General features: G+C 71.8%; 34 protein-coding genes and 1 pseudogene. 16 read left to right on the top strand and 19 right to left on the bottom strand.

The window, feature by feature from the left end; genetic code table 11:
• Window positions 1–160 precede the first annotated feature (160 nt).
• The 11 genes from ACFVYK_RS22890 to ACFVYK_RS22840 form a co-directional block, all read right to left on the bottom strand.
• On the bottom strand, window positions 161–1,177 hold the full coding sequence (locus ACFVYK_RS22890; RefSeq protein WP_389776933.1) for an asparaginase: 1,017 nt from the start codon (window positions 1,175–1,177) through the stop codon (window positions 161–163).
• Window positions 1,178–1,220: 43 nt separating this feature from the next.
• Window positions 1,221–2,660 (bottom strand): amino acid permease, encoded by a 1,440-nt coding sequence (locus ACFVYK_RS22885; protein WP_389776930.1) that lies wholly within the window; start codon window positions 2,658–2,660, stop codon window positions 1,221–1,223.
• Window positions 2,657–3,334, bottom strand: coding sequence for a FadR/GntR family transcriptional regulator (locus ACFVYK_RS22880; RefSeq protein WP_389776928.1), 678 nt, complete (start codon window positions 3,332–3,334; stop codon window positions 2,657–2,659). Before ACFVYK_RS22880 ends, ACFVYK_RS22885 begins: the two co-directional genes overlap by 4 nt.
• Before the next feature lie 163 nt (window positions 3,335–3,497).
• Window positions 3,498–4,334 (bottom strand): undecaprenyl-diphosphate phosphatase, encoded by an 837-nt coding sequence (locus ACFVYK_RS22875; RefSeq protein ID WP_389776925.1) that lies wholly within the window; start codon window positions 4,332–4,334, stop codon window positions 3,498–3,500.
• A 106-nt stretch (window positions 4,335–4,440) separates the two neighbouring features.
• Window positions 4,441–4,806 (bottom strand): fluoride efflux transporter CrcB, encoded by a 366-nt coding sequence (gene crcB, locus ACFVYK_RS22870; protein ID WP_389776922.1) that lies wholly within the window; start codon window positions 4,804–4,806, stop codon window positions 4,441–4,443.
• Window positions 4,803–5,183 carry a DUF190 domain-containing protein gene (locus tag ACFVYK_RS22865; protein ID WP_389776919.1) on the bottom strand — a complete coding sequence of 127 codons (381 nt, stop codon included), beginning with the start codon at window positions 5,181–5,183 and terminating at the stop codon, window positions 4,803–4,805. Before ACFVYK_RS22865 ends, crcB (ACFVYK_RS22870) begins: the two co-directional genes overlap by 4 nt.
• The gene (gene crcB / locus ACFVYK_RS22860) at window positions 5,180–5,635 is read right to left on the bottom strand and encodes a fluoride efflux transporter CrcB (RefSeq protein WP_389776916.1); all 456 of its coding nucleotides are present in this window, start codon (window positions 5,633–5,635) and stop codon (window positions 5,180–5,182) included. Before crcB (ACFVYK_RS22860) ends, ACFVYK_RS22865 begins: the two co-directional genes overlap by 4 nt.
• Window positions 5,636–5,713: 78 nt before the next feature.
• Window positions 5,714–6,718, bottom strand: a complete 1,005-nt coding sequence (locus ACFVYK_RS22855; RefSeq protein WP_389776913.1) for an SMP-30/gluconolactonase/LRE family protein — start codon at window positions 6,716–6,718, stop codon at window positions 5,714–5,716.
• A 126-nt stretch (window positions 6,719–6,844) separates the two neighbouring features.
• On the bottom strand, window positions 6,845–7,132 hold the full coding sequence (locus ACFVYK_RS22850; RefSeq protein WP_389776910.1) for an ArsR family transcriptional regulator: 288 nt from the start codon (window positions 7,130–7,132) through the stop codon (window positions 6,845–6,847).
• A 211-nt stretch (window positions 7,133–7,343) separates the two neighbouring features.
• Entirely contained in the window at window positions 7,344–8,912 is a 1,569-nt protein-coding gene (locus ACFVYK_RS22845; protein ID WP_389776907.1) for an arabinogalactan endo-beta-1,4-galactanase, read from the bottom strand.
• A 104-nt stretch (window positions 8,913–9,016) separates the two neighbouring features.
• The gene (locus ACFVYK_RS22840) at window positions 9,017–11,038 is read right to left on the bottom strand and encodes a beta-galactosidase (protein WP_389776905.1); all 2,022 of its coding nucleotides are present in this window, start codon (window positions 11,036–11,038) and stop codon (window positions 9,017–9,019) included.
• 229 nt (window positions 11,039–11,267) lie between these two features.
• On the opposite strand from ACFVYK_RS22840, the gene ACFVYK_RS22835 reads away from it, so the two are divergent.
• The 6 genes from ACFVYK_RS22835 (at window position 11,268) to ACFVYK_RS22810 (ending at window position 16,459) form a co-directional block, all read left to right on the top strand.
• Window positions 11,268–12,599, top strand: a complete 1,332-nt coding sequence (locus tag ACFVYK_RS22835) for an ABC transporter substrate-binding protein (RefSeq protein WP_389776903.1) — start codon at window positions 11,268–11,270, stop codon at window positions 12,597–12,599.
• Window positions 12,596–13,573 carry a carbohydrate ABC transporter permease gene (locus tag ACFVYK_RS22830; RefSeq protein ID WP_389776900.1) on the top strand — a complete coding sequence of 326 codons (978 nt, stop codon included), beginning with the start codon at window positions 12,596–12,598 and terminating at the stop codon, window positions 13,571–13,573. The genes ACFVYK_RS22835 and ACFVYK_RS22830 overlap by 4 nt, the downstream gene beginning before the upstream one ends.
• The gene (locus tag ACFVYK_RS22825; protein WP_389776897.1) at window positions 13,570–14,475 is read left to right on the top strand and encodes a carbohydrate ABC transporter permease; all 906 of its coding nucleotides are present in this window, start codon (window positions 13,570–13,572) and stop codon (window positions 14,473–14,475) included. Before ACFVYK_RS22830 ends, ACFVYK_RS22825 begins: the two co-directional genes overlap by 4 nt.
• A gap of 2 nt (window positions 14,476–14,477) precedes the next feature.
• Window positions 14,478–15,509, top strand: coding sequence for a LacI family DNA-binding transcriptional regulator (locus ACFVYK_RS22820; RefSeq protein ID WP_389776895.1), 1,032 nt, complete (start codon window positions 14,478–14,480; stop codon window positions 15,507–15,509).
• Window positions 15,510–15,640: 131 nt separating this feature from the next.
• Window positions 15,641–15,991 (top strand): VOC family protein, encoded by a 351-nt coding sequence (locus ACFVYK_RS22815; protein ID WP_389776893.1) that lies wholly within the window; start codon window positions 15,641–15,643, stop codon window positions 15,989–15,991.
• A 75-nt stretch (window positions 15,992–16,066) separates the two neighbouring features.
• On the top strand, window positions 16,067–16,459 hold the full coding sequence (locus tag ACFVYK_RS22810) for a MarR family winged helix-turn-helix transcriptional regulator (RefSeq protein ID WP_389776890.1): 393 nt from the start codon (window positions 16,067–16,069) through the stop codon (window positions 16,457–16,459).
• 158 nt (window positions 16,460–16,617) lie between these two features.
• Here ACFVYK_RS22810 and ACFVYK_RS22805 read toward each other — a convergent pair whose 3' ends face one another.
• A complete protein-coding gene (locus tag ACFVYK_RS22805) occupies window positions 16,618–17,016 on the bottom strand; it encodes an SseB family protein (RefSeq protein WP_389776888.1) in 399 nt (132 codons plus the stop codon).
• 351 nt (window positions 17,017–17,367) lie between these two features.
• On the bottom strand, window positions 17,368–17,985 hold the full coding sequence (locus ACFVYK_RS22800) for a MerR family transcriptional regulator (protein ID WP_389776885.1): 618 nt from the start codon (window positions 17,983–17,985) through the stop codon (window positions 17,368–17,370).
• 321 nt (window positions 17,986–18,306) lie between these two features.
• Here ACFVYK_RS22800 and ACFVYK_RS22795 point away from each other — a divergent pair, with 321 nt between their 5' ends.
• Window positions 18,307–19,743 carry an MFS transporter gene (locus ACFVYK_RS22795; RefSeq protein ID WP_389776882.1) on the top strand — a complete coding sequence of 479 codons (1,437 nt, stop codon included), beginning with the start codon at window positions 18,307–18,309 and terminating at the stop codon, window positions 19,741–19,743.
• A gap of 186 nt (window positions 19,744–19,929) precedes the next feature.
• Window positions 19,930–21,384: a glyceraldehyde-3-phosphate dehydrogenase gene (locus ACFVYK_RS22790; RefSeq protein ID WP_389776880.1), complete on the top strand. Its 1,455-nt coding sequence runs from the start codon at window positions 19,930–19,932 to the stop codon at window positions 21,382–21,384.
• A gap of 97 nt (window positions 21,385–21,481) precedes the next feature.
• On the opposite strand, the gene gndA is transcribed toward ACFVYK_RS22790, so the two are convergent.
• From gndA to ACFVYK_RS22770, 4 genes are all read right to left on the bottom strand, one after another.
• Window positions 21,482–22,921, bottom strand: a complete 1,440-nt coding sequence (gene gndA, locus ACFVYK_RS22785) for an NADP-dependent phosphogluconate dehydrogenase (RefSeq protein ID WP_389776878.1) — start codon at window positions 22,919–22,921, stop codon at window positions 21,482–21,484.
• Window positions 22,922–23,085: 164 nt separating this feature from the next.
• On the bottom strand, window positions 23,086–23,589 hold the full coding sequence (locus ACFVYK_RS22780) for a MarR family winged helix-turn-helix transcriptional regulator (RefSeq protein ID WP_389776876.1): 504 nt from the start codon (window positions 23,587–23,589) through the stop codon (window positions 23,086–23,088).
• 223 nt (window positions 23,590–23,812) lie between these two features.
• Window positions 23,813–25,480 (bottom strand): cellulase family glycosylhydrolase, encoded by a 1,668-nt coding sequence (locus ACFVYK_RS22775; protein ID WP_389776936.1) that lies wholly within the window; start codon window positions 25,478–25,480, stop codon window positions 23,813–23,815.
• Window positions 25,481–25,722: 242 nt separating this feature from the next.
• Complete coding sequence (locus ACFVYK_RS22770; protein ID WP_389776874.1) at window positions 25,723–27,066, bottom strand: L-fuconate dehydratase; 1,344 nt, start codon at window positions 27,064–27,066, stop codon at window positions 25,723–25,725.
• Window positions 27,067–27,357: 291 nt separating this feature from the next.
• Between ACFVYK_RS22770 and ACFVYK_RS22765 the strand changes: the two genes are divergently transcribed.
• From ACFVYK_RS22765 to ACFVYK_RS22740, 6 genes and pseudogenes are all read left to right on the top strand, one after another.
• Complete coding sequence (locus tag ACFVYK_RS22765) at window positions 27,358–28,410, top strand: sugar ABC transporter substrate-binding protein (RefSeq protein ID WP_389776871.1); 1,053 nt, start codon at window positions 27,358–27,360, stop codon at window positions 28,408–28,410.
• Between the two features lie 49 nt (window positions 28,411–28,459).
• A complete protein-coding gene (locus ACFVYK_RS22760) occupies window positions 28,460–30,061 on the top strand; it encodes a sugar ABC transporter ATP-binding protein (protein WP_389776868.1) in 1,602 nt (533 codons plus the stop codon).
• Between the two features lie 2 nt (window positions 30,062–30,063).
• Entirely contained in the window at window positions 30,064–31,104 is a 1,041-nt protein-coding gene (locus tag ACFVYK_RS22755) for an ABC transporter permease (RefSeq protein WP_389776866.1), read from the top strand.
• Window positions 31,105–31,177: 73 nt separating this feature from the next.
• A pseudogene (locus ACFVYK_RS22750) lies at window positions 31,178–31,366 on the top strand (FadR/GntR family transcriptional regulator); the annotation flags it as partial.
• A 222-nt stretch (window positions 31,367–31,588) separates the two neighbouring features.
• On the top strand, window positions 31,589–32,236 hold the full coding sequence (locus tag ACFVYK_RS22745; RefSeq protein WP_389776864.1) for a YceI family protein: 648 nt from the start codon (window positions 31,589–31,591) through the stop codon (window positions 32,234–32,236).
• A 232-nt stretch (window positions 32,237–32,468) separates the two neighbouring features.
• Complete coding sequence (locus ACFVYK_RS22740; RefSeq protein WP_389776862.1) at window positions 32,469–34,916, top strand: Orn/Lys/Arg decarboxylase N-terminal domain-containing protein; 2,448 nt, start codon at window positions 32,469–32,471, stop codon at window positions 34,914–34,916.
• Window positions 34,917–35,207: 291 nt separating this feature from the next.
• On the opposite strand, the gene ACFVYK_RS22735 is transcribed toward ACFVYK_RS22740, so the two are convergent.
• Window positions 35,208–36,548: a glycosyltransferase gene (locus ACFVYK_RS22735; RefSeq protein ID WP_389776860.1), complete on the bottom strand. Its 1,341-nt coding sequence runs from the start codon at window positions 36,546–36,548 to the stop codon at window positions 35,208–35,210.
• Between the two features lie 50 nt (window positions 36,549–36,598).
• Window positions 36,599–36,817: a hypothetical protein gene (locus ACFVYK_RS22730; protein ID WP_389776857.1), complete on the bottom strand. Its 219-nt coding sequence runs from the start codon at window positions 36,815–36,817 to the stop codon at window positions 36,599–36,601.
• A gap of 288 nt (window positions 36,818–37,105) precedes the next feature.
• Between ACFVYK_RS22730 and ACFVYK_RS22725 the strand changes: the two genes are divergently transcribed.
• Together ACFVYK_RS22725 and ACFVYK_RS22720 are read left to right on the top strand one after the other, a co-directional pair.
• The gene (locus ACFVYK_RS22725; protein WP_389776854.1) at window positions 37,106–38,611 is read left to right on the top strand and encodes a UDP-glucose dehydrogenase family protein; all 1,506 of its coding nucleotides are present in this window, start codon (window positions 37,106–37,108) and stop codon (window positions 38,609–38,611) included.
• Window positions 38,612–38,879: 268 nt separating this feature from the next.
• Window positions 38,880–41,039: a SpoIIE family protein phosphatase gene (locus ACFVYK_RS22720; protein WP_389776851.1), complete on the top strand. Its 2,160-nt coding sequence runs from the start codon at window positions 38,880–38,882 to the stop codon at window positions 41,037–41,039.
• Window positions 41,040–41,112: the final 73 nt, after the last annotated feature.

Genomic DNA, 41,112 nt, shown 5'->3' with positions numbered 1-41,112 from the left:
GACTTTGGGGGCGGGCAGCCCGGCCTCGCCCGCGCGGGCGTCGCGTCGCCGCCCCGGCCGAGCGGCGCGAGGACCGCCCGGCCGAGCGGGCGCTCGACGTCCGGACGGCGTCGGCGCGTCCGGAGGGGTCGGGCGCGGCCCGCCTCGTGCCGCGCGGGCGTCAGGCGCAGGCCCGTACGGCGACGGGGTCCAGTGCGCGTACCGGGCGGACGCGGCCGACCGGTACGCCGCCGCCGAGCAGCGGCTCGCCCGCGAACGCGGTGAGCCGGGCGGGGTCGACGCCGGCCCGGGTCAGGGCGGCGGCGGTGACCGGCACGCGGGCCCGGTTCGCGCCGTCGGAGATCTTGACGGCGACGGACCGGCCGTCCGGGAGGGCGGCGACCTGCACGCCCTCGAAGCCGTCCTTGGTGAGCAGGCCCGGCACGGCGCGCATCAGGGCGGCCACGTCCCGGCCGGAGCCGGAGGCCATCTCCGCGTGCTCGCGCATGGCGTCGGCCACCCGTGCCTCCGGGGTGCCGGGCGCCGCCGTGGTGATGCGGGCGGCGGCCCGGGCGAGGCCGTGCAGGGAGACGGAGAACAGCGGGGCGCCGCATCCGTCGACGGTGACCCGGGCGATCCGCTGCCCGGTGAGATCCTCGACGATCTCGGCGATCGCCTGCTGGAGCGGGTGCGCCGGGTCGAGGTAGCCGTCGAGGGACCAGCCGTTGAGCGCGCAGGTGTACAGCATGGCGGCGTGCTTGCCGGAGCAGTTCTGGGCCAGGCGGGAGGGCGCTCGGCCCTCGCGGATCCACGCGTCGCGGACCGCCGGGTCGTAGGGCATGTCCTCGACGTTGCGCAGGGCGTCCTCGCCGACGCCGGCCAGCTCCAGGATGCGCCGGGTCCCGGCGAGGTGGCGTTCCTCACCGGAGTGGCTGGCGGCGGTGAGCGAGAGCAGCTCGCCGTCGAGCGGCAGCCCGGCCCGGACCATGGCGACGGCTTGCACGGGCTTGAGGGCCGAGCGCGGATAGAAGGCGGCCTCGACGTCGCCGAGCTGGAGCTCGATCTCGCCGCCTGCGCCGAGGACGACGACGGAGCCGTAGTGGATGCCCTCCGTCACCCCGTCGCGGACGAGGTGGGCGACGGGTGCGTGGAGGGGTTCGCGGATCGTGGGGGCCTCGGCGAGGGAACTGCTGTACATCACTGCCTGATCGCTTGTGGGTGGGCGTGGGCCGGCGTCGGGGTCACGCGTCGGCCTGGGACGAGGTGCGCGCGTGGTTGCGGCGGACGGCGTACCAGCCCACCACGAGCGCGGCGCCGATGAGCGGCAGACAGAGCACGGTGGTGCGTCCGGCGCCGCCGTCGGCGTACATGAGGACCAGGACGGAGACGAGGAAGACCAGCGTCACGAGTTCGGTCCAGGGGGAGCCCGGGAGACGGTAGCCCGGGCGGGTCAGCTCGCCCTTCTGGGTCTTCTGCCAGAAGAGGAGGTGACAGATCATGATCATGCCCCAGGTGGAGAGGATGCCGAGCGCCGCGAAGTTCAGGACGATCTCGAAGGCGTCCGCCGGGACGACGAAGTTCAGGCCGACGCCCAGGACGCAGATGCCGCTGGTGAGCAGGATGCCGCCGTACGGGACCTGGCTGCGGCTCATCACCGAGGTGAACTTCGGGGCGGCACCGGACATCGCCATGGAGCGCAGGATGCGGCCGGTGGAGTACAGGCCGGAGTTGAGCGAGGACATGGCCGCGGTGAGGACGACGAGGTTCATCACTCCGCCCGCCGCCGGGATGCCGACCTTGGACAGGACCGTCACGAAGGGGCTCTCGTGGGAGGTGTACGCGTTCCACGGCAGCAGCATCGACAGCAGGACCACGGACCCGACGTAGAACAGGCCCACGCGCCACATGATCGAGTTGATCGCCTTCGGCATGATCTTCTCCGGGTTCTCGGTCTCGCCGGCGGCGACGCCGACCAGCTCGACCGAGGCGTAGGCGAAGACGACGCCCTGGATGATCAGCAGCATGGGCAGCAGGCCGTTGGGGAAGACGCCGCCGTTGTCGGTGATCAGGGACGGGCCGGGGGTGGCGCCGTCGACCGGGTGCCGGGTGACCAGCAGGAAGATGCCGATGCACATGAAGATCACCAGCGCGCTGACCTTGACGATGGCGAACCAGAACTCCAGTTCGCCGAAGATCTTCACCGAGATGAGGTTCACGGTGAGGACCACGGCCAGGGCGATCAGGGCGATCACCCCCTGCGGGATGTCGGAGAACATGCCCCAGTAGTGGGTGTAGGTGGCCACCGCCGTGATGTCGGCGACACCGGTGGTGGCCCAGTTCAGGAAGTACATCCAGCCGGCCGTGTACGCGCCCTTCTCGCCCATGAACTCGCGGGCGTAGGACACGAAGGCGCCGGAGGAGGGGCGGTAGAGGACGAGTTCGCCGAGGGCGCGGACGACCAGGAAGGCGAAGACGCCGCAGACCGCGTAGGCGATGAACAGGGAGGGGCCGGCGTCGGCGAGCCGGCCGCCCGCGCCGAGGAACAGGCCGGTGCCGATGGCGCCGCCGATGGCGATCATGTTGACGTGCCGGGACTTCAGCGACTTGCTGTAGCCCGCGTCTCCGGCGTCGACGTGACGGGTCGAGGGGCGCGTCTCGTCTTTGAGGTGCTGTTCGCTCACGCCTCGGGTCCGCCTTCCTGGGGAGAGTCGGCGCGCGGGGCGCGCACGATGTCGGTGAGGGTCGTCTCGACGCGGTCGAGGTGGTGGCTCATGGCCTCCACGGCGTCGGGCTCCGAACCGTCGATCAGGGCCTCGACGATGGCCCGGTGCTCGCGGTTGGACTGCTCGCGCCGGCCGCCCAGCTCGTTGAGGAAGGCCGACTGACGCGCCAGTGCGTCCCGGATCTCCTCGATGACCCGGCGGAAGACCGGGTTCTGGGCGGCCTCGGCGACGGCGAGGTGGAACAGGGTGTCCATCGCGACCCAGGCGGTGGTGTCCGTCTCCCGCTCCATGCGCTCCAGCAGGTGGGCGAGGTGGTCCAGGTTCTCCGGGGTTCGGCGCAGGGCCGCGTACCCGGCGACCGGGATCTCGACGTGGCGGCGCACTTCGAGCAGGTCGCTTGCGGCGTAGTCGCCGAAGGTGGGGTCCTCGACGGTGTTCGCGATCACGAAGGTGCCCTTGCCCGTCTTGGCGACGGTCAGTCCCATCGTCTGCAGCGCCCGCAGGGCCTCCCGCAGGACGGGCCGGGACACCTCGAGGGTGCGGCAGAGCTCCGCCTCGGAGGGGAGCTTGTCGCCGATGGCGTACTCGCCGCGCTCGATGGCGCCGCGTAGGTGGGTGAGGACCGCTTCCATGGCGCTGACGCGTCGCGGAGCCCGACCACCTGTCTGGCTGTCTGACAGGTTCACGGGAGTGATACTCCGGGTGACCCGAGGCCGCTGTCAAGACGCCCGAAAACAAGAATTCAGGGGCGGGAGGCCTGAACGGCTGCTCCACGCCCCTGAGGGGTCCCAACCGTCAGCTGTCGAGGACTCCGGCGGCGAGCAGGCCGAACAGCGCCAGACCGACGACGAGGCGGTAGACGACGAACGCGTTGAACGAGTGCTTGGCGACGTACTTGAGCAGCCAGGCGATCGACGCGTAGGCGACGACGAAGGAGACGAGCGTGCCGACGGCCAGGGGCGCGGCGCCCGCGCCGGTGCCCAGGGCGTCCTTCAGCTCGTAGATTCCCGCACCGGTCAGGGCGGGGATGCCGAGGAAGAACGACAGCCGAGTGGCTGCGACCCGGTCCAGGTCGAGGATGAGCGCGGTGGACATGGTGGCGCCGGAGCGGGAGAAGCCGGGGAAGAGCAGGGCGAGGATCTGCGAGCTGCCGACCAGCATGGCGTCCTTGAACGAGGTGTCGTCCTCGCCCCGCTTGTGCCGGCCCATCTGGTCGGCCGCCCACATCACCCCGCTGCCGACGATCAGCGAGCCCGCGACCACCCACAACGAGGCCAGCGGCCCTTCGATGAGCGGCTTGGCGGCGAGGCCCACGACGACGATCGGGATGGTCGCGTAGATCACCCACCAGGCGAACTTGTAGTCGTGGTGCTCGCGCTCCTCGCGGTTGCGCAGGCCCCGGAACCAGGCCGAGACGATCCGCGCGATGTCCTTGCGGAAGTACACGAGCACGGCGGCGATCGCCCCGACCTGGATGACGGCCGAGAACCCGACGACGGCGTCGTCGTCGACCGGGATGCTCATCAGGCCCTCGGTGATCTTGAGATGGCCCGTGGAGGAGACGGGGAGGAACTCGGTCACTCCCTCGACGGCTCCGAGGACGACGGCTTGGCCGACGGAGATGGCGGTCATGGAATCCAGTTCTGAGGAGACGTGTCGGTCGACAGCGTTGTAGACGGTCCGGTGTCGTACACAGTCCTACCAGGCCCGCAGCGGGCCGCGGACAGGGCCGATTCTCTTACGGCGAGACCCACTGGCCCAACGCCACCCCGGCGGTCGCCGCCGCCAGCCCCGCCACGACGCTCGCGACGGCGTTGGCGGCGGCGTAGAGGCCCGCGCCGGTCTCGGTCAGGCGCAGTGTCTCGTACGAGAACGTGGAGTACGTCGTGAGCGCCCCGCACAGGCCGGTCCCCAGGAACAACCGCAGGTGGGGAGCGACGTCGGCGCACCCGGTCAGGGCGCCGAGGAGCAGGCAGCCGGTGACGTTGACGACGAAGGTGCCCCAGGGGAAGACCGAGTCGTGCCGGGACTGCACCGTGCGGTCGGTCAGGTACCGCAGCGGGGCGCCGATCATCCCGCCGACGACGACCACCAGCCAGTTCACAACCAGTTCTTACCCTTCGTGCCCGAATCGCCCGGGTTCTCGGCGCCGCCCGCGTACCTGATCACCTCGCAGGGATCGAGCGTGACGATCCCCTCCGTGACCAGTTCGTCGAGCTGGGGCAGGAAGGCCCGCACCCGTTCCTCGGTGTCCACGACGACGACCGCCACCGGCAGGTCCTCGCTGAGCGAGAGGAGCCGGGAGGTGTGGATGCGCGAGGACGCGCCGAAGCCCTCGATGCCGCGGAAGACGCTGGCGCCGGCGAGACCGGCGGCGTGGGCGCGGTGCACGATCTCCGTGTACAGGGGCTTGCGGCGCCAGGTGTCGCTCTCGCCGATGAGGACGGTCAGCCGCAGGGCACGGCCGGTCAGCCTGGTCATCGCTGCCTCCACAGGAGAACGCGGCGGGTCGCCGTGGCCGCGACCCACACCGCGAAGAGGGCCGCCGACAGGGTCGCGGCGAGGTAGGCCAGGGCCGTGCCGGGACGGCCCGCGCCGCTGAGCTCGCGGATGTCGACGGCGTACGTCGAGAAGGTCGTGAACCCGCCGAGCACGCCGGTGCCGAAGAAGGGGCGCACCAGGCGGTGGGCGGCCACCGCCTCGGTGATCAGCACCAGGAACACGCCGATCACGGCACAGCCGACGACGTTCACCCAGAACGTGGTCCAGGGGAACCCGCCGGTACTCGTGGGCCACCACAGCGACGCCGCGTAGCGGGCGGCCGCGCCGATGCCGCCGCCGAGCGCCACGACGGCGACCACCGGGAACTGCCCCGTCCCGGTGGTCCTGCGAGGGGCGCCGGTACGGAGTCCCCCGGTCTCCGGAACTGTCATGTCGTCTGTCTCCCGCCCGGTCCGGGACCGCCCCTCCTCTTCGGGGTGATCACGGCCGGGCACCAGCGTAACGCCGTCTCACGTGGTCACGGGCGTCTCGCAGACCGCGATGCCCCGCTCCAGGAGGCTGCCCAGCACCAGTCGGCCGCGGGCCTCGCAGACGCTGGTGACCATGCGGAATGCGGCGCGCCGCCGAGTCGGCACGGGCGTCCCCCCGCTCGAACGCAGCGGGGAGTACGGGACCACGGTCCGGCCGTCGTCGTCGATCGCGAGCACACCGGTGGCGCCGAAGGGCCGGAACGGCGCCTTGACGGCCAGGCGGGCGGCGCGGCGGCGCACGGTGGGGCCGGCGCGGTGCAGGAGGTCGAGCGGGGGCACGCGCGGCCCGGCCAGGGCCACCCAGACGGGGCCGCCGGGCGCGCCGCGCCACAGGTTGTCGGGGAACCCCGGGAGGTGCTCGACGAGGGGCTCGGCCCGGCCTGCCCGTGGGCCGGTGAGCGGGAAGCGGGTGAGGCGGCGGGCGCCGGTCTCGGCGACGATCAGGAAGGAGTCGTCCGCGCCGCGCGCCAGGCCGTTGGCGAACTGCAGTCCCTCCAGGACGACCTCGGCCTCGCGGGCGCCGGGTTCGAGCCGCAGCAGGCGGCCCGTGCCGGTGTGCTCCACGAGGTCGCCCATCCAGTCCCGCAACGGGTGGACCCGGCTGGAGACGGTGAAGTAGACCGTGCCGTCGGGCAGGGCGACGACGTTGCTGCAGAAGCGCAGCCGCTCCCCCGCCGCCGACTCGGCCAGGACCCGGACGCCCGCGGCGCCCCTGTCCGGGTCGAGGCGCAGCAGTGCCCCGTCGGCACTGCACACCAACAGGTCGCCGTCCGGGAGGAGTTCGAGACCGAGGGGGCGGCCGTGGATCTCGCCGACGTGCTCGACCCGGGCCGTCGAGGGGTCGTCCACGCCGTCCACGCGCAGGATCCGTCCGTCCGACACTCCGGTCAGCACGCGGCCGGCGGGGTCGGCGACGACGTCTTCGGGGCCCTGGCCGGGGAGCGAGATGTACCGGAGAGGGACGAGAGCCGCCCGACGCTCCATGGAGTCCGCCTTCCGCGAGGAGGCGGTCATCCTCGCAGGCGGACGGAGCGCCGGCGCGGCGCGGTCGTGGTCCTTTGCCGGGGCTTTCCGCGCGGCGGCGGCCTTCCCCTCCCTTCCCGACGTCGCCTACCACCCCTTGTCGAACATGCGCGCGACCTCGGCGATGCGCATCTCGTCGCGCCGGTAGTAGGTGCGTCGTCCGATCCGCTTGGCGCGCAGCAGGCCGAGGTCCGCGAGCAGCGCGAGGTGGGTGTCGGCCACCTGCCGGCGCACGCCGAGCTTCGTCGCGATGACATCGGCGGGGACGCCGTCCTCGACGGGGTCGGCGTGACGCCGCGACGGGAAGTGCCGGGTCGGCTCCTTCAGCCACTCCAGGATGTCCAGTCGCCGCTCGCCCGCCGGAGTCCTCAGCATCCTCGGCCCCCCTCCGGCCCCTGCCCCGGGGCTCCGTCGTACCGCGCCCTTCCACTCTCGCGCAGCCGGGGCCGCCGTGTCCCGCTCTCCGGGAGCCTTGGCCGGGATCCAACGGGGTGGCGGCGCCGCGCTGTTCGGCGTGCTGCCGCAGGAGACGGACAGGGGCCCGGCCGCGCGGTGCGGACGGGCCCCTGCCGACTCGGGCCGGTGGTCAGCGGTGACGGAACCACGCCATGGAGGACAGGGCCCTGTCGTCGTAGCCGAACAGGGCCTGGTTCTCCCAGCCGTTGCCGGAGGAGGCGTCGGCCGGGTCCCAGCCGTTGCCGGCGACGGCGGTCCAGGTCGCCTCCCAGGAGAAGACGCCGAGGCCGCGGCCGTTCGGGACGGCCTCCACGAGGTTGGCGACGGTGTTCATCCAGGCGAGTTGTCCCGCGGCGGTCGCCGGGTAGCCGGCGACCAGCTCGCCGGTGGTGTCGATCTGGTTGACGAGGGAGTCGTCGCTGTCGAGACGGAAGGGGTAGGCCGTCTCGGCGATGAACACCGGCTTGCCGTACCGGGAGGCCGCGTCGTCCAGGGTGGTCTGGGCGGCGGCCGCCGAGCCGTGCCAGTAGCCGTAGTACGACAGACCGATCAGGTCGTAGTGGACGCCGTACGTCTTGGCGCTGTCGAACCACCAGCGCACGGTCGCGTCGTCGCCGGCGTTCGCCAGATGCAGAGCGACCCGGGTGCCGGAGGAGACGGCCTTCACCGCGCTGTAGCCGGAGTTGAGGAGGCCGGCGAGCTGCGACCAGTTGTCGGTGGAGCCCTCCGACCACAGCATGCCGCCGTTGATCTCGTTGCCGACCTGGACCATGTCCGCCGTGGTGCCCTGGGACTTGAGAGCGTCGAGGACGTCGTAGGTGTGGTGGTACACGTCCGTCTTGAGCTGACTGTACGAGTGACCGGACCAGGCGGCGGGCTTGGTCTGCTTGCCCGGGTCGGCCCAGGTGTCGGAGTAGTGGAAGTCGACCAGCAGCTTCATGCCGGCGGCCTTGATCCGCTTGGCCATGGCCAGCACGTGCGTCTTGTCGTTGTAGCCGTCGGCCGGGTTCACCCACACCTTCAGGCGCGCGTAGTTCATGCCGGCGTTCTTCAGGATGGCGACCGCGTCGCCGGTGGAGCCGGCGGCGGTCCGGTAGACACCGCCCTTGGCCTCGCTCTTGGCGAGGGAGGAGATGTCGGCGCCCTTGACGGACAGCCCGGTCGAGCCCGGGGTGAACGTCAGGTCGTCAACATTGATCCAGTTGCCTGCGTTCGCGTCACTGTTGATGCTGATGGTGCACTGGTTGTCGGTCACGTTGACCGACGTGACGATCCGCACCCAACTGCTGGACGACACCGGCAGGTCGGTGCGCTGCTCCGCGCTGCCGCAGTTCTTCAGGGCCAGGTACGCGGCCTTCTGGCCGCCGCCGGAGCGCACCCAGGCGGTGAGCGTGTAAGCGCCGTCGGCGAGCCCGGACAGGTACTGGTACGTCTCGACCTTGTAGGCGGAGGCCGAGTAGTGCGAGAGGCGGTAGCTCCCGCCGTGGCCGCCGGCCTCGGTGAAGGAGGCGGAGTTCTGACCGGCCGCCGAGTACGTCGACCAGCCGGTCGGCGTCGCGGTGCCGGCCGCGTCGCTCTCGAAGCCGCCGTTGGCGAGGGTGGCCGCCGCCTGTGCGGCCGGCGCGGGCAGCGCGGTGAGGGCGAGCCCGGCGGCCAGCGGCAGCAGGAGGGCCCTGAGAGTGCGTCTGGGATGGAACATCGTCGTCCGTCGTCCCTTCGACGTGATGGGGTGGGGTTCCCTCGTGGGGTGAGGGGCCCCCTCCGCTCGCGGCTCGCGGCTCCACGGGCGAAGGGGGAGTCGGCTCAGCCGTCGAGTCGCACGACCCGTACGGCTCCCGCCGGGACCGCGAGGCGGCCGGCGGCGCGTTCGCCCGTCAGCAGTTCGGCGCCGGCGGACTCCAGCGGCACCTTGGCGTCGGCGGCGGTGTGGTTGATCGCGAAGAGGTAGCTGCCCGACGCGCCGGAGCGGCGCACGACCTCCACGTCGTACGGCAGGTCGGCGCGCGGGGCGATCGCCGCGTCCTCGGCGGCCCGGCCGAGCACCGCGTCGAGGCCTTCCCGGCCGAGCCGGGTGGAGACGTACCAGGCGGTGCCCGCGCCGAGGCGGTGCCGGGTGACGGCGGGGCGGCCGGCGGCGAGGCCGTCGGCGTACGTCCAGACGGTCTCGGCGCCGCGCGGCACCACGAACTCCGTCCACACGTCGCCGCCGAGCTCGCAGCCGTCGGGGCCGGTCAGCCGCACGCTCTCGCCCTGGAGCAGCGGGGAGAACTCCTCGACGGTCAGGCCCAGCACGTCCCGCAGCGCGCCCGGGTAGGCCCCAGCGTGGACGGCGTCGTGCTCGTCGACGATGCCCGAGAAGTAGGACACCACCAGGGTGCCGCCGTTCTCCACGTAGGCCTTGAGGTTGTCGCCGGCCGCCTCGGTCATCAGATAGAGGGCGGGCGCCACGACCAGGGGGTACGTCGACAGGTCGGACTCGGGGCGGGCGAAGTCCACGGTGAGGTGGCGGTCGTAGAGGGCCTCGTAGAAGGCGTCGGCGCGCTCGCGCGGGTCGGCGTCCTCGCTGGGCCGCCAGGCGAGGTTCTGCGCCCACCAGGACTGCCAGTCCCACAGGATCGCCACGTCGGCCTCGGTGCGGGTGCCGCGCAGGGCGGCGAGGGAGTCGAGCGAGGCTCCGAGTTCGACGACCTCGCGCCACACGCGGGTGTCGGAGCCGCCGTGCGGGACCATCGCCGAGTGGAACTTCTCGGCGCCGCGCCGGGACTGCCGCCACTGGAAGAACATGGCGCCCTCGGAGCCGCGGGCCACGTGCGCCAGGGAGTTGCGAGCCATCTGGCCGGGGGCCTTGGCGGGGTTGCGCGGCTGCCAGTTGACGCCCGAGGTGGAGTGCTCCAGCAGGATCCAGGGGGCCCCGCCGGCGACGGAACGGGTGAGGTCGGCGGCCATCGCCAGGTTGACGTGGGTGCGTCGGCCGTCGGTGATCAGGTAGTGGTCGTTGGTGACGATGTCGACCTCGCGGCCCCAGGCCCAGTAGTCGACGGAGTCGCACTGGCTGAGGGCGGTCATGAAGTTGGTCGTCACCGGGACGCCGGGCGTGAGGCGGTGCAGGATGTCCCGCTCCGCGCGGAAGTTCTCGCGCATGGTGGCGTCGGCGAACCGCTTGTAGTCCAGGGCCTGGCCCGGATTGCCGACGGTCGGGGTGGCGCGCGGCGGGTTGACGTCGTCGAGGCTCGCGTAGCGCTGGCCCCAGAAGGCGGTCCCCCAGGCCTCGTTGACCGCGTCGACCGTGCCGTACGTCGTCGCCAGCCAGCGGCGGAAGTGGGCGGCGCAGGAGTCGCAGTAACAGGCGGAGACGGGCACGCCGTACTCGTTGTGCACGTGCCACATCGCGAGCGCCGGGTGGTCGGCGTACCGCTCGGCCAGGCGCGTGGTGATGCCGGACGCGGCCGCCCGGTAGTCCGCGTTGCTGTGGCAGATCGCGCCGCGGGAGCCGAACTCGTAGCGCACGCCCTCGGGGGTGACGGGCAGCGCCTCGGGGTGGTCGCGGTAGAACCAGACGGGCGGGGCGACCGTGGGCGTGCCCAGGTCGACGCGGATGCCGTTCTCGTGCAGCAGGCCGAGGACGCGGTCGAGCCAGCCGAAGTCGTACTCGCCCGGCGCGGGCTCCAGAAGGGCCCAGGAGAAGATCCCGACGCTCACCATGGTGACGCCGGCCTCCCGCATCAGCCGGACGTCGTCCCGCCAGACGGTTTCCGGCCACTGCTCCGGGTTGTAGTCCCCCCCGAAGGCGAGCCTGGTGAGGCCCCTGGGGCTGGTCTCCGGCATGAATGTCTCCCATTTAGTCGATCATTTGGGAACGTGCACACACAGCGGCGGCGTTCAGAGCCCAACATAACCGCACAGCAACAACCATTGACAAGTGTCCGGGATGTTTCTCTACTGTGAACGCTCACAGACGGCAGGACGAGGCTTCGCGACGATCGAGGCCCGCGCTCATGCCGTTCGCACGGCAGGTTTCCGCACCGGGCGGGAACCCAGGTCAGGGGAGAGATCCATGCCCAACACGAAGCGTCGGCGGCTCCTTGTCAGAGGTGCGGCCTCCGCCCTCGCCGTCACCCTCGGCGCCACCGCACTGGCCGCCTGCGGCTCGTCCGACGACGACAGCGGCGCCGAGTCCGGCCCGGTCTCGCTCACGTACTGGACGTGGACGCCCGGCATGGACAAGGTCGTGGACCTGTGGAACAAGGGCCAGGGCAAGAAGGACCGGATCACCGTCACGGTGAAGAAGCAGGCCTCGGGCGACACCCTCGTCACCAAGATCCTCACCGCGCACAAGGCCGGGAAGGCCCCCGACCTGGTCCAGGCCGAGTACCAGGCGCTGCCGACGCTGGTCAGCAACGACGCGCTGGCGGACATAGCGAAGAACGTCGGGGACGCGAAGAGCAAGTTCGCCGAGGGCGTCTGGCAGCAGACGACGCTGGGCACCGACGCCGTCTACGCGGTGCCGCAGGACATCGGCCCGATGATGTTCTACTACCGCGCGGACCTCTTCAAGCAGTACGGCCTGACGGTTCCCTCGACCTGGGAGCAGTTCGCCGAGACCGCGCGCGCCCTGAAGAAGAAGGCCCCCGACAAGGACCTGACCACCTTCTCCGCCAACGACTCGGGGCTGTTCGCGGGCCTCGCCCAGCAGGCCGGCGCCAAGTGGTGGACCACCTCCGGGGACAAGTGGAAGGTCGGCATCGACGACGCGGCCACCAAGAAGGTCGCCGACTTCTGGGGCGGCCTGGTCAAGGAGGGCGCCGTCGACGACCAGCCGATGTACACCCCGGCCTGGAACAAGGCGCTCGACACCGGCAAGCAGATCGCCTGGGTCTCCGCCGTGTGGGCGCCGGGCACCCTGACCACGGCCGCGCCCGACGCCAAGGGCAAGTGGGCCATGGCCCCGCTCCCCCAGTGGTCGAACAGCGGGAACGTCACCGGCAGCTGGGGCGGCTCCTCCACCGCCGTGACGACGGACTCCCGGCACAAGGAGGCCGCCGCCGAGTTCGCCGCCTGGCTGAACACCGACGGCGAAGCCCTCAACGCGCTGGCCAAGGAGGGCGGCATCTACCCGGCCTCCACCTCCGCCCAGCTCAGCGGCGCCTTCACCACGCCGCCGGACTATTTCTCGAACCAGGCGGACTTCTACACCCTGGCCGCCAAGATCGCCAAGACGACCGCGCCCTCGGCCTGGGGCCCGAACGTGAACGTTGCGTACACGACCTTCAAGGACGCCTTCGGCGCCGCCGCCAAGAACAAGTCGGACTTCTCCGCCGCCCTGGAGAAGATGCAGGCGACCACGGTCGCCGACCTCAAGAAGCAGGGCTTCGAGGTCGCCGAGTGACCATCGCACCCCGCCGTGGGCCGTACGGGGTCAAGGGGGCCCCGTACGCCCATCCGTCCCCCGGCGCCGCCCTCAGACGAGCGCGCAGCGCCCCCTACCTCTTCCTCGTCCCCGCCGCGGCCCTCTTCGCCCTGTTCTTCGCACTGCCCATCGGCTACGCGGTGTGGCTCAGCTTCCACAAGGTGCACGTCTCCGGCCTCGGCCTGGGCTCGGGCGCGCGGAAGGAGGTCTGGGCCGGCGTCGAGAACTACACCGACGCCTTCACCGACGACGAGCTGCTCCACGGCGCTCTGCGCGTCCTCGGCTACGGCTGCATCGTGGTCCCGGTGATGCTCGGGCTGGCGCTGCTGTTCGCGCTGATGCTCGACTCCGACAAGGTGCGGCTCGCCCCGTTCGCCCGGCTCGCGATCTTCCTGCCGTACGCCATCCCGGGCGTCGTGGCGGCGCTGCTGTGGGGCTTCCTCTACCTGCCGGACGTCAGCCCCTTCTACTACGTCCTGCAGAAGCTGGGCCTGCCGCAGCCGGACCTGCTCGACGGCGGTCCGCTGTACCTCGCCCTGTCGAACATCGCGGTGTGGGGCGGCACCGGCTTCAACATGATCGTCATCTACACCTCGCTGCAGGCCATCCCGGCCGAGGTGTACGAGGCGGCGAAGCTGGACGGGGCCACCCCGCTGCAGATCGCGCTGCGGGTCAAGATCCCGATGGTGGCGCCCTCGCTGGTGCTGACCTTCTTCTTCTCGATCATCGCCACGCTCCAGGTGTTCAGCGAGCCGACCACCCTCAAGCCCCTCACCAACTCCGTGTCCACGACCTGGAGTCCGCTGATGAAGGTCTACCGGGACGCGTTCGGCACGGGCGACGTCTACCAGGCGGCCGCCGAGGCCGTGATCATCGCGTTCGCCACGCTGGTGCTGTCCTTCGGATTCCTGCGGGGCGCGAACCGTCGCAACAAGCAGGAGGCAGCGCGATGAGTTCTCTCGCCGTCCACAAGGCCCCCGCGGCGGCCGGCGCCACGAGCGCGGCCCGCAGCCGGCCGCCGCTGCGCCGCCGGATCGCGCTGGTCCCCACGCTCACCCTGCTGCTGGGGGCGCTCTACTGCCTGCTGCCGGTGGCGTGGGTGGTGATCGCGTCCACCAAGTCGGGGCGGGAACTGTTCACCACGTTCACGTTCCTGCCGGGTTCGGGCTTCACCGACAACCTCAGGGACCTCAACGCCTACCGCGACGGCGTCTACTGGACGTGGATGGGCAACTCCGCCCTCTACGCCGGTCTGGGCGCGCTGCTGTCGACGTGCGTGTCGGCGTTCAGCGGCTACGCGCTGGCGACGTACCGCTTCCGCGGCCGCGAGACGATGTTCAACGTCCTGCTCGCGGGCGTGCTGATGCCGCCGGTCATTCTCGCCGTCCCGCAGTACCTGCTGCTGGCCCAGGCCGACCTCACGGACTCGTACTGGTCGGTGCTGCTGCCGCAGGTCCTCTCCCCCTACGGCGTCTACCTCGCGCGCATCTACGCGGCCGCGGCCGTGCCCGGCGACGTGGTGGAGGCCGGCCGCATGGACGGGGCGGGCGAGTGGCGGATCTTCACCCGCATCGCTCTGCCGATGATGATCCCGGGGCTGGTCACGGTGTTCCTGTTCCAGTTCGTCGCGGTGTGGAACAACTTCCTGCTCCCGTACATCATGCTGAGCGACGACGAGCGGTTCCCGATCACGCTCGGGCTGTTCACCCTCCTCGAACAGGGCGCCAACACCCCGGCGCTGTACACGCTGGTGATCACCGGTGCGTTCCTCGCGGTGCTTCCGCTCGTGGCGCTGTTCCTGGTCGTTCAGCGGTTCTGGAGCCTGGATCTGCTCTCCGGAGCCGTAAAGTCATGACCATGAACAAGGGTGCGGCCGGGGGCCGGCGCAAACCGCCGACCATCCACGACGTGGCGCGGGAGGCGGGCGTCTCGCGCGGCACCGTCTCGCGCGTGCTCAACGGCGGGCACTACGTCAGCCCGGCCGCGGCGGAGGCGGTCGACGCCGCCATCCGCAGGACGGGTTACGTCGTCAACCGGCACGCCCGCTCCCTGATCACCGGCCGTTCCGACTCCGTCGGCTTCCTGCTGACGGAGCCTCAGGAAAGGTTCTTCGAAGACCCCAACTTCAATGTGCTGCTGCGCGGTTGCACGCAGGCGCTGGCCGCGCACGACGTCCCCCTGCTGCTGATGCTGGCGGGGACCGAGGACGAACGGCGGCGCATCACCCGGTACATCACCGCCGGGCACGTCGACGGGGTGCTGCTGGTCTCCAGTCACTCCGGGGACCCGATCGCGACGGAGCTGCGCGAGGCGGGCGTGCCGCTGGTCGCGTGCGGCAAGCCGATCGGGATCGGCTCCAAGGTGAGCTATGTGGCCGCGGACGACCGTGACGGCGCGCGGGACATGGTGCGCCATCTGCTGGCGCAGGGCCGTCGGCGCGTCGGCGTGGTCACCGGGCCGCTGGACACCCCCGGCGGTGTGGAGCGGCTGGCCGGGTACCGGGAGGTGCTCGCCGAGGCGGGCATCGCGTACGACGAGCGGATCGTCGTCTCCGGCGACTACAGCCGGGCCAGCGGCGAGGCGGGCGCCGAGCGGCTGATGGAGCGGGCGCCGGACCTGGACGCGGTCTTCGTCGCGTCCGACCTGATGGCGCAGGGAGTGCTGACGGCGCTGCACCGCGCGGGCCGGCGGGTGCCCGAGGACGTCGCGGTGGGCGGCTTCGACGACTCCCCCGCGGCGACCGCGGCCAGCCCCGCGCTCACCACCATCCGCCAGCCCTGGGACCGCATCAGCAGCGAGATGGTCCGGGTGCTGCTCGCCCAGATCGGGGGCGAGGATCCGGCGGCGGTGATCCTGCCGACGGAGCTGGTCAAGCGCGAGTCGACCTGACGCCCGGGGTTCCGCGTCCGGTCGGGCCAACCGGTCAGGATCGGAGAAGCGGTCCGGCCCTTCCCCGGCCTAGCGTGAGCAGTGCGGGAACACGGACGTGTTCGCCCGCACCGCACACCGAGGAGGACGCCATGACCGCCGGCCTGCAGACCATCATCTATCCCGTCAAGGACCTCGACCGGGCCAAGGCCCTGTTCAGCGCGCTGCTGGAGGTCGAGCCGTACGCCGACGAGCCCTACTACGTCGGCTTCAAGGCCGCCGGCCAGGACGTCGGCCTGGACCCCAGCGGGCACTCCAAGGGCATGACCGGGCCGGTGCCGTACTGGCACGTCACGGATCTGCGCGAGCGGCTCTCGGCGCTGCTGGCGGCGGGCGCCGAGCTGCTGCAGGACGCCCAGGACGTCGGCGGCGGCAGGCTGATCGCCTTCGTCAAGGACGCGGACGGCAACCTGGTGGGGCTGCTCCAGGACCCGGCCGCCTGAACACCTCCCGGCAACCGCTTGCACCCGCACTAGTTGCAACGTCAATAATTGCTGGTTCGGTGTTACCGTGCGGGTATGGCAGCGAAAACGGCCGGGGCAGGCCTCGAGGAGCGGTGGCGGGACATCCTGTCGGTGCATGCGCGCACCATGTGCGAGATCGATCGCGCGCTCCATCCGCACGGCCTCGGCGCGAGTGACTTCGAGGTCCTCGACATCCTCGCCTCCGAGGCGCCGCGGGACGGCGATCAGTGCCGGGTGCAGAATCTCGCCGGACGGGTGCACCTGAGCCAGAGCGCGCTGTCCCGGCTCATCGGCCGCCTGGAGAAGGAAGGCCTGGTGGAGCGGTCCGTCTGCATGGAGGACCGCCGCGGGGTGTACGTCGCCCTGACCCGCAAGGGCCGCGACCTGCACGCCGAGGTGCTGCCGCTGCAGCGGCAGGTGCTGGAACGGATGCTGGCCGGGTCCTGATCCCGGCGGGCGAACGACCCGCGGGCGCTCGCTCCACCGCCCGCGCCGCCCCGCCGGCGGTGGCCGTCGGGACGTCGTGCGCCCCGAGGCCCGGGCGGTTCCCGCTGCGGGCGGGACGGGCGGCCGGGGCCGGTACGTCCTGCGTCACCGCGGCCCTCTCAGCGGACGAGCAGGGTGCGCACTCCTTCGGAGGTCAGCGTCAGCGGGTGATCGCCGGCTCCGTCGATGGAGAGCGACAGCTCTCCGCTCGGCCACTGCGCGGCGAGCGCGCCGAGCGGCACCAGTCGGTAGCGGTCGATCTCCGGCAGCAGGTCGGCCATCTCCGGCTCGGAGGTGAACACCGGCACCACGGGAGAACCCCCGGGCTGTTCCAGCACGGGCAGGGCGACCGTGGTGGGGTCGGTGACGTCCTCGTCAGTGGCGTCCTCGGGCACCGGGACGAGCACGTCACAGTGCGCGAGCGTGTCCAGTGCGACGGTGTCCCCGGTATCCCGCGCCAGCGCGTCCAGCGCGAGCGCGGCGGGATTGTTCGAGCGGTCGTGCGCGGGCGTCTCCATGGAAGCTCCCTGGTAGCGACGGTCTCGTAGCGGCGGTCCGGCCACGCGTACCCGACCGTGCGGGGATCAATCCCCCGGGCCGCAGGCGGCGCGCCCGGGCCGTCGACGGCACGGCGGGCACCACGGCCGGTCCCGAAAACCGGTGCGGCTGCCGGGCGCTTCTCGCCGGACGCGGTCCGGCCGTCGGCGGCACGGCGGGCACGACGGCCGGTCCCGAAAGCCGGTGCGGCTGCCGGGCGCTTCTCGCCGGACGCGGTCCGGCCGTCGGCGGCGTCGACGATCTCTCGCCTCGCCGAGCCGGGCCGTCGCCCGGCAGCCGGGAGGCCGTCGAGTCGTCCCGAGGTCGGACCCTCAGGGGGTGTGCCGGCGGGCCGACTCGTTCTCCTGGGCCATGCGCCGGAGCGCCATCAGGGCGGGCTCCAGCAGGACGGTCAGCAGCAGGGCGCGCTCGGCGGCTTCCAACGGGTCCGCCAGTCCTTCGAGTTGGTCGAGATCCAGGACGGCTGTCTGCTCGGCGAGCCGCGCGTACGGCAGCAAGGCGCGCCAGTCGAGCGGGACACCGAGGGAGCGCAGGGAGTCCAGGGTCTCGGCGAGAGCGGCGCGGGCGGGCGCCGCCTCGTGCACACTCCAGTCCAACTCCTGGACCAGCTGGTCGACCTCGGCCCCCTGCGGGGCGTCCTCGGCGGGCTTCTCGCCCACCCCCACGGAGCCCAGGGCCACACCCAGCAGGCGGTGGGTGTCGCCCGCGTGCTCGGCCAGGGCGCCGAGCACCTCCCGGGTGGTGCTGACCGACAGACCGCGCACGCCGGTCAGCGCGCGGACCAGGCGGAGCCGGCGCAGGTGCTGGTCGTCGTACTCGGCCTGGGTGGCGGCCGTCTGGCGGCCGGGCGGGAGAAGCCCCTCCCGGAGGTAGTACTTGATCGTCGTCACGGAGACGCCGCTGCGGCGGCTCAGTTCGGAGATGCGCATGCGGTCGGCTCCGCCTCACTCGTCGACTTGCCCCTGAATCTGGATACCTTTACTGTCTAACATAGATAGTGAAGGTATCTAGTATTTCTTCGCAGCACCGGACCGACGGCATGCGCCATGCCCCACCCCGCGTCGGACCATCGTCACCACTCCCGCACCCGTCACGGCCCGGGAAGACGAGGACGCGCCGGGCGGGTACGCGCGGGCCTTCCCACGACGTCCGCCGCCCGGCCTGACCGTCGGCCGGGCGGGCGCCCTCGGCCGCCTCGCCGTACAGCGGCCCACCGATGCCTGACAATCCCCCGACCAGGAGAATCCGCCATGCCGCTGTCCGAGAGCCCGGTTCTCGACGAACCGGCCGCCGCCCCGCCGCCCGAGCGCCGCCGCATCCCCCTGTGGCTCGCGATCGTCGCCGCCAGCGTGCCCATGTTCATGGTCGCGCTCGACAACCTGGTCGTCTCCACGGCCCTGCGCACGCTCGCCGTCGACCTGCGGGCCGACACGCAGGAGTTGCAGTGGTTCGTCAACGCCTATGTGCTGAGCTTCGCCTGTCTGCTCATGACCGGCGCCGCGCTCGGCGACCGGTTCGGACGCCGACGGGTCTTCGTCGCCGGCATCGCCCTGTTCACACTGGCTTCGATGGGCTGCGGCCTCGCCGACACCAGCGCCCAGCTGATCGCCTTCCGCACGGTCCAGGGCTTCGGCGCGGCGGCCGTGATGCCGCTGTCCCTGACCCTCCTCTCGCAGGCCGTGCCGGACCGGCTGCGCGGGATGGCGCTGGGCGTGTGGTCCGGGGTGAGCGGTCTGGCCGTCGCGATGGGCCCGGTGGTGGGCGGCGCGGTGGTGGACGGTCTTGACTGGCGGTGGATCTTCTGGATCAACGTGCCGGTGTGCTTGATCGCGATCCCGCTGGTGCTGTTCGCCCTGCGGGAGAGTTCGCTGCCCGGCGTGCGCCTCGACCTGGCCGGCATGGCGCTGGCGGCGGCCGGCCTGTGCGCGGCGGTCTGGGCCATCGTGCACGGCGAGCCCGACGGCTGGACGTCGGCGAAGGTGCTGGGCGCGTTCACGGCGGGCGCGGTGCTGCTGGCCGCGTTCGTCGCCCGGGAGGCACGCACTCCCGAGCCGATGCTGCCGCTGTCGTTCTACAGGGTGCGGTCCTTCACCCTCACCAACATCGTCTCGGCGACCATGTACTTCGGCGTCTTCGGCTCCCTCTTCCTCTTGGCGCAGTACCTCCAGATCGTGCCCGCACGCACCCCGCTGGAGGCCGGCGTGCGCACCCTGGCCTGGACGCTGATGCCGATGTTCGTCGCCCCGGTGGCCGGACTGCTCACCGACAGGGTGGGCGGCGGGCGGCTGATGGCGCTCGGCCTCTTCCTCCAGGGGGTCGGCCTGGGCTGGATCAACCTCGTCGCGGACGTCGACACCGCCTACACGTCGCTGGTCGGGCCGATGGTCGTCGCCGGCGTCGGCATGGGCTTCGTGTTCGCGCCGACGGCGGCGGTGGTGCTCGCTTCGGTCGCCAAGCAGCACGCGGGCAAGGCGTCCGGGGCCAACGCCACGGTCCGCGAGATCGGTGGGGCCCTCGGGATCGCCGTGCTGAGCACGGTCTTCGTGGCGCACGGGGGCACCCAGGATCCGCGGCGGTTCGTGGCCGGCCTGCACCCCGCGGTGTGGGTCGGCGTCGCGGTGGTGTTCGCGGGCGCTCTGTGCGCCCTGGCCGTCCCGCGCCGGCAGCAGACGCCCGAGGAGGTCTGATCCGCGTGCCGGCGCGGCAGGCGAGTGCGGGCCCGCCCGCACTCACCGCGCTCGCGGCGCTCGCTCGCGAGGAGCCCTCCGCTGCCGTCCTGAGCTCCCCCTGCACACCTGAGCACTGGCCCGCTTGAATGATCGATCGACCAGAGGGTTAGCATATGAGCGCCACCTAGCTCGAAAGATAGGCCCGTGACGCTCAACGACGATTCGTTCACTGACTGGAAGAACCGCGAGGAGATCGCGGAGTCGATGATCCCGATGATCGGGAAGCTGCACCGCGAGCGGGACGTCACCGTCCTGCTGCACAGCCGCTCCCTGGTGAACAAGTCGGTGGTCAGCATCCTCAAGACCCACCGGTTCGCCCGGCAGATCGCGGGCCAGGAGCTCTCGGTCACCGAGACGCTGCCCTACCTGGAGGCCCTCACCGCGCTCGACCTCGGCCCGTCCCAGATCGACCTCGGCATACTCGCCGAGAGCCACCGGGCCGACGACCGCGGCCTGTCCGTGCCGGCCTTCACCGCCGAGGCCGTCGCCGGGGCCACGGGCGCGAACAAGATCGACCGCCGCGAGCCGCGCGACGTCGTCCTGTACGGCTTCGGCCGCATCGGGCGGCTCGTCGCCCGGCTGCTGATCGAGAAGTCCGGCTCCGGCAACGGCCTGCGGCTGCGCGCCATCGTGGTGCGCGGCGGCGGGGGCCGGGCCGCCGACGATCTCGTCAAGCGGGCGTCGCTGCTGCGCCGCGACTCCGTGCACGGCCAGTTCCAGGGCACGATCACGGTCGACGAGGCCGCCAACCGCATCATCGCCAACGGCAACGAGATCACGGTCATCTACGCCGACGACCCGTCCGAGGTCGACTACACGGCGTACGGCATCGACAACGCCATCCTGATCGACAACACCGGCAAGTGGCGTGACCGCGAGGGCCTCTCGCAGCATCTGCGACCCGGCATCGACAAGGTGGTGCTGACCGCGCCGGGCAAGGGCGACGTCCCGAACATCGTGCACGGCGTCAACCACGACACGATCAAGCCGGACGAGCGGATCCTGTCCTGCGCCTCCTGCACCACCAACGCCATCGTCCCGCCGCTGAAGGCGATGAACGACGAGTACGGCGTGCTGCGCGGCCATGTGGAGACCGTCCACTCGTTCACCAACGACCAGAACCTGCTGGACAATTACCACAAGGCCGACCGTCGCGGCCGCTCGGCGCCGCTGAACATGGTCATCACCGAGACCGGCGCCGCCTCCGCGGTCGCCAAGGCGCTGCCGGACCTCAAGGCGCCGATCACCGGCAGCTCGATCCGGGTCCCGGTGCCGGACGTCTCGATCGCGATCCTGAGCCTGCGGCTCGGCCGCGAGACGGACCGCGACGAGGTCCTGGAATACCTGCGCGGTGTCTCGCTGACCTCGCCGCTGCGGCGCCAGATCGACTTCACCACGGCGCCGGACGCGGTCTCGATGGACTTCATCGGCTCGCGCCACGCCTCGATCATCGACGCCGGCGCCACCAAGGTCGACGGCGACAACGCGATCCTCTACCTCTGGTACGACAACGAGTTCGGCTACTCCTGCCAGGTCGTCCGCGTCGTCCAGCACGTCTCGGGCGTGGAGTACCCGACGTACCCGGCGACGAGCGACTGAGGGGCTGCTGACGGGCTGCCGACCGGTGGCCACCCACTCCGGCCGACGGGCGCGGGGAACTCGGCGAGTGCCCCGCGCCCGTCGTCGCGCCGATCCGTCAGGCGGGCGTCTCGGGGCGGCCGGACTCGGCCCAGTGGGTGTGGAAGGCGCCGGGGCGGTCGGTGCGGCCGTAGGTGTGGGCGCCGAAGTAGTCGCGCTGCCCCTGCAGCAGCGCGGCGGGCAGCCGCCCGGCGCGCAGTGTGTCGTAGTGGGCGAGCGCCGCGGAGAAGGCCGGCACCGGGATGCCCCGGCGGGCGGCGGAGGCCACGGTCTCGCGCCAGGGCACCTGCGCGTCGGTGATCTCCATGGCGAACTCCATCTCGCCGAGCAGGCTGACCAGCTCCGGGTCCGCCGCGTACGCGGCGCGGATGCGGTCGAGGAACGAGGCGCGGATGATGCAGCCGCCCCGCCAGATCCGCGCGACCGAGCCGAGGTCGATCTTCCAGCCGAACTCGCCGGCCGCGTCCTGGATCATCTTCCAGCCCTGGTCGTAGGCGATGACCTTCGACGCGTACAGGGCGTGCTCGACCTGCGAGGTGAAGCGCGAGGCCTCGGTGCGGCTGAGCGGGGGCGTGGTGCCGCCGGGGAGTCCGGCGTAGGCGGCGCGCAGTTCGCGCTGGCCCGAGGCGGCCCGGGCGAAGGTGGCCTGGGCGATGGCGGTGACCGGCGAGCCCAGGTCCAGGGCCGTCTGCACGGTCCAGCGGCCGGTGCCCTTCTGGCCGGCGGCGTCGGCCACGACGTCGACGAACGGCCGCCCGGTGACGGCGTCGGTGTGGGCCAGGACCTCGGCGGTGATCTCGATGAGGTACGAGCCGAGCCGGCCCTCGTTCCAGGTGCGGAAGACGTCGGCGATCTCCGCCGGGGTGTAGCCGGCGACCTGGCGCAGCAGGTCGTACGCCTCGGCGATGAGCTGCATGTCGGCGTACTCGATGCCGTTGTGCACCATCTTGACGAAGTGCCCGGCCCCGTCGGTGCCGATGTGGGTGGCACAGGGCTCGCCGTCCACCTTCGCGCTGATGGACTCGAACATCGGGCCGAGGACGTCGTACGACTCCAAGGAGCCGCCGACCATGACGGCGGGCCCGTTCAGCGCGCCCTCCTCACCTCCGGAGACGCCGGCGCCGACGAAGTGCAGCCCGCGCGCACGCAGGGCCTCCTCGCGGCGGCGGGTGTCGGCGTAGTGGGCGTTGCCGCCGTCGATGATCATGTCGCCGGGCTCCAGCAGCGGGGCGAACTCCTCGATGACCGCGTCGGTTACCTCGCCCGCCTGCACCATGATCATCAGTCGTCGGGGACGTACGAGCGCCGCCACGAAGTCGGCGGCCGACTCTGCGGGGACGAAGGCGCCCTCGTGCCCGAACTCCTCGACCAGCGCGCGGGTGCGACCGGCGCTGCGGTTGTGGACGGCGACGGTGTAGCCGTTGCGGGCGAAGTTGCGCGCGAGGTTGCGGCCCATCACGCCGAGGCCGGTGACGCCGATGGCGGCGGTTGCGTTCACGAGGTACGTCCCTTGGATCGGTGTCGCGGTCGGAGGGGCGGGCGGCCCCCGGTACCCCCAGGTACGGACCGCCGGCCGGTTCTTCTCGATTCCCGGCCGATTCCTTGACCGGACCGGCCCCCCACCCCACGACCGCTGCCGGAGCGCCGGCGCCGACCGGAGCCCTAGCGGCGCCGCCAGGGCAGCGCCGCGTCGGCCTGCGTGCTCTCGGCCCGGTGCAGGGCCTGGCTGATCGCCTCGCCGATGTCCGCGAACTGACGCACCTGCTCGGGGGTGAGGACGTCGAAGACCGCGCGGCGCACGGCCTCGACGTGACCGGGGGCCACCTGCTCCAGCAGCGCCCTGCCCTCGTCGGTGAGGAAGGCGAGCTGGCCGCGGCCGTCGGCGGGATCCTCCCGGCGGTCGACGAGACCGACCTCGCGCAGCCGGTTCACGGCATGGGTGAGCCTGCTGCGGGTGATCTTCAGACGCTGGGCCAGGTCCGACATGCCGAGGGCGCCGTCGGTGGCCATGGAGAGATAGGCCAACAGGCTGTAGTCCGCGTGCGTCATCCCCGCGTCGCGGCGCAGCTGGCGGTTGAGATGGTCGGCGAGCAGGGTGGAGAACTCGACGTAGGCCAGCCAGGCCCGTCGTTCGTCGGCGTTGAGCCAGCGGGGCGTCGTGGACATGGCCTCACATTACGGGGTGCCCGAACGGCAGCCGGAGGGTCCGGGCGGCGTCCACCGGCGTCCACCGGCTGCTTCGGCGGCAGGGCGGACGACCGTCGCCCGGCCGTTCGTGGTTTGCCTCCCGGACGTCGGCGTCGACGGGGGCGGGCACACCGGTGACCGACGGAGGCGGGCGGCGCCTCCGCCGGTCGGCGGGCCTACGGCCGCGCGAACAGAGAACCCGTCAGACAGTGGCGCACGCGCCGCCGTTGAGGGTGAAGGCGGCGGGCGCGGCGTTGGTCGCGCCCTTGCTGCCGATGAAGCCGACGGTGACCGAACCGCCGGCGGGGACGGTGGAGGTGTAGGCGGCGGGGGTCACGCTCACCGAGCCGCCGGTCTGGGCCGCGGTTCCGCCCCACATGCTGGCGACGGTCTGGCCGTCCGCGAAGGCGAAGGCGAGCCGCCAGCCGCTGACGGGGGTGGAGCCGGTGTTGCGCAGGGTGATGTCACCCTGGAAGCCGCCCGGCCACTCCCCCACCACGCGATAGCCGACGGAGCAGGCCACGGCGGGTGCGCTCGCGGTGGTGACGTTCACGGCGGCCGAGCGGGCGGAGCGGTTGCCGGCGGCGTCCCGGGCGTAGACGGCGAAGGCGTACGCCGTGTTCGCCGTCAGACCGGTCACGGTGGCGGTGGCCGTGGTCGTCGCGGCGACGCCGGTCTCGGTGGTCCCGCTGATCCGCACCACGTCGTAGCCGGCGACGCCGACGTCGTCGGTGGCGGCGGTCCAGGAGAGGGTGGCCGAGGTCGCCGTCACCGCCGTCGCGATCGGGGCGCCGGGGGTGGTGGGGGCCTGGGTGTCGCCGGGGCTTGCGCCGCCGAAGACCGTGGCCTCCTTGGCGGTCTGGGCGATCCCGTTCACGCCGTTGAAGATGCGCTTGCCCCAGGAGCTGAGCCGGGCGGGGTCGAAGTCGAGCGTCAGGTCGAGGATCGGGTCCGTGTTGCCGCTCCACGACCAGGCCAGGTAGCCGAGCCTGAGCTGCTGGGCGGCGGCCATCATGGTGTCCTCGTCGGGGTCCCCGTACTGGTCGGCGGGACCGCCGAACTCGCCTATCAGAAGGGGCAGTCCGGCGTCGACGAAGGCGTTGAGGTAGTCGGTGACCTCGGCCGCCGTGTCGAAGACGCTGTACATGTGGATGGAGAAGATCAGGTTGCCGGTGGAGTCGGCGTCGTACACGGACCGGGCGTTGGCCTTCATCACGCCCTGCCAGTCCTGGCCCCAGTTGGGTGCGTCCACCATGATCGTGTGCTGGAAGCCGGCGGCGCGCAGTTTCTTGACCGCGGCGATCGTGGGGGCGGTCCAGCCCTGCGGGTCGGTGTTCCCCCAGGGCTCGTTGCCGATGTTGACGATGACGTAGTCCTCCTGGCCGGCCAGGACGTCCTTGAGACCGATCCAGTAGTCGGCCGCCTGGTCGAGGGTGCCGGCCGCGCTGTCCTCGCCGTAGCCGGTGGTGTCGTGCACCTCCAGGACGCAGATGAGCCGGTTGGCCTTGCACTGGGCGATGACGTTCGCGACGTCGGCGGAACTGTTGGCGCTCCAGCGGTGGCCGTCGGCGAGGACGACGCGCACGGCGTTGGCGCCCATCGCCTTGATGTCTGCGAGCGACTGCTGGGTCCGGCCCGGATACCAGGCGTGGGCGTGGTTGACGCCCCGCATGACGAAGTCCTTCCCGTTGCCCTCGACCAGGCGGCCGTCGCTGATGTGGAGACCGGCGGCGCGGGTCCCGGATGATCGGGCCTGGTCCTGTGCGTGGGCGACGGCCGGGCACAGCGCGCCGACGAGGACCAGGCCGAGCAGGGCCGTGAGCCTGGTCAGCAGCGTGCCCAGAGAGCTGCCCGCGGGGTGTCTGTGCAGGGCGCCCGGCGTCGTGCGTCCGGTCGTGCTTCTTGACGTGCTTCTTGTCGTTCTCACTGCGACTCCAGGAGTGAGGCCAAGAAACTCAGGCGGCAGAAAGGGAGGCGATCGCGATGTGGGAGCGCTCCCATGAAGCCACTGCGTCAAGTACACGTCAAGACGTCGCGCACGTCTTCGCGGCCCGCCTGCGAGAGCGCGGGCCGCGCGAGCACCCCAGGCCCGCGACGCACGGCGGCAGGGCGTCAGGCGTCGTCCGGTGCTCCGCCCCGCGCGAGGTCGGCGGCCCAGAACTCGCCGTCGGGATAGCGGTATTCGGCGAGCGAGGCCGGGTGCATGGCCGCGGAGAAGCCCGGGGTGAGCGGGGCCGTGTAGTGGCCGTCGCGGATCACCACCGGGGCGGTGAAGTGCTCGTGGAGGTGGTCGACGTACTCGATGACCCGGTCCTCGGTGGTGCCGGAGACGGCCAGGTAGTCGAACATCGCCAGGTGCTGGACGAGTTCGCACAGCCCCACTCCCCCGGCGTGCGGGCACACCGGCACCCCGAACTTGGCGGCGAGCAGCAGGATCGCCAGGTTCTCGTTGACGCCGCCGACCCGTGCCGCGTCGATCTGCAGCACGTCGAGCGCGCCGGCCTGGAGGAGCTGCTTGAAGACGACGCGGTTCTGCACGTGTTCGCCGGTGGCGACCTTCACCGGCGCCACCGCCTCGCGGATGGCGGCGTGTCCGAGGATGTCGTCGGGACTGGTGGGTTCCTCGATCCAGTACGGGTCCAGCGCGGCCAGGGCGCGGGTCCACTCGATCGCCTCGTCGACGTTCCAGCGTTGGTTGGCGTCGACGGCGATGCGCACGCCGTCGCCGACGGCGGCACGGGCCGTGCGCAGCCGCCGCAGGTCGTCGGCGCGATCGGCGCCCACCTTGAGCTTGATCTGGGTGAAGCCGTCGGAGACGGCCTGCTTGGCCAGGCGGGTGAGCTTCTCGTCGGAGTAGCCGAGCCAGCCCGGCGAGGTGGTGTAGGCGGGGTAGCCACGCTCCAGCAGCAGCCGCTCGCGCTCGGCGAGCCCGGTGCGCGCGTTCCGCAGCAGGGCGAGCGCCTCCTCGGGGGTGAGCACGTCGGCGATGTAGCGGAAGTCGACCTGGGAGACCAGCCATTCGGGGTCGGCGTGGGCCAGCAGGCGCCACAGCGGCTGCCCGGCGCGCTTGGCGGCCAGGTCCCAGACGGCGTTCATGACCGCGCCGATCGCCATGTGCATCACGCCCTTCTCGGGCCCGAGCCAGCGCAGTTGGCTGTCGCCGATCAAGTCGCGGTCGAGGGAGCCCGGGTCGGCGCACAGCTCGTCCACCGACCGCCCCAGCAGGTGCGGGCGCAGGGCCTCGATGGCGGCGACCTGAACGTCGTTGCCGCGTCCGATGGTGAAGGTGAAGCCGTGGCCCTCGAACCCGTCGCCGGAGTCGGTCCGCAGCACCACGTAGGCGGCGGAGTAGTCGGGATCCGGGTTCATCGCGTCGGAGCCGTCCAGCTCCCGCGAGGTCGGGAAGCGGATGTCGCGGGTGTCCACCGCCACGATCCGGGCCGGGGTTGCGGTCAAGGGAGCGCCCTTCATGCTCGATGACACTGATACATCGGAGGAATTCCCGAACCGCGACTTTAGGGGCATCGGGCGGCGCTGACAACACCCCAGCACACCCGTCATTTGCTCGAAGACGACCCCTTGTCAGCACAGGCGACGCCGTCGTAACGTCCTCGGCGTTCGAGATACATCGGAGGAATCCTCGCCTCCCCGACCGCGCTCGCGCTCTCCCCGCGGACCGACGCGCTCCTGCCCCTTTCGTCCCTCACCTCGCGCGACTCCCAGCCCTGGCAAGGAGAGAACCCGGCCATGAATCTCGCCCGCACCCGTTCCACCGCCGCAGCAGCCGGCGCCGTCATCGCGGCCCTCGCTCTTTTGACCGCCTGCAACCGCGGCAGCGCCGGTTCGGACAGCGCGGGCGGCGACAGCCCCGCCGTCGGCATCGACCTGCCGCGGTCCGACTCCGACTTCTGGAACTCCTACGCCCAGTACCTGAAGAAGGACATCAAGTCCGACGGCGTGAACGCCCTGCCGCTGAGCAACTCCCAGAACGACGTCACCAAGCTGGTCGCCAACGTGCAGGTGTTCCAGAACACCGGCGCGAAGGCCGTCGTCATGGCGCCCCAGGACACCGGCGCCGTCGCCTCCACGCTGGACACGCTCGCCGCGAAGAAGATCCCGGTGGTCAGCGTCGACACCCGCCCCGACAAGGGCGACGTCTACATGGTGGTCCGCGCCGACAACCGGGCGTACGGAACCAAGGCCTGCGAGTACCTCGGCAAGCAGCTCGGCGGCAAGGGCAAGGTGGCCGAGCTCCAGGGCGCGCTGGACTCCATCAACGGACGCGACCGGTCCGAGGCCTTCGCCTCGTGCATGCGGCAGAAGTTCCCCGGCGTCACGATCTTCGAGCTGCCCACCGACTGGAAGGGCGACGTGGCCTCCGCCAAGCTGCAGAGCCTGCTCGCCCAGCACCCCGATCTCGGCGGCGTCTACATGCAGGCCGGCGGAGTCTTCCTGCAGCCGACCCTGGCCCTGCTGGAGCAGAAGAAGCTGCTGAAGCCGGCCGGCCAGAAGGGCCACATCTCGATCGTCTCCAACGACGGCATCCCGCAGGAGTTCGACGCCATCCGCAAGGGCCAGATCGACGCGACCGTCTCCCAGCCCGCCGACCTCTACGCCAAGTACGCGCTGTACTACGCCAAGGCCGCGGCCGAGGGCAAGACGTTCCAGGCGGGGCCCACCGACCACCACTCCACGATCATCAAGATCCCCAACGGCCTGGAGGACCAGCTGCCCGCGCCGCTGGTGACCAAGGACAACGTCGAGGACAAGTCCCTGTGGGGCAACAACGTGGGCCGGTGACCCGCCCGACCGCATCAGCGCCCGCACCCCTGGAAGGACGGTACCCGTCATGGCGGACACCCCGACCGCGTCGGCGCACGCCGCCGGTCCGACCCCGGTCGCCGAGGCCGTCGGGGTCGGCAAGCGGTTCGGCGCCACCGTCGCACTGCGCGACGCCCGCATCGCCGTCGCCCCCGGCGAGGCGCACGCCCTGGTGGGCCGCAACGGAGCCGGCAAGTCGACGCTCGTGTCCCTGCTCACCGGACTGCGCCGACCCGACACCGGGACCCTGCGGTTCTCCGGCGAACCCGCGCCGCCCGTGGGGGACATCGACGCCTGGCGGGCCCGGGTGGCGTGCGTCTACCAGCGTTCCACGATCATCCCGGACCTGACCGTCGCGGAGAACCTCTTCCTGAACCGGCAGAGCGCCGGCCCGCTGCAGCCCATCCACTGGCGGCGCTTGCGGCGCCGGGCCGAGGAACTGCTCGGCGAGTACGGGGTGGACGTCGACGCCACCGCGCGGGCCAGGGACCTCACCGTGGAACAGCGGCAGTTCGTGGAGATCGCGCGCGCCCTGTCGTTCGGCGCGCGCTTCATCATCCTCGACGAACCGACGGCGAAGCTCGACGCGCGCGGCATCGGCCGCCTCTTCGACAAGCTGCGCGACCTGCGGCGTCAGGACGTCGCCTTCCTCTACATCTCGCACCATCTGCAGGAGGTGTACGACCTCTGCACCACGGTCACGGTGTACCGGGACGCCACCCACATCCTCACCGCGCCCGTGTCCGAGGTCGGTCACCGGGCCCTGGTGGAGGCCATGACGGGTGAGACGACCGCTGCTGCCGCCGCCGGTCCGTCCGGCGGGCGCCGGGCCGCCGGGCCGGGCGCACCCGACGAACGCCCCGAACTCCTGGCCGTCGAGGGGCTCACGCTCCCCGGCGCCTGCCGAGGGCTGTCCCTGTCCGTGCGTTCGGGCGAGGTCGTCGGACTGGCCGGGGCCGCGGCCAGCGGCAATGTGCGGGTCGGGGAGGCCGTCGCCGGTCTGCACCGCGCCGAGGCGGGCCGCGTCCGCGTCGGCGGCCGGACCGTGCGCACCGGCAGCGTGCCGTCGGCGCTGGCCGCGGGCGTCGGCCTGGTCCCCGAGGACCGCCACCTCCAGGGTCTGGTCGGCAACCGCAGCGTGGCGGAGAACGCGACGCTCACCGTCACCGACCAGCTCGGCCCGTTCGGCACCGTGCTGCCCGCTCGCACCCGGGAGTTCGCCCGGCGCATGATCCGCGACCTCGACATCAAGACCCCGGGGCCGGCCACCCCGGTGTCCGCGCTCTCCGGCGGCAACCAGCAGAAGGTCGTCGTCGCCCGCGCCCTGGCCACCGACCCCCGCGTGCTGGTGGCCGTCCGCCCCACCAACGGGGTCGACGTCAAGTCCAAGGAGTTCCTTCTGCGTCGCGTCCGCGAGGTCGCGGACGGCGGGAAGGCCGCGCTGATCGTCTCCGACGAGCTGGACGACCTCAGGGTGTGCGACCGGGTCGTCGTGATGTTCCACGGCCGCGTGGTCGCCGAGTTCGCCCCCGGCTGGCGGGACGAGCAGGTGGTCGCCGCCATGGAAGGCGTGGCCGACCGGACGGCCCCCGACGCCGACGCGCCCGACACAGACGAGGACGAGAGGTAGTCATGTCCGCCACCACCGATGTCACCGACCCCGCAGCCGGCGTGGCCCGGACGACCGCCGGGAACTCCCGGCGCGGGATCGGTCTGGGACGGTTCCGTGAACTGTCCCTGATCCCGGCCATCCTGGTCCTCGGGCTGATCGGGTTCATCGTCTCGCCTGCCTTCCTGACCTCCGACAACCTCATCGGCGTGGCCCAGCAGTCCACCGAACTGAGCCTGCTGGTGCTCGCCACCGCCCTCATCCTGATCAGCGGACGGATGGACCTGTCCCTGGAGTCCACCATCGGAGTGGCCCCGGTCATCGCCGTCTGGCTCGTGCTGCCCACCAGCGGCGCCCGGTTCACCGGACTGGGGCTGCTGCCCGAGTGGACGGCGATCCCGCTGTGCCTGCTGGTGGGCGCGGTGATCGGCGCCGTCAACGGGTTCCTGATCCTGAAGCTGCGGCTCAACGGCTTCATCGTCACCCTCGGGATGCTCACCATGCTGCGGGGACTGCAGGTCGCCCTCTCCGAGGGCCAGTCCATCGTCGAACTTCCGTCCTCCTTCACCTACTTGGGCAAGGCGTCCTGGTGGGGCGCGCCCGCCGCGATCTGGATCTGCGTGGTGCTGTTCGCCCTCGGCAGCGCGGCGCTGGCCTGGCTGCGGCACGGGCGGGCGCTCTACGCGATCGGCGGCAACGCGGAGGCCGCCCGCACCGCCGGCATCCGCGTCGACCGGATCGTGTGGCTCGTCCTGGTCATCGGCAGCGTGCTGGCCGCGTTCGCCGGCATCCTCTACAGCGGCCACTACGGCTCCATCTCCGCGACCCAGGGCAGCGGCTGGATCTTCCAGGTCTTCGCCGCGACCGTCATCGGCGGGGTGAGCCTCAACGGCGGCAAGGGGTCCGTGTTCGGCGCGCTCACCGGAGTGCTGACGCTCCAGCTCGTCGTCAACGTCATGACGCTGGCCGGTGTGCCGCCGCTGTGGAACCAGTTCCTCAACGGCGCGATCATCATCGTCGCCCTGGTCATCTCCCGCTTCGCGTCCGGCGAGAAGCAGGAGTAGGCGCGGGAGGAGGGGCGGCCCAGGGGCGGGCGAAGGAGCACGAGAGGGAGCCGGTGCGCACGGAGGCACGCTCGTGGCACTGACCGACGAGGCCATGGACAAGATCAAGGCGATGATCGTGGCCGGCGACCTCGCGCCGGGCTCCCGGTTGCCCAAGGAGGAGATCCTCGCCGGACAGCTCGCTCTGTCGCGCAGTTCGCTGCGCGAGGCGGTACGGACGCCGACCGCGATACGGATCCTGGTCACCCGGCAGGGGGACGGCAATACCCTGCGCGACGGAACACGGACCGAATTCCCGGCACACCGCCCGGGGGTTCCACTGGATCCGCTTTCCCGTCTTGACCTTTCGGTGACGGGAATGTGTGGATGTTGTACCCGCCCGTCGTGCGGTGCCTGCGTATAGGCCTTTCGGTACTGATTCGGTCCGTCGCCGCCCACCACGACGGCTTGCGGCGATTTCCGCGGTGCAGTAACTACGTGAAGCATGAATCTGTTCACCCGCGGCGCGTCCGTCCGGCGGTCGGCGCCCCCAGTCGCTCCGCACCCCACCGTCGGCCCGCCCGGTGTTCGGCCGGATCCCGCTCTGGCGGCGCTGACCGGAGAGTGGATGATCGACCCGGCACACAGCCGCATCGGCTTCTCCGTCCGCCACGCCCTGGTGACGACGGTGCGCGGGGCCTTCACCGAGTACCGGAGCCGCCTCTGGTTCGACGGGCGCGACCCGTCCCGTTCACGCGCCGAGATCCTGCTGTCCACGGCCAGCGTCGACACCGGCGTGGAGCAGCGCGACGCCCACCTGATCGGCCGTGACTTCCTGGACGCGGCGAGCTATCCCCATATGCGTTTCACGAGTACCGCCGTGGAACTCGCCGACCCGGACGTCTATCGCATGACGGGCGACCTCACCATCAAGAACGCCACTCGTCCCGTTGTTCTCGAACTCACCTACATAGGGCACGTCACCGACCCGTTCGGATATGAACGCGCGGGTTTCGACGGCACCACCACGATCGACCGTTCCGAATGGGGCCTCACCTACAATGCCCGGCTGGCCGAGGGCGGCGCGATGGTCAGCGAGAAGGTGCGGCTGCAATTCGACATCGCCGCGATTCGCACCCCCGCCGCCGACTGACCGCCGTCGCCGGCCGGCCGGAGCACCCCGTCACCGCCGGGCCGCCGCGCCGCGCACCCGGGCCGCCGCGCCGCGCACCCGGGCCGCCGCGTCGCAGGCCCGGGCCGCCGTCAGCCGCGGCCGTCGTCGTTTCCGCCCTCGGGGTGGTTTACGGCCGCTCGGTCACGGGCGCGAGCCCGTCCGCTCGGACACTGAGCGAGACGGCGGGCCGCCGCCGGGACGAGGGGAACCCATGACGGACAGCAGGCTTCTGATCGCTGTGCCGGAACATCCACGGGACGAGGGCGCGGGCGCCCAGCAGTTGGTGCGCATCCGGGAGGCCGTCGAGGCGAAGGGGTTCGACGTCCGCTGGGCGGTCGACGCCGCCGACGCGGAGGCGGTGCTGCGGACCGAGGCCGGTCTGACCGCCGCACTGATCGCCTGGGAACTGCCGTACCCGGGAGGTGCCGGGGACGGGCCCGGCGGGGCCAGCGTCCTGCGCTCCCTGGGCCGGCGCTTCCGTGACCTGCCGGTGTTCCTGGTCATGGCCGACGACGGCGTCAGGGATCTGCCGCTGTGGGTGTCCGAATCGGTCGTGGGCTACGTCTGGCCGCTGGAGGACACGCCCGCCTTCATCGCGGGCCGCATCACCACCGCCGCCCGCGCCTACCGGGAAGCCGTCCTGCCGCCCTTCTTCCGCGCGCTGCGCCGCTTCGACGACGCGCACGAGTACTCGTGGCACACCCCGGCCCACTCCGGCGGCGTCGCCCTGCTGAAGTCGCCCGCGGGGCGGGCCTTCCACGACTACTTCGGCGAACGGCTGCTGCGCAGCGACCTGTCGATCTCGGTGGGGGAACTCGGTTCGCTGTTCGAGCACACCGGCCCGATCGGCGAGGCGGAGCGCAACGCGGCGCGGGTCTTCGGCGCCGACCTCACGTACTTCGTGCTGCACGGGGACTCCACCTGCAACCGTGTGGTCGGTCACTTCAGCGTCACCCGGGACGAGATCGCGCTGGTGGACCGCAACTGCCACAAGTCGGTGCTGCACGGGCTGGTCGTGTCGGGCGCACGGCCCGTCTATCTCGTCCCCACCCGCAACGGCTACGGGCTGGCCGGGCCGTTGCCCCCGGCCGAGCTCGCTCCCGAGTCGGTCGCCGCCCGGATCGCGGCGAACCCGCTGACCGAGCACGCGCTGTCACCGCAGGCCCAGTACGCCGTCTTCACCAACTCCACCTACGACGGGCTGTGTTATGACGCCTCGGCGGCGGCGCGGGCGCTCGCCGCGAGCACGCCCCGGGTCCATTTCGACGAGGCGTGGTTCGCCTACGCCCGCTTCCACCCGCTCTACGCGGGCCGGTACGGCATGTCGGTGGACGAGGAGACCTTCCCCGGCCCGGAGCGGCCGACGGTCTTCGCGACGCAGTCCACCCACAAACTGCTGGCGGCGCTGTCGCAGAGCGCCATGGTCCACGTCCGGCCCGCTCCCCGGGCGCCCGTCGAACACGACCGGTTCAACGAGGCGTTGATGATGCACGGCACCACCTCCCCGCTCTATCCGATGATCGCCTCGCTGGACGTGGCGACCGCGATGATGGACGGGCCGCAGGGCCACTGGCTCCTCGACGAGGCGGTGACCGAGGCGGTGCGCTTCCGCCAGGAGATGGTCCGCATCCGGCGCCGGGTCGAGGAGGCCGGCGACCGGCCTCCGTGGTTCTTCGGGGTGTGGCAGCCGGACACGGTCACCGATCCGGGCACCGGCGCGCGCCTGCCCTTCGAAGAGGCCCCCGCCGACCTGCTGCGCACCGAGCCGTCGTGCTGGCAGCTGGCGCCCGGCGCCGACTGGCACGGGTTCCCCGGACTGACCGACGGCTACTGCATGCTGGACCCGGTCAAGGTCACCCTGACCTGTCCGGGCATCGACGCGACCGGGCGGACGGCCGACTGGGGCATCCCGGCACGGGTGCTCACCGCGTACCTGTCCACGCGGAACATCGTCGTGGAGAAGACCGACACCTACACCACGCTCGTGCTGTTCTCCATGGGCATCACCAAGGGCAAATGGGGCACGCTCCTGGACGCGCTGATGGACTTCAAGGCTCTCTACGACGAGGAGGCCCGCCTCGACCGGGTGCTGCCCGCGCTGGTCGCCGAGCATCCCCGGCGCTACGCCGGTCTGACCCTGCGCGAGCTGTGCCAGGACATGCACGACCACCTGCGTGCGGCCCGTCTCGTCGACCTGCTGGACACCGCCTTCTGCGAGCTGCCCGAGCCGGTCGCCCCACCACAGCTGTGCTACCAGCGTCTGGTGCGGGGCGGCACGCACCGGGTGCGGCTGGCCGACGCGCCGGGTGCGGTGGCCGCCGCCATGGTCACGGTCACCCCGCCCGGCATCCCCGTCCTCATGCCCGGCGAGAGCGTCGGCGCCCCCGACGGCCCGCTGCTGCGCTACCTCGGCGCCCTGGAGTCCTTCGACCGCCGCTTCCCCGGTTTTCGCAGCGAGACGCACGGAGTCACCGTCGATCCGGACACCGGCGACTACCTCATCGAGTGTCTGCGCCCGACGGCGGACGGCACGACGGGTCCGGGCACGGAGGGACGTCAGGCGGGCCCGCCGGTCCAGCGCGGCCACACGGAGGAGGATCTGCGCCTGCGGTCGTCGTCGACCGCTGTCTCGCCGCGGGATTCCACGGCGTCGGCTTGACGTCCGACGCCGCTCCTCACCGCCCGAGGTGGCACGCCGTCCGGAACTGGATGCGGCGCGTGCGCGCCCGCGTCACCGGCTTGAGTCCGAGGCGCTCGGCGCGACCGCGGGCTCCGGCGGCCACCGGTGCGCCGTGCGCGGCGCGGCGTGCGCAGCCGTCCTCCCGGGCGCGGCCGTCCCTCCCGGCACGCCGTCGCTCCCGGCGGGTCTGCCCTGCGCCGCGCGGGGTGTCGACGCGATCGCGAAAGCCGGTCCCCCCGGTCTCGTGACCGGGGGGACGGCGTGGTTCTTTCAGGCCGCGGCGGTGCCGGCCGGCTCGGCGAGGGATACCTCGGCTCCGTTCTGGCGGGTACCCCAGCCGGTCCTGGCGCAGGTGGCGATGCCGTACCAGCGCAGCCAGCGCAGCACGGTCCAGGCCAGGAGGATGGCGGCCGGCATGGCCAGCCAGGTCAGGGCACGGGAGCGGATGCGCTCGTCGGAGCGGATGATGCTCAGGTAGCGCAGCCCCTGGGCCCAGCCGATGAGGAACGGCACGACCAGCATGCTCTTCGGCGGCGGGTTGCCGTACGCGAGGGGCTCGACCACGAGCATCCACACGGTGACCAGCTGCGTGAGGACCATCTGGATCCACCGCATGGTGTGCAGCCAGAACGCGGGCCGGGCAGGGCTGAGGTAGCGCATGCGCCAGATGGAGCGGATGGCGGAGCCGCGCATCCAGCGCAGGTACATGCGGTTGAAGTGGGACCACTTCTCGGGCATGGCGGTGAAGCAGATCGCGGACGGCTGCTGGACGGTCAGTCCGCGTTCCTGCGCGTAGAGGGTGAGCATGCTGTCGTCGGAGAAGTTCACGGGACGTCCCATGAAGGTCTCGTTGAGGTAGCCGTCGAGGTTGTCGCGGATGATGCCGGCCCGGTAGGCCGCGAGGGGGCCGGAGTTGACCATGACGGCCCCGACCGCCGACTGGCCGGAGCGGTCGACGAGCTGACAGACGACGAACCACAGGTCGGTGATGCGCACCAGCCAGTTCGCCCGGTTGTTGGTGGCGATGACGATGCCGGCCACGGACTGCACGCGAGGGCGGGCGAACGGGATGAGCGCCTGTTCGAGGGCCGTCGGGGCGAAGCAGCTGTCGCTGTCGCAGGTGACGTAGACATCGGCTTCGGGGCTGACCCGGACGGCGTGCGCCTGCGCGTGCCGCTTGCCCGCGTTGGGAACACGCTGCCAGGTCGTGGCGATGCCGGCGTGCCGCGCGGCCTCTTCCCACCAGCGGCGCGTCTCGGCGTAGTCGGTGTTCGTGGAACCGTCGTCGACGATGTGCACCGAGTCGGGCCTGCGCGTCTGGCGCAGGAACGACTCGAGTCCCAGCCGGAGATATCCGGGATCCTCGTTGTAGACGGGCACGAGGATCGCCACGTGCAGGGCGTCCAGCTGCCGGGCGCTGCGGACGGTGAGCTGCCGCGGGCGTTCCAGGTGGTACATGAAGGTTTGGAGCAGGAAGATCAGGAAGAGCGAGGCCCAGACGACGGTCAGCCGGTTCTGGCTGTGTCCGTTGCGGGTGAAGGCGCTCAGTGCGTGGTAACCGGCCCAGGCGGCGGCCGCGAGCATGACGACGATCCCCATGAGGACCGTCACGGACCGGTGCTGATGAGCGGTCAGCACCGGCCCTGCGGCGTGAGGTGTGCTCACCGACGGTTGAAGAGACGGTTCTTCGGCGCGTCGACCGAGCCGGCGGCGGCCTGACCGGCCGTCAGTCCGGTGCGGTACCGGAAGCGCACGACGAGGATGGCGCCGAGGACGACGGCGACCGCGGCCGCGACCATCCAGCCCCCCAGCGGATAGGTGATGCCGCCGATGACGATGGCGGGCATACCGGTCTGCGCAAGCTGTCCGTGTCCGGACATGACTCCCCCCAAGGAGATGAGAAACAGTGAAGATCAGGCCATGTGAAGATCCTGTAAGTGATGTGTATAGCACGCAACTACTTGAAGGCGAAACTTCGTCACGGGAAGATCACAGAAGCAACTCCGCAGGTGAAAGCCTTGATCACCTCCGTATGATCCTGCTGCGACAGATCCCGCGAGCGACTGACGGCCCTCTCCGAGGCCGCGGCGACCGAGCGTTTCTCGCCACCCGACACTTCCGAGGCACCTCTACGCAGCGCGCCTCCCAACCGCATTGGAGCCCCCTCGATGCAGGGCAGCGCCCGTCACATCGCCGTCTTCGGCGCCGGCTACATCGGCCTCGTCACCGCCGCCTGCTTCGCCCGGCTGGGGCACCGCGTCACGGTCCGCGACATCCAGCCCGAACGCGTCCGGCTGCTGCAGGCCGGGGACGTGCCCATCTACGAGCCGGGCCTGGGCGAACTGCTCGCCGAGCACCGGGAGTCGCTGACCTTCACCCTGGACGCCGCCGAAGCGGTCCGCGACGCCCACGTCGCCTACATCTGCGTGGACACCCCGCCCACCGCCTCCGGCGACGCCGACCTGTCCCGTGTGTGGTCCGTCATCGACAGCCTCCGCGAGGCGCCGCACCTGGCCGCGGTCGTGGTGAAGTCCACCGTCCCCGTCGGCACGGGCGCCCGCATCCGCACCGCGCTGGACGAGGCGGGCCTGCGCCGCGTCGGCTACGCCTCCAACCCCGAGTTCACCGCAGAAGGCCGGGCCGTCACCGACTTCTTCCACCCCGATCGCATCGTCATCGGCGCCGACGACCCCGCGACCGCCCGACTCCTGACGGACCTGCACGCCGGCATCGACGGCCCCGTCCAGACCATGGACGTGGCCTCGGCCGAGATGGTCAAGCTCGCCGCCAACGCCCTGCTCGCCACGAAGATCACCTTCATCAACGAGATAGCCACCGTGTGCGAGGCGACCGGCGCCGACGTCACCCGGGTCGCCGACGCCGTCGGCCTCGACCACCGCCTCGGCCGCCACTTCCTCGACGCGGGCCTCGGCTACGGCGGCTCCTGCTTCCCGAAGGACTCCCGCGCGCTGCGCGCCATGGCGAGCAACTCCGGCTACTCCTTCCAGCTGCTCAACGCCGTGATCGAAGTCAACGACCTGCAGCCCCGCCGCGCCGTCCAGCGTCTCAAGACCGAGCTCGGCACCCTGCGCGACAAGCGCGTCGCCCTGCTCGGCATGACCTTCAAGGCCGGCACCGACGACATGCGCGAGGCGCCCAGCACCGTCCTGGCCTCCCGCCTGCTCGCCGAGGGTGCCACGCTCACCTGCTGGGACCCCATGGCCCGCCCCGCCGACGCCCAGCCCTGGGACCGGGCCGACCGCCGAAGCACCGTCCCCGCGGCCCTGACCGGCGCCGACGCGGCCGTCATCGTCACCGAATGGCCCCAGCTCCTGGCGACCGACTGGGCGGCGGCACAGCCGCTCATGCGCACCGCGGTGCTCTTCGACGGGCGCAACCTGCTGGACCCGCGCGCCATGGGCGACGCCGGCTACACCTGCCTGAGCGTGGGCCGGGCCACCGTCCGGCCGGCTCACCGGCCCTTCGGCGCACCAGGAGCTGCGACGGAGCACCCGGACGACCTCCCGGAGGGCGTGAGCAGCCGGCAGGAGGCGCACGGACCGCAGCCCTCCGTGACCACGGCCTCCGTCACGACCGCCGCCGTCACCACCGCCACCGCCACGACCGCCGGCGTCACCACCGCCGGCGTCACCACCGCCGGCGTCACCGTCTGACCGCGCGTCCGGACAGCGCCCAGAGCCCGGTGGCCGCCTTCGCCACGGGTCGCCCGCGTCACAGCGCAGACCGTCGTCGGGCGGCGGACCGTGCGGCCGACGCCCCGGTCTCCCTGACCAGGGCAGCGGTCACCGCCCGACCGGCTGGTGTGGGCGATGCGACCCCCGGTGTTATTCAATGAGGTGTGCGGTCGGGGGTCTCGGGGCCCGGTCGCACGGGTCCGAGTATCGACCCCGGCGCTGTGCCGGGGACTTCCGAGAGAGCCGCATGGACTCCACGCCCCCGTCCTCGTCGTCACCGTTCGACCTGGTCAGCCGCGCTCTGGGCCGCTATGTCCCGGGCGGCGGACCGGCCGCGGCCGCCGGTCGCGACGACGCGCCGGGGAACCGTACGACCCCGCGGCCGACGGCCGAGAACCCGGTGGAGGACCGTCAGGACCAGATTCTCGGCGTGGTCAACCTGGACGAGGATCTCAGGATCACCCGCGCCAATCTGGACGCGGCCGTGTTCGCGGGCCTGCACGCTGTGACCGGCAGCCCGTTCGCCGATCTCCTGCCCCCGGGAGACGTGCCGACGGTCGCCCGGCGGCTGCGGCAGGTCCTGGAGATCGGCGAGGCGCATGTGGCCCGGATCCAGCGCCTGCGGCGCGGCGACGGGTCGGAGCTGGTGGTCTCGATGAGCATCCTGCCCGCCGCGGCGCCCCAGGAGGGCCTGACCGTCTCCCTGATCGCCATGGCCAGGAGGCTGCACCTGTACGCCGCCGAGACCGCGATCGGCACCTCGCTGGACATCGGCGAGACCGCGCAGTCGCTGGCGGAGTCCCTGCTGGCCTGGGGGGACGTGGCCGCCGTCGACCTCGACTTCGCCGTGTGGACGGGTGAGGGCGTCGCCGAGCGGGCGCCGGGGCGGATCCGGCTGCGGCGGGCGGCCCTGGTCCCGGACCGGGCGTGGCCCGAGGGGTACGTGACGCCGGGCGGCGATCTGCCGAGCGACGCGAGTCGCCTGTTGGGGCAGGCGGTACGGCGCAACGACGCCCCGCAGGCCATCGTCATACCGGACCGCGCGTCGGTGGAGCGGCTGCTCGGCAGTCCACGAGTGGTCCGTGCCCTGGTGCCCGGCGACCGGTCGGCGAGCGTGGCGTGCATACCGCTGGTCCTGGACGGCGCGCCGCCCGTCGTGCTGGGCGTGGCGGAGGTCTGGCGCAGGGCGGACCGGCCCTTCCACGACAGCGACCTGTTCGACCTGCAGGAACTGGTGGCCAGGACCGCCCATCACGTCGACCTGGCCCGTCAGCACCAGCGCGAGCACACCCAGGTCCTGGCGCTGCAGCGTCGGCTGCTGCCCCGGACCGGCGGCCACACGATCGACATCGCCAGCGTCTACCAGCCCGCCACCCCCGACAGCGCGGGCGTCGGGGGCGACTGGGTCAACAGCTTCCCGCTGCCGGACGGCCGTACCGCGCTCGTGGTCGGCGACGTCGTGGGGCACGGCCTGGGGGCGGCGGCGACCATGGGTCAGCTGAGCATGGAGGCCCGCGCGCTGCTGTCCGCGGGGCTGGCTCCCGACGAGGTGCTGGAGCACCTGGACGAGACCGTCTCCCTGCTCGACGACGCGGAGTCCGGGCTCGCGGCCGGGTACAGCGCCCTCGGCTCCACCTGCTGCATCGCCCTCTACGACCCGGTCAGCCACCAGGTGACGCTCTCCAGCGCCGGCCACCTCCCCCCGATCCTGGTGCGGCCCACCGGCGAGGCGGCGCCGCTCGCGCTCCGCCCCCATCCTGGCCTGGGCACCGAGTTCGCGCTGCGGGAGCCGTTCGACGTGCACACGTTCAGCGCGCCCCCGGGTTCCCTGCTCGCCCTCTACACCGACGGCCTAGTGGAGGATCCGGCCCTGTCGATCGACGAGGGCATCGGCAGGCTGGCCGACACCGTGGAAGGGGTGCACCCCTGGGACGGTCTGCAGCAGGCCGCACGGCAGGTCGTCTCCGCGCTGGCGCCCGCCCGCCAGCGCGACGACGTGACGCTGCTGCTCGCGCGCATGATCGGCTACCGCAAGGGGGACACCGCGACCTGGCGGCTGCCCGCCCGCGACGACGCGCCGGTCCGGGCCCGCGCCGAGGTCTCCGCGCTGCTGCGGCGGTGGCACATCAGGCCCGACACCCGTGACGACGTCTCGCTGCTGGTCAGCGAGCTGGTCACGAACGCGGTGCGCCACGCCGCCGGTCCCGTCACGATACGGCTGATCAGGGCCGGTCACGGCCTGCTGTGCGAGGTGGGCGACACCGGCAACGGCAGGCCGCGGCTGAGCGCCGGCGGCCTCCTCGACGACGGCGGGCGCGGCCTGTACGTCGTGCACCGGCTCACCACCCGGTGGGGGGTGCGCTGGACGGACACCGGCAAGGTGGTGTGGGCGGAAGTCGCGAGGTGACGCGAGGGCGGAGACGGGCGGACGGGGCCGGAGCGGGAGCGGTGCGCACGTAGGGCGGAGGCGGACGGGGCCG

Source organism: Streptomyces sp. NPDC058291 (assembly GCF_042880855.1).
Lineage (GTDB): Bacteria > Actinomycetota > Actinomycetes > Streptomycetales > Streptomycetaceae > Streptomyces.
Note: the sequence above shows the minus strand (reverse complement) of the source record. Positions and strands in the feature narration are given on the sequence as shown.

Excerpts from the sequence above, each read along its gene's own strand:
- ACFVYK_RS22890 (WP_389776933.1), bottom strand. The coding sequence starts at position 1,177 with ATGTACAGCAGTTCCCTCGCCGAGGCCCCCACGATCCGCGAACCCCTC.
- ACFVYK_RS22880 (WP_389776928.1), bottom strand. The coding sequence starts at position 3,334 with ATGGAAGCGGTCCTCACCCACCTACGCGGCGCCATCGAGCGCGGCGAG.
- ACFVYK_RS22875 (WP_389776925.1), bottom strand. The coding sequence starts at position 4,334 with ATGACCGCCATCTCCGTCGGCCAAGCCGTCGTCCTCGGAGCCGTCGAG.
- ACFVYK_RS22865 (WP_389776919.1), bottom strand. The coding sequence starts at position 5,183 with ATGACCAGGCTGACCGGCCGTGCCCTGCGGCTGACCGTCCTCATCGGC.
- crcB (WP_389776916.1), bottom strand. The coding sequence starts at position 5,635 with ATGACAGTTCCGGAGACCGGGGGACTCCGTACCGGCGCCCCTCGCAGG.
- ACFVYK_RS22855 (WP_389776913.1), bottom strand. The coding sequence starts at position 6,718 with ATGGAGCGTCGGGCGGCTCTCGTCCCTCTCCGGTACATCTCGCTCCCC.
- ACFVYK_RS22850 (WP_389776910.1), bottom strand. The coding sequence starts at position 7,132 with ATGCTGAGGACTCCGGCGGGCGAGCGGCGACTGGACATCCTGGAGTGG.
- ACFVYK_RS22845 (WP_389776907.1), bottom strand. The coding sequence starts at position 8,912 with ATGTTCCATCCCAGACGCACTCTCAGGGCCCTCCTGCTGCCGCTGGCC.
- ACFVYK_RS22840 (WP_389776905.1), bottom strand. The coding sequence starts at position 11,038 with ATGCCGGAGACCAGCCCCAGGGGCCTCACCAGGCTCGCCTTCGGGGGG.
- ACFVYK_RS22835 (WP_389776903.1), top strand. The coding sequence starts at position 11,268 with ATGCCCAACACGAAGCGTCGGCGGCTCCTTGTCAGAGGTGCGGCCTCC.
- ACFVYK_RS22825 (WP_389776897.1), top strand. The coding sequence starts at position 13,570 with ATGAGTTCTCTCGCCGTCCACAAGGCCCCCGCGGCGGCCGGCGCCACG.
- ACFVYK_RS22820 (WP_389776895.1), top strand. The coding sequence starts at position 14,478 with ATGAACAAGGGTGCGGCCGGGGGCCGGCGCAAACCGCCGACCATCCAC.
- ACFVYK_RS22815 (WP_389776893.1), top strand. The coding sequence starts at position 15,641 with ATGACCGCCGGCCTGCAGACCATCATCTATCCCGTCAAGGACCTCGAC.
- ACFVYK_RS22810 (WP_389776890.1), top strand. The coding sequence starts at position 16,067 with ATGGCAGCGAAAACGGCCGGGGCAGGCCTCGAGGAGCGGTGGCGGGAC.
- ACFVYK_RS22805 (WP_389776888.1), bottom strand. The coding sequence starts at position 17,016 with ATGGAGACGCCCGCGCACGACCGCTCGAACAATCCCGCCGCGCTCGCG.
- ACFVYK_RS22800 (WP_389776885.1), bottom strand. The coding sequence starts at position 17,985 with ATGCGCATCTCCGAACTGAGCCGCCGCAGCGGCGTCTCCGTGACGACG.
- ACFVYK_RS22795 (WP_389776882.1), top strand. The coding sequence starts at position 18,307 with ATGCCGCTGTCCGAGAGCCCGGTTCTCGACGAACCGGCCGCCGCCCCG.
- ACFVYK_RS22780 (WP_389776876.1), bottom strand. The coding sequence starts at position 23,589 with ATGTCCACGACGCCCCGCTGGCTCAACGCCGACGAACGACGGGCCTGG.
- ACFVYK_RS22765 (WP_389776871.1), top strand. The coding sequence starts at position 27,358 with ATGAATCTCGCCCGCACCCGTTCCACCGCCGCAGCAGCCGGCGCCGTC.
- ACFVYK_RS22760 (WP_389776868.1), top strand. The coding sequence starts at position 28,460 with ATGGCGGACACCCCGACCGCGTCGGCGCACGCCGCCGGTCCGACCCCG.
- ACFVYK_RS22755 (WP_389776866.1), top strand. The coding sequence starts at position 30,064 with ATGTCCGCCACCACCGATGTCACCGACCCCGCAGCCGGCGTGGCCCGG.
- ACFVYK_RS22745 (WP_389776864.1), top strand. The coding sequence starts at position 31,589 with ATGAATCTGTTCACCCGCGGCGCGTCCGTCCGGCGGTCGGCGCCCCCA.
- ACFVYK_RS22740 (WP_389776862.1), top strand. The coding sequence starts at position 32,469 with ATGACGGACAGCAGGCTTCTGATCGCTGTGCCGGAACATCCACGGGAC.
- ACFVYK_RS22730 (WP_389776857.1), bottom strand. The coding sequence starts at position 36,817 with ATGTCCGGACACGGACAGCTTGCGCAGACCGGTATGCCCGCCATCGTC.
- ACFVYK_RS22725 (WP_389776854.1), top strand. The coding sequence starts at position 37,106 with ATGCAGGGCAGCGCCCGTCACATCGCCGTCTTCGGCGCCGGCTACATC.
- ACFVYK_RS22720 (WP_389776851.1), top strand. The coding sequence starts at position 38,880 with ATGGACTCCACGCCCCCGTCCTCGTCGTCACCGTTCGACCTGGTCAGC.